52 protein-coding genes and 1 tRNA gene (1 of these 53 running past the window's edge) are annotated in these 57671 nt (G+C 61.9%); 24 read left to right on the forward strand and 29 right to left on the reverse strand.

The features are described from left to right. Positions 1–997: 997 nt before the first annotated feature. Complete coding sequence (locus H3028_RS13395) at positions 998–1423, forward strand: HPF/RaiA family ribosome-associated protein (RefSeq protein ID WP_181297502.1); 426 nt, start codon at positions 998–1000, stop codon at positions 1421–1423. 179 nt (positions 1424–1602) lie between these two features. After that, on the forward strand, positions 1603–2166 hold the full coding sequence (locus tag H3028_RS13400) for a fructose-2,6-bisphosphatase (RefSeq protein ID WP_181297503.1): 564 nt from the start codon (positions 1603–1605) through the stop codon (positions 2164–2166). Between the two features lie 641 nt (positions 2167–2807). Here the strand turns inward: H3028_RS13400 and H3028_RS13405 are convergent. Then, on the reverse strand, positions 2808–3020 hold the full coding sequence (locus H3028_RS13405; protein WP_181297504.1) for a cold-shock protein: 213 nt from the start codon (positions 3018–3020) through the stop codon (positions 2808–2810). Positions 3021–3743: 723 nt separating this feature from the next. Here H3028_RS13405 and H3028_RS13410 point away from each other — a divergent pair. Then, a complete protein-coding gene (locus H3028_RS13410) occupies positions 3744–4679 on the forward strand; it encodes an alpha/beta fold hydrolase (RefSeq protein ID WP_181297505.1) in 936 nt (311 codons plus the stop codon). 410 nt (positions 4680–5089) lie between these two features. Here H3028_RS13410 and H3028_RS13415 read toward each other — a convergent pair whose 3' ends face one another. Then, a complete protein-coding gene (locus H3028_RS13415; protein ID WP_181297506.1) occupies positions 5090–6019 on the reverse strand; it encodes a LysR family transcriptional regulator in 930 nt (309 codons plus the stop codon). Between the two features lie 101 nt (positions 6020–6120). Here H3028_RS13415 and H3028_RS13420 point away from each other — a divergent pair, with 101 nt between their 5' ends. From H3028_RS13420 to H3028_RS13435, 4 genes are all read left to right on the forward strand, one after another. Further along, positions 6121–7359 (forward strand): 3-hydroxyacyl-CoA dehydrogenase, encoded by a 1239-nt coding sequence (locus H3028_RS13420; RefSeq protein ID WP_181297507.1) that lies wholly within the window; start codon positions 6121–6123, stop codon positions 7357–7359. A 2-nt stretch (positions 7360–7361) separates the two neighbouring features. Continuing rightward, positions 7362–9152 (forward strand): acyl-CoA dehydrogenase C-terminal domain-containing protein, encoded by a 1791-nt coding sequence (locus H3028_RS13425; RefSeq protein WP_181297508.1) that lies wholly within the window; start codon positions 7362–7364, stop codon positions 9150–9152. Positions 9153–9370: 218 nt separating this feature from the next. Continuing rightward, positions 9371–10534: an iron-containing alcohol dehydrogenase gene (locus H3028_RS13430; protein ID WP_181297509.1), complete on the forward strand. Its 1164-nt coding sequence runs from the start codon at positions 9371–9373 to the stop codon at positions 10532–10534. Positions 10535–10570: 36 nt separating this feature from the next. After that, entirely contained in the window at positions 10571–11008 is a 438-nt protein-coding gene (locus H3028_RS13435; RefSeq protein ID WP_181297510.1) for a thioesterase family protein, read from the forward strand. Positions 11009–11127: 119 nt separating this feature from the next. On the opposite strand, the gene H3028_RS13440 is transcribed toward H3028_RS13435, so the two are convergent. After that, complete coding sequence (locus H3028_RS13440; RefSeq protein WP_181297511.1) at positions 11128–11607, reverse strand: YMGG-like glycine zipper-containing protein; 480 nt, start codon at positions 11605–11607, stop codon at positions 11128–11130. Positions 11608–11753: 146 nt separating this feature from the next. Next, on the reverse strand, positions 11754–12842 hold the full coding sequence (locus H3028_RS13445; RefSeq protein WP_181297512.1) for a substrate-binding domain-containing protein: 1089 nt from the start codon (positions 12840–12842) through the stop codon (positions 11754–11756). Positions 12843–13046: 204 nt separating this feature from the next. Here H3028_RS13445 and H3028_RS13450 point away from each other — a divergent pair, with 204 nt between their 5' ends. The 5 genes from H3028_RS13450 to fdhD all read left to right on the forward strand — a co-directional run bounded on the left by H3028_RS13450 (position 13047) and on the right by fdhD (position 19156). Continuing rightward, positions 13047–13541: a formate dehydrogenase subunit gamma gene (locus tag H3028_RS13450; protein WP_181297513.1), complete on the forward strand. Its 495-nt coding sequence runs from the start codon at positions 13047–13049 to the stop codon at positions 13539–13541. After that, complete coding sequence (locus H3028_RS13455; RefSeq protein WP_181297514.1) at positions 13538–15109, forward strand: NADH-quinone oxidoreductase subunit NuoF; 1572 nt, start codon at positions 13538–13540, stop codon at positions 15107–15109. Before H3028_RS13450 ends, H3028_RS13455 begins: the two co-directional genes overlap by 4 nt. A gap of 15 nt (positions 15110–15124) precedes the next feature. Continuing rightward, entirely contained in the window at positions 15125–17968 is a 2844-nt protein-coding gene (fdhF, locus tag H3028_RS13460; RefSeq protein ID WP_181297515.1) for a formate dehydrogenase subunit alpha, read from the forward strand. 76 nt (positions 17969–18044) lie between these two features. Continuing rightward, positions 18045–18284 carry a formate dehydrogenase subunit delta gene (locus H3028_RS13465; RefSeq protein ID WP_258237796.1) on the forward strand — a complete coding sequence of 80 codons (240 nt, stop codon included), beginning with the start codon at positions 18045–18047 and terminating at the stop codon, positions 18282–18284. Between the two features lie 41 nt (positions 18285–18325). Continuing rightward, positions 18326–19156: a formate dehydrogenase accessory sulfurtransferase FdhD gene (gene fdhD, locus H3028_RS13470; protein ID WP_181297517.1), complete on the forward strand. Its 831-nt coding sequence runs from the start codon at positions 18326–18328 to the stop codon at positions 19154–19156. A gap of 98 nt (positions 19157–19254) precedes the next feature. Here fdhD and H3028_RS13475 read toward each other — a convergent pair whose 3' ends face one another. Continuing rightward, positions 19255–21312 carry a PAS domain-containing sensor histidine kinase gene (locus tag H3028_RS13475; RefSeq protein ID WP_258237797.1) on the reverse strand — a complete coding sequence of 686 codons (2058 nt, stop codon included), beginning with the start codon at positions 21310–21312 and terminating at the stop codon, positions 19255–19257. Between the two features lie 248 nt (positions 21313–21560). Further along, positions 21561–22241 carry a GMP/IMP nucleotidase gene (gene yrfG, locus H3028_RS13480; protein ID WP_181297519.1) on the reverse strand — a complete coding sequence of 227 codons (681 nt, stop codon included), beginning with the start codon at positions 22239–22241 and terminating at the stop codon, positions 21561–21563. 121 nt (positions 22242–22362) lie between these two features. On the opposite strand from yrfG, the gene nudE reads away from it, so the two are divergent. From nudE to H3028_RS13495, 3 genes are all read left to right on the forward strand, one after another. Next, complete coding sequence (gene nudE / locus H3028_RS13485; protein ID WP_181297520.1) at positions 22363–22929, forward strand: ADP compounds hydrolase NudE; 567 nt, start codon at positions 22363–22365, stop codon at positions 22927–22929. Beyond that, complete coding sequence (cysQ, locus tag H3028_RS13490; protein ID WP_181297521.1) at positions 22926–23741, forward strand: 3'(2'),5'-bisphosphate nucleotidase CysQ; 816 nt, start codon at positions 22926–22928, stop codon at positions 23739–23741. Before nudE ends, cysQ begins: the two co-directional genes overlap by 4 nt. 94 nt (positions 23742–23835) lie before the next feature. Continuing rightward, positions 23836–26703: an ATP-binding protein gene (locus H3028_RS13495; RefSeq protein ID WP_375154415.1), complete on the forward strand. Its 2868-nt coding sequence runs from the start codon at positions 23836–23838 to the stop codon at positions 26701–26703. 13 nt (positions 26704–26716) lie between these two features. Here H3028_RS13495 and H3028_RS13500 read toward each other — a convergent pair whose 3' ends face one another. Together H3028_RS13500 and H3028_RS13505 are read right to left on the reverse strand one after the other, a co-directional pair. Then, the gene (locus H3028_RS13500; protein ID WP_181297523.1) at positions 26717–27709 is read right to left on the reverse strand and encodes an asparaginase; all 993 of its coding nucleotides are present in this window, start codon (positions 27707–27709) and stop codon (positions 26717–26719) included. Between the two features lie 60 nt (positions 27710–27769). Next, positions 27770–29215, reverse strand: coding sequence for a sodium:alanine symporter family protein (locus H3028_RS13505; RefSeq protein WP_181297524.1), 1446 nt, complete (start codon positions 29213–29215; stop codon positions 27770–27772). A 150-nt stretch (positions 29216–29365) separates the two neighbouring features. Here H3028_RS13505 and H3028_RS13510 point away from each other — a divergent pair, with 150 nt between their 5' ends. Beyond that, on the forward strand, positions 29366–30187 hold the full coding sequence (locus tag H3028_RS13510; RefSeq protein ID WP_181297525.1) for a helix-turn-helix transcriptional regulator: 822 nt from the start codon (positions 29366–29368) through the stop codon (positions 30185–30187). Positions 30188–30301: 114 nt separating this feature from the next. Here the strand turns inward: H3028_RS13510 and H3028_RS13515 are convergent, their stop codons facing one another. The 3 genes from H3028_RS13515 to H3028_RS13525 form a co-directional block, all read right to left on the reverse strand. After that, positions 30302–31060 (reverse strand): ABC transporter substrate-binding protein, encoded by a 759-nt coding sequence (locus H3028_RS13515; protein WP_181297526.1) that lies wholly within the window; start codon positions 31058–31060, stop codon positions 30302–30304. A gap of 148 nt (positions 31061–31208) precedes the next feature. Then, entirely contained in the window at positions 31209–32468 is a 1260-nt protein-coding gene (locus H3028_RS13520; RefSeq protein WP_181297527.1) for a dicarboxylate/amino acid:cation symporter, read from the reverse strand. 110 nt (positions 32469–32578) lie between these two features. After that, positions 32579–34003: an aspartate ammonia-lyase gene (locus tag H3028_RS13525; RefSeq protein WP_181297528.1), complete on the reverse strand. Its 1425-nt coding sequence runs from the start codon at positions 34001–34003 to the stop codon at positions 32579–32581. 190 nt (positions 34004–34193) lie between these two features. On the opposite strand from H3028_RS13525, the gene H3028_RS13530 reads away from it, so the two are divergent. From H3028_RS13530 to H3028_RS13555, 6 genes are all read left to right on the forward strand, one after another. Continuing rightward, complete coding sequence (locus tag H3028_RS13530) at positions 34194–35120, forward strand: LysR substrate-binding domain-containing protein (protein ID WP_181297529.1); 927 nt, start codon at positions 34194–34196, stop codon at positions 35118–35120. 189 nt (positions 35121–35309) lie between these two features. Beyond that, the gene (purE, locus tag H3028_RS13535; protein ID WP_181297530.1) at positions 35310–35801 is read left to right on the forward strand and encodes a 5-(carboxyamino)imidazole ribonucleotide mutase; all 492 of its coding nucleotides are present in this window, start codon (positions 35310–35312) and stop codon (positions 35799–35801) included. Beyond that, positions 35802–36887 carry a 5-(carboxyamino)imidazole ribonucleotide synthase gene (locus tag H3028_RS13540; RefSeq protein ID WP_181297531.1) on the forward strand — a complete coding sequence of 362 codons (1086 nt, stop codon included), beginning with the start codon at positions 35802–35804 and terminating at the stop codon, positions 36885–36887. Positions 36888–36989: 102 nt separating this feature from the next. Continuing rightward, positions 36990–37241, forward strand: a complete 252-nt coding sequence (locus H3028_RS13545; protein ID WP_181297532.1) for a GlsB/YeaQ/YmgE family stress response membrane protein — start codon at positions 36990–36992, stop codon at positions 37239–37241. 49 nt (positions 37242–37290) lie between these two features. Further along, positions 37291–37821, forward strand: a complete 531-nt coding sequence (locus H3028_RS13550) for a DUF3299 domain-containing protein (RefSeq protein ID WP_181297533.1) — start codon at positions 37291–37293, stop codon at positions 37819–37821. Next, positions 37805–38509, forward strand: coding sequence for a uracil-DNA glycosylase family protein (locus H3028_RS13555; RefSeq protein ID WP_181297534.1), 705 nt, complete (start codon positions 37805–37807; stop codon positions 38507–38509). Before H3028_RS13550 ends, H3028_RS13555 begins: the two co-directional genes overlap by 17 nt. Before the next feature lie 6 nt (positions 38510–38515). On the opposite strand, the gene H3028_RS13560 is transcribed toward H3028_RS13555, so the two are convergent. The 12 genes from H3028_RS13560 to H3028_RS13615 form a co-directional block, all read right to left on the reverse strand. Beyond that, a complete protein-coding gene (locus H3028_RS13560; protein WP_181297535.1) occupies positions 38516–39595 on the reverse strand; it encodes an FAD-dependent oxidoreductase in 1080 nt (359 codons plus the stop codon). A 229-nt stretch (positions 39596–39824) separates the two neighbouring features. Continuing rightward, the gene (locus tag H3028_RS13565) at positions 39825–40715 is read right to left on the reverse strand and encodes a D-hexose-6-phosphate mutarotase (RefSeq protein ID WP_181297536.1); all 891 of its coding nucleotides are present in this window, start codon (positions 40713–40715) and stop codon (positions 39825–39827) included. A gap of 161 nt (positions 40716–40876) precedes the next feature. Beyond that, entirely contained in the window at positions 40877–41566 is a 690-nt protein-coding gene (locus H3028_RS13570; protein ID WP_181297537.1) for an ABC transporter permease, read from the reverse strand. Beyond that, the gene (locus tag H3028_RS13575) at positions 41563–42258 is read right to left on the reverse strand and encodes an ABC transporter permease (protein WP_181297538.1); all 696 of its coding nucleotides are present in this window, start codon (positions 42256–42258) and stop codon (positions 41563–41565) included. Before H3028_RS13575 ends, H3028_RS13570 begins: the two co-directional genes overlap by 4 nt. 62 nt (positions 42259–42320) lie before the next feature. Then, entirely contained in the window at positions 42321–43076 is a 756-nt protein-coding gene (locus H3028_RS13580; protein ID WP_181297539.1) for an ABC transporter substrate-binding protein, read from the reverse strand. A gap of 14 nt (positions 43077–43090) precedes the next feature. Further along, the gene (locus tag H3028_RS13585; RefSeq protein WP_181297540.1) at positions 43091–43864 is read right to left on the reverse strand and encodes an ABC transporter ATP-binding protein; all 774 of its coding nucleotides are present in this window, start codon (positions 43862–43864) and stop codon (positions 43091–43093) included. A 271-nt stretch (positions 43865–44135) separates the two neighbouring features. Beyond that, positions 44136–46193 carry a BCCT family transporter gene (locus H3028_RS13590; protein WP_181297541.1) on the reverse strand — a complete coding sequence of 686 codons (2058 nt, stop codon included), beginning with the start codon at positions 46191–46193 and terminating at the stop codon, positions 44136–44138. A gap of 215 nt (positions 46194–46408) precedes the next feature. Beyond that, on the reverse strand, positions 46409–47188 hold the full coding sequence (locus H3028_RS13595; RefSeq protein WP_309109547.1) for a transporter substrate-binding domain-containing protein: 780 nt from the start codon (positions 47186–47188) through the stop codon (positions 46409–46411). 143 nt (positions 47189–47331) lie between these two features. Then, positions 47332–47655: a DUF3325 family protein gene (locus tag H3028_RS13600; RefSeq protein ID WP_181297543.1), complete on the reverse strand. Its 324-nt coding sequence runs from the start codon at positions 47653–47655 to the stop codon at positions 47332–47334. Next, positions 47648–49225: a PepSY domain-containing protein gene (locus tag H3028_RS13605; protein WP_181297544.1), complete on the reverse strand. Its 1578-nt coding sequence runs from the start codon at positions 49223–49225 to the stop codon at positions 47648–47650. Before H3028_RS13605 ends, H3028_RS13600 begins: the two co-directional genes overlap by 8 nt. A gap of 1 nt (position 49226) precedes the next feature. After that, entirely contained in the window at positions 49227–49568 is a 342-nt protein-coding gene (locus H3028_RS13610; protein ID WP_219920142.1) for a hypothetical protein, read from the reverse strand. 14 nt (positions 49569–49582) lie between these two features. Next, complete coding sequence (locus tag H3028_RS13615; RefSeq protein WP_181297545.1) at positions 49583–51706, reverse strand: TonB-dependent receptor; 2124 nt, start codon at positions 51704–51706, stop codon at positions 49583–49585. Between the two features lie 378 nt (positions 51707–52084). Here H3028_RS13615 and H3028_RS13620 point away from each other — a divergent pair, with 378 nt between their 5' ends. Both H3028_RS13620 and H3028_RS13625 read left to right on the forward strand, forming a co-directional pair. Then, positions 52085–53035 carry a DUF3034 family protein gene (locus tag H3028_RS13620; RefSeq protein ID WP_181297546.1) on the forward strand — a complete coding sequence of 317 codons (951 nt, stop codon included), beginning with the start codon at positions 52085–52087 and terminating at the stop codon, positions 53033–53035. A gap of 35 nt (positions 53036–53070) precedes the next feature. Continuing rightward, entirely contained in the window at positions 53071–53565 is a 495-nt protein-coding gene (locus tag H3028_RS13625; RefSeq protein ID WP_181297547.1) for a group 1 truncated hemoglobin, read from the forward strand. 209 nt (positions 53566–53774) lie between these two features. On the opposite strand, the gene H3028_RS13630 is transcribed toward H3028_RS13625, so the two are convergent. From H3028_RS13630 to H3028_RS13655, 6 genes are all read right to left on the reverse strand, one after another. Continuing rightward, positions 53775–54332 carry a fasciclin domain-containing protein gene (locus tag H3028_RS13630; RefSeq protein WP_181297548.1) on the reverse strand — a complete coding sequence of 186 codons (558 nt, stop codon included), beginning with the start codon at positions 54330–54332 and terminating at the stop codon, positions 53775–53777. A 115-nt stretch (positions 54333–54447) separates the two neighbouring features. After that, positions 54448–55182: an anti-sigma factor domain-containing protein gene (locus H3028_RS13635; RefSeq protein WP_181297549.1), complete on the reverse strand. Its 735-nt coding sequence runs from the start codon at positions 55180–55182 to the stop codon at positions 54448–54450. Further along, positions 55179–55733 (reverse strand): sigma-70 family RNA polymerase sigma factor, encoded by a 555-nt coding sequence (locus tag H3028_RS13640; RefSeq protein WP_181297550.1) that lies wholly within the window; start codon positions 55731–55733, stop codon positions 55179–55181. The genes H3028_RS13635 and H3028_RS13640 overlap by 4 nt, the downstream gene beginning before the upstream one ends. 592 nt (positions 55734–56325) lie before the next feature. After that, positions 56326–56847, reverse strand: coding sequence for a DUF1440 domain-containing protein (locus H3028_RS13645; RefSeq protein WP_181297551.1), 522 nt, complete (start codon positions 56845–56847; stop codon positions 56326–56328). 540 nt (positions 56848–57387) lie between these two features. After that, positions 57388–57463 (reverse strand) — tRNA-Phe (locus tag H3028_RS13650). Between the two features lie 168 nt (positions 57464–57631). Beyond that, positions 57632–57671, reverse strand: the 3' portion of a protein-coding gene (locus H3028_RS13655; protein WP_045423453.1) for an oxidative damage protection protein. It continues 233 nt past the right edge of the window; 40 of the gene's 273 nt are visible here — the last part of the coding sequence; its start codon lies off the right edge, out of view; its stop codon occupies positions 57632–57634.

The raw sequence follows: 57671 nt of genomic DNA on the forward strand, positions 1-57671 counted from the left end.
TTGCGTGGCGAAAAAGTTGATCGGCTCTTGGCCGCATGCTTTGCCGCAAGACGCCCGCCAGCCGCAGGCCGCCTAGCGGCCTAGCTCTTCTGCCACAGACGTCCTACTGATCACGTCGCCCCCGCGGCAACCCGCAGATGCGGGTTGCTGAGCGTGTTTATCCAGGTTTGGTCCTTCCGACGGGCCTGCGAGATACCGTGTCGACGTGTGTCCGAAGACGCTGATACGACCGAAGCTACGCAAGCGCTCGATAAATTCTCTCTACAAATGACCCGCAGCGCCATGCTGAGCTCCCGGGCCTGGTTGCAACCCCGCGATCGGGTTCTGGATGCGGTTGAAAAGTGGCGGGTCGTCAGAGCAGCCGATGATTCTCTTCGACTGCACCATCAGCCGCGCGAAGGGGTACCGTTGCGCCTGACCGACGTCTGCTGAGGCTACCTAATGACCGACGGCTACGCTGGCTTCCCCGATCTGGCGTTGGCGTGGATCTTTGCCATGCTAGCCGCGGCGATAATCGTGTGAGGGGATTGATGAATACGCCTTCGTACGCTCCGGGCGGCAAGTGCTTTTTGCTCCGCTGATTGGCTAGAGCAGGTACAGGGTTAAGAACCATCGATACCGTGCCTATCATGGCCGCGATCTTTTGAGCCGCTGGCCAAACGCTTGCTCGAGAGCCACGGAGCTGATCGCCTTGATTGGTGCCGTATATGCCGCGGTATGGGTGCCGTGGGCTGGCTTCTTGGTCGGCGTGTGGATACCGCCAGTACCGGCGGGGTAGCTAGAGGCGGCGTGGTCTGGCGGGGGAACGACACTTGCCAGGCGGCGGGCAGTGACGGTGCATGCCAGGCGCTCTGTACTCGTTCGCTCCGGTTCACTGAGCTCGGATCAGGCGGGCAAGTTCTCCCGTGGCGGCAATCCAGACTGACGAAGCCGCTGAACCTCGGCGGCGCAGGCGCCTCGAACCTTAGTAGGTACGTCATTAGCCAGGAGTAGTCGTATGAATGTTCAAGTCAACAGCCACCATATCCCCGGTAGTGTCGAGCTGCATGAATGGGTGGGTTCGACCGTAGAGGAGCGGCTGGAGCGTTTCGACGATTTTCTCACCCGGATCGAGGTGCATGTCAGCGACGAGAACGCGCAAAAAGCCGGTGCCGATGACAAGCGCTGCCAGATTGAGGCGCGGCCCAAGGGGCACCAGGCTGTTTCCGTCACCCACAAAGCCGAATCGCTGCAGCTGGCGGTCGACGGCGCAGCGGAAAAAATGCGTCATGCGCTGGAGCACCTGATGGGCAAGCTGGACAGCAAGGTACTCTCCGCTGGTGAGATCAACGATCCGCTGCTCGATGAGCAGCCGCGGGCTGTCAAGGACGCCATGCTCGAAGAAGATTTCCTGGAAAAGCAGGACACGCTCGACAGGCAGTAAGCGCTCCGGGCCCCGCCCAGAATCGCGGGCGGGGTTCCGTGGATCACGATACCAGCCAGTCGCTTATCCAAACGGAGCGTGATCAAGGTCCCACGGCGTTGCGGCCTGTCTGCATTGCGGAATCGGCAGGCGGCGCAACTTTCGAAGCCTTACCCCTCTTTTCGGTTGGCTTCCCTTAAATGCAGATCATCCTGGTGCGTCACGGACGGCCGGCCCATTCGGCCACGCCCTGGAGCACGCCCGTCGGTATGAAAGCCTGGGTCGAGCGCTACAACGCAGCAAACATAGCCGCTGGCGAGCGCCCCGAGAGCCTCGTGCAGCTTGCCGACTCGGTCGGAGTGGTGCTGTGCAGCTCGTTGTTGCGCTGCGTAGAGTCTCGTTCCTGCCTCAGCTGCGAATGCTCAGAAGAACCCGACCCCCTGTTCGCCGAGGCGCACCTGCCCTATCCGGACTGGTCCCTTCCATTGATGCCGTCGCGTGTCTGGCGGATAGCATTTCGCGCGGCCTGGTTTTACGGGTTCGCCAATCACACCGAGCATGTCGACGAATCGAACCGGCGTGCTGGCGCCGCTGCAGACAAGCTGATTCGATTGGCCGAAGCGCATGACAGCGTGCTGCTGGTGGGTCATCGGATCATGAACATGCTGATTGCCAAGCAGCTGCTCCGACGTGGCTGGCGCGGTCCGGCGTTGCCGCTCCTGGCGAAGTATTGGGGCGCGAGTTACTACCATAAGCCTTCCTGATCCTGCTGGGCAGTGTCGGCCAGAATGACTACACCGGAAGAATGTCTATTTGGTTGCGGTTGACGCGTCCGGCTAGACCGCGGCGGACACATACCGCTGCAGCGGGCTGAAACGTCACCGAGCGGCTGTATGTCGTCTGCAGCGAGGCTTATGGCTCGGAGGCCAAGAGCCGGCGCCACTGGCAGAGCGGTAGCGGCTCGCTCTGAGGAGGGGTGAGCGCATGCGCATAGCGAAAGGCTTACAAGAGGTCGCGCCGATCACCGCTTTGGTTAACGGCAGCGAATGATTAATCTACACCACTCTGAAGTGCAGGACGCGCTCAGGATCAGGAGGATCGACCATCGCCAGGACGGCACTCGAAAGGATTCGATACGGTCAGAAAAACAACCCGCTTCGGCGGGTTTTTTTGTGTTCTGGCGAAGCTATATGCGCCGTTGCACCCCTCATCGATCGGCTCTTCTGTGTCGCATCATACGTACCGGACCTGCATTAAACGTGGTCATTTTTTGAGAATTTTCGGGCCGTGAGCCACAGTGGCAATATTCGCTACGCGATCATTGAATGTTAGAAAAGCATTCGAACTGGGTTTATTCCAGACCAAAAAAAGCCCCGCCGAAGCGGGGCTTTTTATATCAGGCGTCTTAGGAGACTTGTACCTGATCGGCCTGCATCCCTTTCTGACCCTTGGTGGGCATGAAAGAGACCGCCTGGCCTTCGCTCAGGCTTTTGAAGCCTGCGCTTTCGATTGAACGGTAATGAACGAAAAGGTCTTCACTGCCATCGGTTGGAGTGATGAAGCCGAAGCCTTTTTCATCGTTGAACCATTTAACAGTGCCGGTTTGACGAGTAGACATATGTATCTCCGAGGTGTTTTTAGGCTGCAGCGCTGAACATTCGGCGCCGAGACTGAGAAGCGAGAAGCAAAACGAACCAAGGAGATGAAACTGAGAAACATCAAGCTGGGTGTCGAAGTGTTAATTGCGAAGCAGTGAGTAGCAATATACGCAGTTAAAAATATAAGTACAGATATATATTGTTCTACTTGTATTTGATAAATAAATAAGGTGCGGAATTCATCGTTCAGATCAAGGATAAGCAGTTGTTAATTATCGGTATTAGCTGGACAGAACCATTTGTCGGTGAAGCGCACCCGCGCGGCGCTTCTTCGGCGGGCCTGGCTTTAACGGGGCAGCGCTGCCCGCCCGATCAGCGTTAGCTCACCCTGTTGAAAGCTGGATCCAGGTTCATTGGCAGGTATGGCAGTGCTTGCATGTGATCTACAGCCGGTCCCGCTCCGCTGGCGCGTTGAGACGTCGGCGCCGCAGCCGGAAACGACCGGTACGGCCAAGCTACCGGAATCGATTCGATGGGGGCGGACTGTGCGAACAAACCGTTATGGGTTATCACCTGGCGGGCGCCTGCTCGCAAAAGGTACAGCGTTTCTGCAGCGTTTAGACGATCTGCAGCATTCCGCAGACTATTCGGATCCATGCGGACGGCTTCGATAGGCACCATGGCTTCACCGGCTGGTACACACCGCTAGCCGATTAGCCTTCCACCCTATCGAGGAAACGTTCATGAGCACGCTGAATCGCGCACTGACCCCTGCTACCGCCGTTGCAGCTGAAGCGTCCCAGGTTGCTGGCAGCAACCCGTCTGGGATGCTCTGCACCGGCCGGTCCGAGAGCTATGTCACCACCAAAGACGGCGTGAGCCTCTACTACAAGGATTGGGGGCCGCGCGACGGGCAGGTGGTCACCTTCAGCCATGGCTGGCCGCTGAACTCGGACAGCTGGGAATCGCAAATGCTGTTCCTGGCATCGAAGGGCTATCGCGTCGTTGCCCATGACCGTCGCGGCCATGGCCGTTCCAGCCAGCCTTGGGAAGGCAACGACATGGATCACTATGCTGATGACCTGGCAGCGGTCCTCGATGCATTGGATCTGAAAGACGCCACCCTGGTCGGCTTCTCGACTGGCGGCGGCGAGGTAGCGCGCTACATCGGTCGCCACGGTACCGGCCGCGTTAAAAAAGCCGTCCTTGTCGCCTCAGTCCCGCCGCTTATGCTCAAGACCGACAGCAACCCGAATGGCGTTCCGCTGGAGGTATTCGAGGGGCTGCGCCAGGCGTCGCTGGACAACCGCTCGCAGCTGTATCTGGATATCGCATCCGGTCCCTTCTTCGGCTACAACCGACCAGGGGCGACGCCTTCACCGGGCTTGATCCAGGCGTTCTGGGCGCAGGGCATGCAGGCTGGCCACAAGAACACCTACGATTCGATTGCCGCGTTCTCGGCCACTGACTTCCGTGGAGACCTGCAACGGTTCGACGTGCCTACGTTGGTGATCCACGGCGATGATGACCAAATCGTGCCGATCGACACCTCCGCCCTTGCGGCGGCGGCCATCGTCAAGGATGCCGAACTCATCGTTTATCCCGGCGCTCCGCATGGCCTGGCCGACACCCACAAGGACCGGCTGAACCAGGACCTGCTGGATTTCCTCAAGCGATAACTGGTCCACCGATCGGCCCGGTGCACGGGCCGGCCGGCGCCCTCTCGGCTTCGATTGCGCAGCGGTTCTGGCCTACTCGTTGGCCGTCACGGTGTCGCCAGTCGTCGCGCGACCATCACGACAGCGAAACGGTGGGTTTGGTTGCGGATGTAGCGAAAGGCTTACACGGCACAGCGATCGGCTATTTAGCCATGGCCATCCGACGCTTAATCTATGCCCATCTCTGAAGCGCAGGACGCGCTCAGGATCAAGGAAGATCGACCATGCCAGGACGGCACCCGAAAGGATTCGGATGGTCCAGGAAAAACCCGCTTCGGCGGGTTTTTTGTTGTCTGCGAGCAGCTGGCGGCCCACTTGTCGATACACCGCACGGCCAAAACCAGCCTGCCAGAATGCAGTAGATCAGCGCTTCAGCAAAAGCCGCCTTCGCGCTGACTGGTGCGTTTTGCACCCACCGCCACGATCTGTTCAATCAGCCACTGTAGCGCCGCATCCCGCTCTCGCTGGGCGACGCTGACAATGTCCAGGCGGAAGCTGCCGAGATCAAAGGGCAAGTCAAACAACCGCAGCGGCAGCAAATCTGCGAAATGGCGCGCCAATTGAGTCGGCAGAACCGCAGCCAGATCGCTGCTGGCGACGATATGCGCCGCCTGCAGGTAGTTCGGGGTTGTATAAACGACGTCGCGGCTCAGCCTTTGCTCCTCCAGCCATTGATCGACCATGCCGCGCGTCTGTCCGCCGTGCACCCAGAGATGGCGCAGGCGCAGAAAGCGGTCCAGGTCGAGTGCCTCGTCGATCAAAGGATGGTCCTTGCGTACAGCAACCTGAAGGGTCTCGGTGGCCCAACGACGTTTATGAAAGCGCGTCGGCACCTCGACGAAGCGACCCAGTACTAGATCCAGTTCACCGTTATCCAGCGCTTCGGCCGGCAGGTTCGGGGTCAGGTGGGTAATCGCGAGCTGGATCCCGGGCGCGACCTGGGCCAGATGGGCCATAAGCTCCGGCATGCAGATCAATTCGACGTAATCGGTCACGGCGATGACGAAGCGCTGTTGACTGGTGGCAGGATCGAACAGGTCACCGGCATTGAGCGTGTGCTCAATCTGCTGCAGTGCGTCGCGGATCGGCGCCTCCAGGCTCAGGGCCCGCGGGGTGGGCTGCATGGCGCGACCGACGCGTACCAAGAGCGGATCATCGAGCAGCTCGCGCAGGCGATTGAGCGCATTGCTGACGGCCGGTTGGCTGAGCGACAGCCGCTCGGCCGCCCGCGAGACGTTGCGATCGCGCAGCAGGGCGTCTAGCACGCGGAGCAGGTTGAGATCGAAGTTGTAGATATTCATTTGGTGAATTAGAAGTATCACAAGACTAAATTTCAAAAATAGTAGCGTCTTCATCTAAGGTAAGTCTTCTGTTTTCCTGCCTTGCGACGAGGACTGCTGCAATGAGCCAAACCCGCTTCGATATCCAGACCGCCGCCGTGATTGGTGCTGGCACCATGGGCCGCGGCATCGTCATAAGCCTGGCAAACGCCGGCGTGCAGGTGCGCTGGCTGGACAATAATCCCGAGATGCTCGAGCAGGCGCTGGGCGTGGTCGCCGACACCTACGCACACAACGTTCGCCAGGGGCGTATCGACGATGCCCAGGCCGAGGCGCGTCGGGCCTGCATCAGTAAGGCCGTCGACTACCAGGTGCTGCAGGATGTCGACCTGGTGATCGAGGCGGTATACGAAAACCTCGAGCTGAAGCAGAGCATCTTTCGTGAGCTGGACGGCGTCGTGAAGCCGACTGGCATTCTCGCCAGCAACACCTCGGCGCTGGATATCGACGCCATTGCCGCTGTCACCAAGCGCCCGGAACAGGTGGTGGGGCTGCACTTCTTCAGCCCGGCGCACATCATGAAGCTGCTGGAGATCGTCCGCGGTGAGACGACCAGCAAGGCGGTGCTCGAGGCGTCCACCGAGCTCGGCAAGCGCATGGGCAAGATCAGCGTGATCGCCGGCAACTGCCCAGGCTTCATCGGTAACCGCATGCTCAAGACTTATGTCCGCGAGGCGCGGGCGATGCTCTTGGAGGGGGCCTATCCGCATCAGGTGGACGGCGCCCTGCAGGGCTTCGGCTTCGCCATGGGGCCGTTCCGCATGTATGACGTGGTCGGCATCGACCTGGAGTGGCGGGCCCGTGAGCTGGCTGGCGAAGGCCAGGACGAACCTGAGGTGCAGATCGACAATCGCCTCTGCGAACTGGGCCGTTTCGGCCAGAAGTCGCGCATGGGTTACTACCGCTACGCCGAAGGCAGCCGACAGGCCGAGCATGACCCGGAAGTGGATGCGCTGGTGCAACGCGAATCCGAGCGCCTCGGCTACCAGCGCCGCGAGATCGGCGAGGAGGAGATCCGTGAGCGTTGCCTGTTGGCGCTGATCAATGAAGGCGCCAAGATCCTTGAGGAAGGCATGGCCGAGTCCAGCACCGATATCGACACGGTCTACCTCAACGGCTATGGCTTCCCGGCTGAAGTCGGTGGGCCGATGACCTGGGCCGATCGCCAAGGCCTGCCAGCGATTCGTGATCGCCTCAACGCGCTGGCCGAGCGTCACGGCCCGCATTGGAAACCGGCTGAGTTGATCGACAGCCTGGCCACGTTGGGTGGTCGCTTCGTCGACTACAAGCAGGAGGCTTGAGCATGGAATACAAGGCGCCCTTGCGTGACATGCGCTTCGTCTTGCACGAGCTATTCGACGCCACCGCCCATTGCGAGCTGCTCGGCAATGGCCTTGATCGCGAGCTTATCGACGGTGTGTTGGAAGAGGCGGCGCGTTACACCGGCGGCGAGATCGCGCCGCTCAATCGCAACAGCGACGAAGAGGGCGTTACCCTGGAAAACGGTGAGGTCAGGACGCCGCAAGGCTTCGTCGAGGCCTACAAGCAGTACGTCGACAACGGCTGGGCGAGCATGACCGGGCCAACCGAGTACGGCGGCCAGGGCTTTCCGCAGCTGGTGGCCTGCAACTTCCACGAAATGCTGATGGCCGCGTCGCTGTCGTTTCGCATCTATTCCGGACTCACCGAAGGCGCGGTGCTGGCGCTGTACAAGCATGGCAGCGACGCGCTGAAGAATGCCTATCTGAAGAAGCTGGTCAGCGGCAGCTGGAGCGGCACCATGTGCCTCACCGAGCCCCAGGCCGGCACAGACCTTGCGCTGCTGCGCACCAAAGCCGAACCTCAGGCGGACGGCAGCTACCGCGTCACCGGCAGCAAGATCTTCATCTCCGGCGGCGAGCACGACATGAGCGAGAACATCGTGCATCTGGTGCTGGCGCGCCTGCCGGATGCGCCGGCCGGGGTGAAGGGCATCAGCCTGCTGCTGGTGCCCAAATTCATCACCAACGCCGATGGCACACCGGGCGAGCGCAACGCGCTGTCTTGCGGCGCCATCGAGCACAAGATGGGCATCAAGGGCGCGGCTACCTGCGTGATGAACTTCGACGGCGCCACCGGCTGGATCGTCGGCGAGCCACACCAGGGTCTGGCGTGCATGTTCACCATGATGAACGACGCGCGTTTCCAGGTCGGGCTGCAAGGTCTGGGCATCGCCGAGCAGGCCTATCAAGGCTCGCTTGCTTACGCCCGGGAAAGGCTGCAGTCGCGCGGGTTGGCCGGTGCCCAGTACCCGGACAAGGTTGCCGACCCGATCATCGTTCAACCGGACGTGCGGCGCATGCTGCTAACGCAGAAGACGCTGGTCGAAGGTAGCCGCATGTTGGCGGTGTACTGCGCGCGGCAGCTGGACCTCGAACATGGCCATCCCGAACCGGGCTACCGCAAGGCGGCGAGCAAGCGCGCGGCACTATTAATCCCCATTGTGAAGGCGTTCTTCACCGATATGGGCCAGGAAGTCGCTAGCCTGGGCGTGCAGGTCTATGGCGGTCACGGTTATATCCGCGAGTGGGGCATGGAGCAACTGATGCGCGACAGCCGCATCACCCAGCTCTACGAGGGCACCAACGGCATCCAGGCGCTGGATTACATCCGTCGCAAACTGCTTGGCGATGGTGGAGCAGAACTGTCGGCACTGCAGGCGGAGTTCAGCGAAGTCTGCGATCGTCAGATCGACCGCCCGGTACTGAGTGAAATGGCGAACAAGGTGCAGGCACGAATCGGCGAATGGCGCGAGCTGACCACTGAGATCATCGCCTCAACTGAGCGCGATCCACAGGAAATCGGCGCGGTGTCGGTGGATTTCCTGCACTACTCGGCCTATGTGTTATTGGCCGGGCTGTGGCTGCAAGCCGCAGGGCGAGCACAGGATGCGCTTGAGCAAGGCACCGGCGAGGAGGCGTTCTACCAGGCCAAGCTGGCCAGTGCGGACTTCTATCTGCGTCGCGTTTTGCCACGAGCCAGCGGTCATCGCGAGGCCATACAGGGTGGTGCTGATTGCTTGATGGCGCTGCCCGAGGCGGATTTTGCGTTCTGAATGACAGGGGTCAGCTTGCGATCGACTCACTCGAGCGGTTCGGGATCGCCAGCAAGCTGGCTCCTACAAAAAGCGCCGTGCCGGCAACGAGCGGGTTTGAGCGTTCGGCGGCGGCGGGCATCGTAGCGGGCTCAGACGAGCGTTGGATAGGGGCGCATTTGCATGCGCCCGCAGGCGCCTCCGTTCGGAGGGCATATATTTTGGTTACAGGAGGCAGCATGCATCCGTTCAGCTTTGCCACAACCGCTCAATTGATTTGCGAGCCCGGCTCTTCGCGCCGCTTGGCCAGCCTTTGCAAAGAGCGTGGGGCGCGCTCGGTATTGATCGTCACGGATCCTGGCATCACCCGTTTTGGCCTGCTCAACGAGGTGTTGCCGGGGTTCGAGGCCGATGGCCTGCACGTTGTCGTCTACGATCAGGTGGTGGCCGACCCGCCGGAAAACATCGTCCTGGCCGCGGTGGAACGGGGGAAATCGGTCCAGGCGGACCTCGTCATCGGCTTCGGCGGCGGCAGCTCGATGGACGTTGCCAAGCTGGTCGCGTTGCTGGCGCATCCGGCCTGCGCACAATCGCTGCAGGATATCTATGGCGTCGGTAATGCCAAGGGGCAGCGCTTGCCACTGATCCAGGTGCCGACCACCGCCGGCACGGGATCGGAAGTCACGCAGATCGCCATCATCACCACTGGCGAAACCACCAAGATGGGTGTGGTCTCGCCGCTATTGCTGCCGGACCTGGCGCTGCTGGATGCCGATCTCACCCTCGGCTTGCCGCCAGCGGTCACCGCGGCCACCGGCATCGATGCCATGGTGCATGCGATTGAGGCCTACACCAGTGCGCTCAAGAAAAACCCCATGTCCGACTTGCTGGCCCGTGAAGCCCTGCGCCTGTTGGCCGGCAATCTCGACGAGGCGGTGCACAACGGGCAGAACCGCGAGGCGCGTCAGGCTATGCTGCTCGGCGCTTGCCTGGCCGGTCAGGCTTTTGCCAACGCGCCAGTGGCTGCAGTGCATGCACTGGCTTATCCGCTGGGCGGCAACTTCCATATCCCGCATGGGCTGTCCAACGCGCTGGTGCTGCCGCAGGTGCTGCGTTTCAACGTCAGCGCGGCGACCTCGCATTACGGCGAGCTGGCGCCCATCATCCTTGGCGACCGGCTGCGCAAGGACGATCCCTCGACCTATGCCGAGCAGTTGATCGAAGAGTTCGAGCAAATGAGCGCCCGTGTCGGCTTGCCGACCCGTCTGCGGGATGCCGGAGTGCCCGAGGCGATGCTGCCGCAGCTGGCCAAGGAGGCCATGCAGCAGCAGCGCCTGTTAGTAAACAACCCGCGCGAAGTCACCGAGGCCGATGCCTTGGCGATCTACCAGGCGGCGTATTGAGCATCACTACAATTAGGAATTCGGAGTAAGCCCTCGATGCCCGAGCAACCCAAGCACCTGCGCAGCGACTATCGCTATTTCCACTCGATCAGCACGCGCTGGCATGACAACGACGTCTACGGTCACGTCAACAACGTCACCTATTACAGCTATTTCGACAGCGCGATGAACACCTACCTGATCCAGGAAGGCGGGCTGGATATCCATCGTGGCGACGTTGTCGGCTTCGTGGTCAGCTCATCATGCGATTACTTCGCGCCGATCGCCTTCCCGGACGCCATCGAAGTCGGCCTGCGTGTGGGCAAGCTGGGCAGAAGCTCAGTGCAGTACGAGCTTGCGGTGTTCAGGCAGGGCGAGCAGGAAGCCTGCGCGGCCGGCCGAGTGGTGCATGTATTCGTCGAGCGTGCGCAGAACCGCGCGACGCCGGTTCCGGAGCGGCTGCGCGAGGTGCTGGAAGCGTTGCGAGTGGCGTAACGACGTTCTGAGAGGGCGGCGCTCCGATACCGGCAAGCGTCGCCGGTGCTTATCAGCGTTGCTTGAAAGCGCCGGCTGCCCTTCGTCGCCAGGAGGGCCGCTTGAGCCCAGCGGTGGCTTTAGTGGTGATGCTTGTGTTTGTGCTTGTTCTTGTAATGCCCCTTGCCCTTTCCGGGGTGGCCGTGGCGATAATCGCGACGGTAACGATCATCCCGATCGTAACCATCACGGCGATAGCCATCGTCATCGCCATACTCATTACCGATCGCACCGCCGGCACCGCCACCCACAGCGGCGCCGATCAAACCGCCCGTGCTGCCGCCGACCTGCTGACCGATGACGTTGCCGCCCGCGGCGCCCAGGCCGCCGCCAATGGCCGCCTCGGTGCGGCTGCGCTTGTCGGCACCGACCATTCCGCCGGCTGCGCCGCCGACACCGGCACCGATGGTTGCGCCGGTCGATCCGCCGAGATGCTCACCGACGACCGTACCCAGGGCGCCACCCAGCGCGCCACCCACGGCGGCTTCAGTGTTGCCCGCCAGGGCGAAACCGCCGCTGGTCAGGCCAAGGGAGAGGATGAGCAACTGCAGTGACTTCATGGACACCTCGATGACGGAGCCGCTGTGCGGCGAGAATTGCGCCATAGACCGGTGGCGTCCGCGCCGGGTTCCCGCTTCGGTTATCCGCCTTTTCAGGATTGGGATGCGGCTCACGTTTTGTTGCCCCAGCTGAATAAGAGGACGGCTCAAATCAGGCTTTCGCGGCTCCATTGCTCCAGCGCCTGAGTCAACGGTAGCACCTCGCCGGGCCGGCTCAGGGCGTAACCCGGCAGGCGGCCGATGCGCGCCTGGAACTCCGGGTTCTGCAGCACGCGCAGCAGCGCGGCCATGGCCGGCAGGTCGAGGCTGTCCTCGCGGCACAACAGACAATAGTGCTCGCGGGCCATTGGGATGAAGTCGAGGCCGAACTGGCGCGCCGCCGCCTCGACGCCGAAGCCGACGTCGGCCATGCCGCTGGCGACGTAGGCGGCCACTGCGGCATGGGTGAATTCCTCGTTGTGAAAGCCCTTGATCGCCGTGCTGTCGAGCTCGTCGCGGCGCAACAGGTCCTCGAGCAGCATGCGTGTCCCCGAGCCCGGCTCGCGGTTGACGAAGCGCAGCTCGCCACGCGCCAGGTCCGCCAGGCCCTCGACGCCGAGTGGATTGCCGGGGGCGAGCATCAACCCCTGGGTGCGCACGACGAAGGTGATCACACGTTGGTCGGGGCGCAGCCAAGGCTGGATGCGGTTGATGCTCAGGGCGCCGAGCGGTCCGGCAGGCACGTGCACGCCGGCCACCTCGCAGTCGTGGCGATGCAAGGCGACCATCGCCTCGCTGCCGCTGCGAAACTGCACCTCCCACTGCCAGCTTGGGTCGCGTTCCAGCCACTCGCGCAGCGCCGCCACGGCAAAACCATGGCTGGCGTGGATACGTAGGCCGGGGTTGCTGGCCTGCAGTACCCGGTTCAGTTCCAGTTCCAGTTCGCTGGCCAGGTTATCCAGCTGCGGCGACAGTCGCGCACGGATACGCTGATCGGCCCATAGAAGCTTTTCCCCCAGCGGCGCCAGGCGTGCCCCCTTGCCGCGTGCCAGCTCTATCAGCGGACTGCCGAAAAACGCCTGCCATTTACCCAGCAAATTCCAGGCATGGCGATATGAATAGCCGACGCGGGCGGCGGCCTCGGTCAGCTTGCCGGTGTCGTGCACGGCCTGCAGCAGCTCAAGGCCTTGGGGATCGAGGCTGTTGCCGTCGGGCTGATGAAAACGCCAGCGTGGTTGGATATCGATGCGGATCATATGTTCATGACTTCATATTTGCGGGGCTAATTACCCATGCTAGTGTGCCGCACATGGACGCTTTGCGGACTAGCATAAGAACTCTAATTCATATTTGGCGAACCCCCTCATCGGGCTCAGCCTGGGATAAGCGCCCATCAGCCGTGATGGGTGGCGCTTGTCTCCCGACAGTACCGGTTTTAGCCGCCGGCTGGAGCATAGAACATGGCCATTCTTCCCCAGCGCTTCGCCCCCGAGCAGTGCCAGGCCGTCGCCCGCGAGGTGCTGGCCGCCCACCGCGGCCAGCCAGGCGCCCTGTTACCCATCCTCCACGATATCCAGGACCGCCTCGGCGCGGTACCACCGGAGCTGTTGCCGCTGATCGCCGAGGATCTCAGCCTGTCACGCGCCGAGGTGCACGGGGTGGTCAGCTTCTACCACGACTTCCGCGCCACGCCGCCAGGGCGCCAGGTGCTCAAGCTGTGCCAGGCCGAGGCCTGCCGGTCAATGGGGGTCAAGGCATTGACCGCCGAGCTCGAGGAGAAGCTGGCCCTGCAGCTCGGCGAGACCCGCGAGGACGGTAGCCTGAGCTTCGAGGCGGTGTACTGCCTGGGCAACTGCGCCTGCGCGCCGAGCGCCATGCTCGATGGCGAGGTGCATGGCCGTGTCAATGCCGAGAGCCTGCTGGAGTTGCTGGCTGAACAGGAGGTGCGCGCATGAGCGAGCCTATTACCGTCTATGTGCCGCGTGATGTCACCGCGCTCAGTCTGGGCGCCGACAAAGTGGCTCAGGCCATCGCTGCCGAGGCCGCGGCCCGTGGCATCGAACTGAAACTGGTGCGCAACGGCTCGCGCGGGATGTTCTGGCTCGAGCCGCTGGTCGAGGTCGCCACCGCGGCCGGTCGCGTCGCCTACGGCCCGGTCAAGGCCAAGGATGTCCCCGGGCTGTTCGATGCCGGCTTTCTGGCCGGCGACAAGCATGCGCTGGGCCAGGGGCTGACCGAGGAGATCGATTACCTCAAGCGTCAGGAGCGCCTGACCTTCGCCCGAGTAGGCATCACCGATCCGCTGTCGCTGGATGACTACATCGCCCACGACGGCTACCGCGGTCTCAAACGTGCCTTGGACATGACGCCCGAGGCCATCGTCGCCGAAGTCACCGAATCGGGCCTGCGTGGTCGCGGTGGCGCAGCCTTCCCCACCGGTATCAAGTGGCGCACCGTGCTCGGCTGCCCGGCGGCGCAAAAGTACATCGTCTGCAACGCCGACGAGGGCGACTCGGGCACCTTCTCCGATCGCATGGTGATGGAAGACGACCCCTATGTGCTGATCGAGGGCATGACCATCGCCGGCCTGGCCGTCGGCGCGACCATGGGCTACATCTACCTGCGATCGGAATACCCGCACGCCGAGGCCGCGCTCAAGGCGGCGATCGTCAGGGCCTATGCCGACGGCTACCTGGGCGACGATGTGCTCGGCAGCGGCAAGGCCTTTCACCTGGAGCTGCGCCGCGGCGCAGGCGCCTATATCTGTGGCGAGGAAACCGCGCTGCTGGAGAGCGTCGAAGGCAAGCGCGGGACCGTGCGGCCGAAGCCGCCGTTGCCAGCCATCGAAGGGCTGTTCGGGATGCCGACGGTGATCAACAACGTGATCTCCCTGGCCTCGGTGCCGATCATCCTCGACAAGGGCGGCGCCTATTACAAGGATTACGGCATGGGTCGCTCACTCGGCACCTTGCCGATCCAGCTGACCGGTAACATCGCCCGCGGTGGCCTGATCGAGAAGGCCTTCGGCATCACCCTGCGCGAACTGCTCTATGAGTACGGTGGCGGTTCGGCCAGTGGCCGGCCGATCCGCGCGGTGCAGGTCGGCGGCCCACTGGGTGCCTACCTGCCCGAATCGCAATTCGATACGCCGCTGGACTACGAGGCCTTCGCCGCTCTCGGCGCGGTGCTCGGTCACGGTGGCATCGTGGTATTCGACGATACGGTCGACCTGGCTGACATGGCGCGCTATGCCATGGAGTTCTGCGCTATCGAGTCCTGCGGCAAGTGCACGCCCTGCCGGATCGGCTCGACCCGTGGCGAGGAGCTGCTCGAGCAGATCATCGTAGCCCGTTCCGAAGGCCCGCAGCCGGGGCGTATCGAGTTGCTCAAGAGTCTCTGCGACACCATGCTCGGCGCGTCGCTCTGTGCCCTCGGCGGGATGACTCCCTACCCGGTGCTGAGCGCTATCAACCACTTTCCTGAGGACTTCGGGGTGTCGCCAGACATCACCGAAGCCCGCTGATCCGGAGGCGTTCGCATGGCCCTGTATCGTGAACTCGACTATGGCACTCCCGCCCGCACCGGCGCGCCGGTAACGGTGGAAATCGACGGCACCGCCATCACTGTGCCGGCTGGCACCTCGGTGATGCGCGCCGCGCAAGAGGCCGGCATCTCCGTGCCCAAGCTGTGCGCCAGCGACAGCCTGGAGCCATTCGGCTCGTGCCGCCTGTGTACTGTGGAAATCGAGGGCCGCCGCGGTTATCCGGCGTCCTGCACCACTCCTGTGGAGGCGGGCATGAAGGTGCGCACGCAGAGCCCGAAGCTCGCCGAACTGCGTCGTGGCACCATGGAGTTATACATCTCCGACCATCCGCTGGACTGCCTGACCTGCTCGGCCAATGGCAATTGCGAGCTGCAGGACATGGCTGGCGTGGTCGGCTTGCGCGAGGTGCGCTACGACCCGGTGAAGACTCACCTGGCCGAGGCCAAGGATGAATCCAACCCCTATTTCACCTACGACCCATCCAAGTGCATCGTCTGCAACCGCTGCGTGCGCGCTTGCGAAGAGGTGCAGGGCACTTTCGCCCTGACCATCGACGGTCGCGGCTTCGACTCGCGCGTAGCAGCCAGCCAGGACGAGAGCTTCATCGATTCGGAGTGCGTGTCCTGTGGCGCCTGCGTGAATGCCTGCCCGACCGCCACTCTGACCGAGAAGTCGCTGATCGAGATGGGCCAGGCCGAGCGCAGCGTGACCACCACCTGCGCCTATTGCGGCGTCGGTTGCTCGTTCAAGGCTGAGGTCAAAGGCAATGAAGTGGTGCGCATGGTGCCGAACAAGAATGGCCATGCCAACCACGGCCATGCCTGTGTCAAGGGCCGTTTCGCCTGGGGGTACGCCACTCACCCGGACCGCATCAAGACCCCGATGATCCGCGACAGCATCCACGAAGCCTGGCGTCCGGTGAGTTGGGATGAGGCGATCGGCTATGCCGCCAAGCGCTTCAAGGAGATCCAGGCTCAGTACGGCCGCAATGCGGTCGGCGGGCTGACCTCCTCGCGCTGCACCAACGAGGAAACCTATCTGGTGCAGAAGCTGGTGCGCGCCGCCTTCGGCAACAATAACGTCGACACCTGCGCGCGGGTCTGCCACTCACCTACTGGCTATGGTCTCAAGGTCACCCTTGGCGAGTCGGCAGGCACCCAGGACTTCGATTCGGTGCTGGCCGCCGACGTGGTGCTGGTGATCGGCGCCAACCCCACCGACGGCCACCCGGTGTTCGGCTCGCATCTCAAGCGCCGCCTGCGCGAAGGCGCCCGGCTGATCGTCGCCGACCCGCGCGGTATCGACCTGGTTCGCAGCCCGCACATCAAGGCCGAGCACCATCTGCAACTGCGCCCGGGCAGCAACGTCGCCCTGCTCAACAGCCTGGCCCACGTGATCGTCACGGACGGGCTGGTCGACGAGACCTTCGTCGCCGAACGTTGCGAAACCGAGGCATTCGAGCAATGGCGCGCGTTCGTCGGCGAACAGCGCAACAGCCCCGAGGCCATGCAGGAGCTGACCGGCGTGCCGGCCGCCGAGGTGCGCGCTGCCGCCCGCTTGTATGCCACCGGCGGCAACGCCGCGATTTACTACGGTTTGGGCGTGACCGAGCACAGTCAGGGCTCCTCCACCGTGATGGCGATCGCCAACCTGGCCATGGCGACCGGCAATATCGGTCGTCCGGGCGTCGGAGTGAACCCGTTGCGCGGGCAGAACAACGTGCAGGGCTCGTGCGACATGGGCTCCTTTCCCCACGAGCTGCCGGGCTACCGTCACGTCTCCGATCCGGTGGCGCGGCCGCAGTTCGAGGAAGCCTGGGGCGTCAAGCTGCTCGACGAGCCGGGTCTGCGTATTCCCAACATGCTCGCCGCAGCGCATGCCGGCACTTTCAAGGGCATCTACATCCAGGGCGAGGATCCGGCGCAGTCTGACCCCGATACCCAGCACGTCACCGATGCGCTCAAGGCCATGGAATGCGTGGTAATACAGGACCTGTTCCTCAACGAAACCGCCAAGTACGCCCACGTATTCCTGCCTGGCGCCTCCTTCCTTGAGAAGAACGGCACCTTTACCAACGCCGAGCGTCGGATCTCGCCAGTGCGCAAGGTGATGCCGGCGCTGGCTGGCAAGGAGGACTGGGAAGTGACGGTGGCACTGTCCAATGCGCTCGGCTATCCGATGAACTACAGCCATCCGTCGCAAATTATGGACGAGATTGCCCGGCTTACTCCGACTTTCACTGGGGTCAGCTACGCCAAGCTCGAGCGCATGGGCAGCATTCAGTGGCCATGCAACGACGAGGCGCCAGAAGGCACGCCGATCATGCATGAGAAGCAGTTCGTGCGCGGCAAGGGCCGCTTCATGATTACGGAGTACATTGCCACGGAAGAGCGCACCTCACGCAAGCGCCCTCTGGTGCTGACTACCGGGCGCATACTCTCGCAGTACAACGTGGGAGCCCAGACCCGGCGCACCGCGAACGGCGCTTGGCACTCCGAAGACATACTCGAGCTGCACCCTGTGGATGCCGAGGACCGGGGTATCAAAGATGGCGACTGGGTCGGCATCAACAGCCGCGCCGGCGAGACGGTACTGCGAGCCAAGGTCACCGAGCGCATGCAGCCGGGCGTGGTGTACACCACCTTCCACCATCCTGAGTCCGGCGCCAACGTGATCACCACCGACAACTCGGACTGGGCCACCAACTGTCCGGAGTACAAAGTCACCGCGGTGCAGGTCCACAAGGTCGAGGTGGCCTCGCAGTGGCAGCAGGAGTTCGAAGCTTTTACTCGGGAGCAAGTGGAGTTCCTGCCGCGGATCCAGGTTACTCAGCTGTGAAACCCGTCGGCGGGCCATTCAAGCTCGCCGACCCACTTCCGCTTCATTTTCAGCGCATCGAGGTGTGCAGATGGGCATGAATGCCACGCAACTGATCAAGATGGCCAACCAGATCGGCGCCTTCTTCGCCTCCCAGCCCGACCCCGTCCAGGCGGGCGCGGACTTTGCCCAGCATCTAAAACGTCAGTGGGACCCGCAGATGCGTACGGCGCTCTTCGCTCATCTGGATGCCAAGGCAGGCGAAGGGTTGAATCCATTCGTCCTGCATGCTTTGCGCGGGCTGCGTGAACAGATCGAACCGCAGGTACACGCCTGAGTCGAATATCCTTACAGCACGACTGCAAGGAAATCATCAATATGCCTCGTCCTGCGCCTTTTAGTGCCGCCGCGTCCGTCGCCAGCTCGGCGCCGGACGCTTATACCTATGCCGAGCTGGATGGCACGGAAAATACGGGCTGCGCGGTACTCGCCGAAGAGTGCGCCCTGGCCATCGCCTATAACGGCATCAGCCATGCGGTGATGATGATCTCGCCTAGTGCCCTTGAGGACTTCGTGGTCGGCTTCAGCCTGAGCGGCGCGCTGGTTGGTGGCGTCGACGAGATCTATGACATCCAGCTCAGCCGTCGCGGCGAGGCGTTCAGCGCCGAGGTGCAGATCGCTAATCGCGCGTTCTGGGCACTCAAGCAGCAGCGCCGTAGTTTGGCCGGTACCAGCGGCTGTGGGCTTTGCGGCGTGGAAGCGATCGAACAGGCGCTGCCGCACTTGACCGCACTGGCGCCCGGCCCGTTACCGCCAGCCGCGCATCTGCACGGGCTGCGCGACCGCATCAACGATGCGCAGCGCCTGGCGCGTCAGAGCGGCGCGTTGCATGCCGCACTGTTCATCGACGAGCAGGGTGAAATCGTGCTGTGCCGTGAGGACATTGGCCGGCACAACGCGTTGGACAAGCTGATCGGCGCGCTGCGGCGTGAAGGCCGTGACGGCCGTCGAGGGTTCGCCGTGGTCACCAGCCGGTGCAGCCTGGAGCTGATCCACAAGGCCGTGCGCGCCGGTTTCGCCAGCCTGGTCAGCCTCTCGGCACCGACCGATCTCTGCGTGCGCTGGGCGCGCCAGCACCGGCTCAACCTGATCCACCTGCCGCACCACAGCGCCCCGCGGGTCTACAGCCCCTGCGATAAAGCCCGATAGCCCTCCCGCCGCGTACGCCTCGGTTTCCTTGGAACCGGCCCGGCTGCCCGTTGGCGCACGGCGAGCAGGTGGGCGACGTCGAAACGCCCGGCGCTGCGCTACCAGTCGCTTGTCAGCATGTCGCGTACTCGGTTGGCCAGATGGTCGATGGAGAACGGCTTGCTGACCATGTCCATGCCGGTATCGAGAAAGCCGCTGCTGGCGGCCTGCTCGGCGTAACCGGTCATGAACAACACCTTTAATCCGGGGCGTTGCTGGCGGGCGATGTCGGCCAGTTGGCGGCCGTTCATGCCCGGCAGACCCACGTCGGAGATCAACAGGTCGATGCGCTCGTTGCTTTCCAGAATCTTCACTGCGGCGTTGCCCTCGGCAGCCTCCAGCGCGTGATAGCCGAGCATGCCCAGAACGTCCATGACCAGTAGGCGCACGGCGGGGTCATCTTCCACCACTAGCACGGTTTCGCCCTGCAGCGCCTGCGGGACCCGCTCATCAGAGACAGCGGCTGCTGGCGGCAACGGCGCGTCATGATGCGCTGGCAGATAGAGGGTCACCTCGGTGCCGTTGCCGGGTTCGCTGCGAATTTGCACATGGCCGCCGGTCTGGCGCGCAAAGCCGTAGATCATTGACAGTCCGAGCCCGGTGCCCTGGCCGATGGGTTTGGTCGTGAAGAAGGGCTCGAAGGCGGCCGCTAGAACCTTGGGCGTCATGCCGCAACCGCTGTCGATCACGCTGAGACTGACGTAGCGTCCCGGTGCCAGTTCGCCGATCTCGGCTTGACGCTGCAATTGCACATTGGCGGTCGCGATATACAGGCTGCCGCCGTCGGGCATGGCATCGCGGGCGTTGATCACCAAATTGAGAAGGGCGCTTTCCAGCTGATTCTCGTCGCTGCTGGCCGGCCACAGGTCCGGCTCCAGCAGGGCGTCGACCAGGATATGGCTGCCGAGGGTGCGCACCATCAGATCACGCATCGATTCGACCAGGGTGTTCAGGTCGACCCGCTTGAGATTCAACGGCTGACGCCGGGCGAAGGCCAGCAGCCGGTGGGTCAGGGCGGCGGCGCGGTTGGCCGAGCTCACCGCGGCATCGATGAAGCGCTGAGTTTCGCCATGGCGGCCGGAGCGGTTGTAGCGCTGGATCAGATCCAGCCCGCCGATGATGCCGGTCAGCATGTTGTTGAAATCATGGGCGATGCCGCCAGTGAGCTGGCCGACGGCTTCCATCTTCTGCGCCTGGCGCAGCGCTTCCTGTGCCTGCTCGCGGCTTGCCATCTCGGTGACCAGCCGCTCGTAGACTTCCGCCAACGCCTCGGTGCGTTCCTGCACCCGCATTTCCAGCGTCTCGTTGAGCTCTCGCAGCGACTGCTCGGCGCGCCAGCGCTCGGTGACATCTTGCGCCAGGACAAAGAAACCCAGCACCTGGCCTTCTCCGTCGCGGCGTGGCAGATAATGCATCGAGGCCTGGCGCAGCTGGCCGTCCCGGTGCGGCATGGACGCTTCGAAGAGAACCTCTTTGCCGGCAAGGGCATCCTTGATTTGCGGCCGGCGAACGTTATAAGCCTGCTCGCCAATTACCTCTGTCAAATGCTTGCCATAGAGAAATTCCGGCGTCTGACCAAACCACTTTTCATAGTGGCGATTGTTGAAACGATAGCGTTCGTCCCGGTCGACATAGCCGATGAGCACCGGCAACGCGTCGGTGATCATTCGGATCTCCGCTTCGCTTCGGCGCAGCGCTTCTTCCTCGCTATGGCGCAGGCACAGCAGTTGCCCGCCAACCGTCTGGCCGTCGCGGATCGGGCTTAGGGCCAGATCGACCCAGGTGGCCGGGCGGTCGGTTGCACTGTCCTCCGGCAGTCGATGGTGGCGCAGCAGGCAGGGCTGGCTGCGGTCGCCGGTCTGGCCCGCGATCAGCTCAGGCCAGACAGCTTCCCAGGTAATGGCCACCGGGGCGCCCAGCGCTGCAGGATGGCGATCGCCAATCAGCGCGCCATGGGCGTCGTTGTATAGCTGCACGCCGGTCTCGCCCCAGAGCACGCACATGGGCAGCGGCGCGTCGAGCAGGGTGTCGAGCAGGCTCCGCAACGAGGCGGGCCAGCTTTCGATCGGACCCAGGGGCGTTGCGTTCCACGCGTGGACGCGGATGCGCCCGCTCATTTCATTGGTACCGGCTGGCCAGGGCCTTGAGTCTACTGCCATAGGTCGTCCATCGATGCGCGACGGGCCATCGGCGCCAATCGTCGCGCTTATACGGCATCGTTTGCCTGGTGAGGCGCAGCCAGAGGCTGGGCCTCGTTGTTTGTTATGTCATTCGGATGCATCGCCATTCTAGTCACCCTTCCGAGCGGCTAATGGCTTATAGGCGACCTCGGTCGAGCGCAATTAAGTCGGCGCCGCGTCCATGTTCAGGCTGCAAAGCCCTGCAGGCTACGAACCAGCTCAAGATAATCGCCCACGGCGGGGAATTCTTCGGTGTTCTTTCGCCCGCGACGGCTGTCCGGCTCGCTGATCGCCAAAAGATGCGCGACGCCGAAATCACGCGCGCTGCGCAAGACCGGCAGGCTATCGTCGATGAACAGTGAGGTGGCCGGATCGAAATCCAGATCCGCCTTCAGGGCATACCAGAACTGCGCTTGCTCCTTGGGAAAGCCATAATCGTGGGAGCTGATCAGACGATCGAACCAGGGCGCCAGTTCGATGCGTTCCAGCTTCAGGGACAACGAATCGCGATGGGCATTGGTGATCAGCACCACGCGCTTACCGGTATCGCGCAGGGCCGCAAGAAATTCATCGGCTGCCGGCCGCAGGGCGATCAGATCGGCGATCTCGCGCTTCATCTCGCGGATCGGCAGGTTCAGCTCGCGGGTCCAGAAGTCCAGGCAATACCAGGTGAGTTTGCCCTCGTGCTCGTTGAACAGCGGCGCCAGTTCCAGTTCGGCCATGGCTCGGCTGATGCCGTGCAGCTCGGCATAGCGCTGGGGTAGGAGTTCGAGCCAGAAGTGGTTATCGAAGTGTAGGTCCAGCAAGGTGCCGTCCATGTCCAACAGGACGGTGTCAATTTCGGGCCAGGGCAGTGAAGCGATCATGATGGGCTCTTCTTCGGCAATTGACCCAATGGTGCGACAGCGGTCGGTTCGATGCAAAGCGTTCACGGCTCATACAAAAAGGCGGGTTATGATTGCGGCTCGCGTTTCAAGGATATTCCCCATGCGCCAGAAACCTACCGTGCTTGCCCGTGAGATCGTTGCCACCAGCCGTCTGTTCCGTGTCGAGGAGCTGCAGCTGCGGTTTTCCAATGGCGTCGAGCGTACCTACGAACGGCTGGTCGGCAAGGGCACCGGCTATGGTGCGGTAATGATCGTTGCGCTGGAGGCCGACGGCAGGGCGCTGCTGATCGAGGAATATTGCGGTGGCACCGACACCTACGAGCTGTCGTTGCCCAAGGGGCTGATCGAGCCGGGTGAGGATGTGCTCGATGCGGCCAACCGAGAACTGAAGGAAGAAGCCGGTTTCGGCGCGCGCAAGCTGGAGCTGCTCACCGAATTGTCCCTCTCGCCCGGTTATATGAGTCAGAAGATTCAGGTCGTGTTGGCCCGCGACCTCTATCCCGAACAGTTGCCGGGCGATGAACCCGAGCCGATGCGCGTCGATCGGGTCGATTTGCGAGAGCTGTCCAGCCTGATCCAGAACCCTCAGTTCAGCGAAGGTCGTGCCTTGGCGGCGCTGTACCTGGCGCGGGATCTGCTGACCGAGCGGGGAGAGTTCGGCCAATGAGCCATCCATATCTGACCCGGGTCATCGATCTCGTTCGCGACGCAGGGCAGGCGATCCTGCCGCACTGGCGCAGCGGTGTGGAGGTACAGGAAAAGGCGGATGCCTCACCGGTTACCGCTGCCGACATGGCCGCCCATCATCTACTGGCTGACGGCCTGCGTGCGCTGGACGCCAGCATTCCGGTGCTGTCCGAGGAGGACTGCAACCTGAGTCTGGCCGAGCGTGCCGGCTGGACGCGCTGGTGGCTGGTCGATCCGCTGGACGGAACCAAGGAGTTCATTGCCGGCAGCGAGGAATTCACCGTCAACGTGGCGCTGATCGAGCGAGGCCGCGTGTTGTTCGGGGTGGTCGGCATCCCGGCCAACGGCCGCTGTTACTACGGCGGGGCCGAGCTCGGCGCCTGGCGTGCCGAAGCCGACGGAACGACGCAGCCATTACAGGTGCGTCAGCAACCGGCCGAGGGATTGACCGTGGTTGCCAGCCGCCGTCACTCCAGTGAGGCCCAGGAACGCTTGCTTGAAGGCTTGCGTCAGCGTTTCGGCGAGCTGGTGTTGGCCAATATCGGCAGTTCCTTGAAGCTATGCCTGCTGGCCGAAGGCGCTGCTGATTGCTATCCACGCCTTGCGCCGACCTCGCAGTGGGATACCGCGGCTGCCCAGGGTGTGCTCGAGGGTGCCGGCGGCGAGGTGCTGGTTATCGGCGGCGCTACGTTGACCTACGAAGCGCGCGAGAGCTATCTGAACCCGTTCTTCCTGGCGTTGCCGCGCGGCGTGGGCTGGCGTGCAGACTTGATCGAACTGGCGAATCGCTGAGACGGGTGGTCTTGCTAACACTGTCTACATGGACGGAGACCGGTTGCGGTGGCGCGGCGACCCATCGCCTGAACCGGATCGTTGGAGCAGCGTTGTGTCATTGAAAACCCCTACCGGGATACGCCAATGGATCTGGCGCGCGTTCGTGCAGAGCGCGCTGATTCCGCTGGTGCTGGTCGAAGTGGTGCTGATCGCCGTCTATCTGCTGAGCAACAATGCCATTCGCGATGCGCAGATCGAACATCTGCGCGAGACGGCGCTCACTGAGCTGCAGACGACGGTCGGCCGCGAGGCGAGGATCATCAGTCAGCAGCTGCAGCAGGTCGCGAGTGCCACGACGCTGTTTCGCAATTTCACAGTCCGCGCGCTGGAAGACGATAGCGCCGAGCCGCTTCCGCAGCTGCGGCTCGGTTCCGGCGGGGTTCGCTACAGCCCTCATGATGAAGGCGGCGCGGCGAGTTTCTATTCGGCCGCCACTGCCCATGAGCTACAGGATCTGGAAAAGGTCGCGCGCTTGCGCCGTCTCGATCCGCTGATGAAGGAGCTGCACGCTGGCAATCCGCTGATCGCCAGTCTCTATTTCAACAGTTGGGATAGCTACAACCACATCTACCCCTGGTTCAACACCGCGGAGCAGTATCCGCCGGACATGGATATCCCCAGCTACAACTTCTATTACCTGGCCAGCTCCTGGCACAACCCGGCGCGCCGGGTGGTCTGGACGGATGTGTACCTTGACCCAGCCGGACACGGCTGGATGATGTCAGCCATCGCGCCGGTGTATCGCGACGACTTTCTGGAAGGCGTCAGCGGTATCGACATTACCGTCGGCGGCATCCTGCAGCAGATCGCCCAGTTGCGGGTGCCTTGGGACGGCTATGCCATGCTGATCAGCCGCGACCTGAATATCATGGCGCTGCCCGAGGCGGGCGAGGCCCAGTTCGGCCTTGATGAATTGACCGAGCATTCATACGAGGAAGCAATCCGCCAGGAGATCTTCAAACCCGAGGACTTCCGCCTCGGCCGCCGGCCGGAAACTCAGAAACTCGCGCGCGCCATCGCCGCGCAGGCGGACGGTGTGCAACGTGTGAGCCTCAATGGCCGCCAGCAGCTGGTGGCTTGGGCCACGGTGGAGCAGACCGGCTGGCATCTGCTAACGGTAGTGGATGAGGCCGAGGTGTTCGGCCGGACCAATACCCTGGCCAGCCGCTACCGGCAGATCGGTTATCTGTTGATCGCCGGCCTGTTGCTGTTCTACCTACTGTTCTTCGCCTACATGTGGTTGCGTGCACGGCAGCTCAGCCAATCGCTGATTGCGCCCATCGCCAGTATCTCGCAGATGATGGGGCAGATCGGGCAGGGCCAGTGGCGGCCGCAGCCGGTCTCCTCCGATATTCGAGAGCTCGATGATCTGGCGCAACACACCCGGGCGATTGGCGCCCAGCTGGAGCTCAGCGAGGCGCAGCGGTCGCAGACACAGAACCGCCTCGAGCTGGTACTGGAGAGCGCGACCGAAAGTCTGTGGGAAAACGACATGCGCAGCGCCACGTTGCAGTTTCGCGGCCGCCTCCCTGTACGCTTCGGGCTGCCCTCGGCGCAGCTCAGTGAAGGGCAGTTCCTAAAACGCATTCATCCGCGTGATTTGCCGCGCGTGCGGGCCGAGCGGGCGCGCATGCAGACGGGTCAAACGATGCGCTACGAATGCGAGTTTCGCTTCGCCGACGCACTCGGCGAATACCATTGGTTGCTCAGCCGCGGCCGGGTGCTTGAGCGTGATCCGCAGACGGGCGAGGCCACGCTGCTGGCCGGCACCCATGTCGATATTGATGCGATCAAGCGGGTCGAAGAGAGTCTGCGCTATGCCACGCAGCAGGCGCAGGCGGCCAACGATGCCAAGACCCATCTGATTTCCAGCGTCAGCCACGAGCTGCGTACACCGCTCAACGCAATACTCGGTTTCGCCCAGCTGATGCGGATGGACTGCTCGCCTGAAGCCGACCCTGAGGCAGCCGACTATCTCGACGAGATCCTGTTGGCGAGCCGCCATTTGAACCAGCTGCTCGGTGACATTCTCGATTGGTCGAGCCTGCAGGCCGAGCGGCCGCGCCTTGAGCTCAAGCGGGTCGAGGTCACGGCGCTGATGCGCGAATGCGCTGAGCTGGTGGCGCTCGAGGTTCAGCGCCATGGGCTGCAACTGGAGTTCGATCTGCCGGCGGTCCCCATCGAGGTGCTGGCCGAGCCGCGGCGTTTGCGTCAGGTGCTGCTCAATCTGCTATCGAATGCGATTAAGTACAACAAGCCGTCCGGGAAGATCCTGCTTGGTGTCGAAACGGTTGCGGGCCAGGTGCGTCTGCTGGTCGAAGACAGCGGGCTGGGGGTCGACAAGGCGTTGCAGGCACAGCTGTTCGAGCCTTTCCAGCGCCTGGGGCGTGAGAATTCGAACATTCAGGGTGCAGGCATCGGGCTATCGCTGAGCCTGGAGTATGCCAAGCTGATGGGCGGCAGTATCGGCGTGGAGAGCGAGCTCGGTACCGGCAGTGTGTTCTGGATCGCCCTGCCGGTTCTCGAGCCGCAACCCGTGCTACCGGTCCACGAGCGGCCGCGAATTGTCTATGTCGAGGACGATCCGGCCAGTCAGTTGCTGGTGCGCAGGGCCTTGGCGGACATGGCCGAAGTCAGCGTGATCAATAACGGCAGGACGGCTTTGGAGCACCTGCTTGCCGATCCGCCCGAACTGCTATTGCTGGACCTTAATCTGCCCGAACTGAAGGGCGATGAACTGCTGGCGCTGCTACGCCAGACACCGGCCACGCGGGACCTGGCGGTCATTGTGCTGACCGCTGCCATCGAAGCAGGCAACGAGGTGGACTGTCTGGCTCGTCTGACCAAGCCTGTGGATCTCGATGAGCTGCGCCGGCAGGTCCGCACCTGCCTGCAGGCGCTGGATCTGAAACCGCGCTGAGTCGCCAGCAAGGCTAATCGGTGCGCTCGCCGCAGAGGTCGAGGGCGAACCAGTGTTCGACGTCCGGCTGCGGCAAGCCGGCGCCGAGCAGGGCGAACAACTTCCCCAGCGCGGCCTCGCGGGTCATGCCGCCGCCGGAGATCAGTCCGCTGGTCGCCAGCTTGCTGCCGGCAGCGTAGATGCCAAACTCGACGTGACCCTGCGGGCACTGGCTGATCGCCGCCAGTACCACGCCCCGCTCATGCGCCTCCTTCAATGCCGCCAGCAGCTCAGCATCATCGGCCGGGCCCGTGCCGCTGCCGTAACATTCGAGTACCAGGCCCTGCACGCCGCTGGCCAGCAGGGCGCGCAGCTGCGACGCCTGAATGCCCGGATACAGCGGCAATACCGCCAGGTTGACCGGCCGGCGAGGCTGACGATAGTCGAGCGCAGACGGGATATTCGGCGCGCGTTCGCTCCGGCGCAGACGCAGCGAGGTGCCGAAGGCATCGAGGGTGGCGGTACCCAACTTGCTGGCCCGGACGCCCGGCATCAGCTTGCCGCCGAAATACAGGTGCACGCCAGGCTCGACACCGGCATGTAGCGCCTGCATCGCACCGAACAGATTGCCCCAGGCATCGCTGCCCGATGCGCCGGCCGGCAGCATCGAGCCCGTCAGTATCACCGGCACCTCGAGGCCGAGCAGCAAGAAGCTCAGGGCGGCGGCGCTGTAGGCCAGGGTATCGGTGCCGTGCAGCACCAGTACCCCATCGCAGCCGTCTTGCTCGACGCCGGCACGGATGGCCTCGACCATGGCCAGCCAGTTGGTCTGGTTCATGTTGGCGCTGTCAATCGGCGGTAGCAGCTCGCGGAACTGCCAATCAGGAAGGGTCAGCGGTGGTTGCTGATTCTGCTGCTCGCGCAGCCTACCGGCGAAGCCGGAGGCAGGCGTCAGGCCCTCACCGCTCTGCTGCATGCCAATGGTGCCGCCGGTATACAGCACCAGAATATTTCTGGAAGCCGGCATCGCTATCTCCTATATGAAACAGGGGCCTGTGCGGCCCCTGTCATGCACGTTCGTGAACGTTTAGAGCTGATGCGCCTGGGACGCGGCGACCGTGCCGTCAGCAGGAGTTTCAGCGGTGCCCTTGGCTGGCCAGACGCTTGGGTCCAGATCCAGATCGGCAAAGTGCTTCGGATCGAAAACCGGCGATGCAACGCCGGCGTCACGCTGCTTGTCGTAGTCGCGCATCAGGCGCAGGCCGACCTTGAACAGCAGCGCCAGGGCGATCAGGTTGCAGATCGCCAGCAGGCCCATGGTGACGTCGGCGAACGCGAATACCGTGCCCAGATTCTGTACCGAACCCCACATCACCAGCGCGACCACCATCAGGCGATAGACCATTACCGGCCAGCGCTTGCTGGTGAAGAAGCCCAGGGCGTTCTCGCCCAGGTAGTAGTTGTAGATCAGCGTGGTGAACACGAACAGCAGCAGCGCGAGGCTGATGAATACCCGGCCCCACTCGCCGACGACAGCGGCAACCGCGCTCTGGGTCAGCACCACGCCATCCATCTCGCTGCCCGGCGTGAAGACGCCGGAAAGGATGATGACCAGCGCGGTACAGCTGCACAGCACGATGGTGTCGATGAACACACTGAGCGACTGCACGATGCCCTGCGCAACCGGATGCTTGACCTCAGCCACCGCCGCCACGTTGGGTGCGCTGCCCAGGCCCGCTTCGTTGGAGAACAGGCCGCGCTTGACACCCATGATGATCGCCGCGCCGATGCCGCCAGCGAATGCAGGCTCGAGGCCGAACGCACTGCGGAAGATGGTGCCGAAGGCTTCCGGAACTGCGCCGGCATTGCTGCCAATGACGAAGAGCGCCATGGCGATATAGGCGAAGGCCATGATCGGCACCAGCACATCGGCGAACTTGGCAATGCGCTTGATACCGCCAAAGATGATCAGGCCGATCACCACCATCAGCGCGATGCCGCTAATGAAGGTGGGCACGCCGAATGTGTCGTTCAGCGAGCTGGCAACGGTGTAGGACTGCACCGCGTTGAAGCCGAAACCGAAGGTTACCAGCAGCAGCAGCGACACCACGATGCCCAGCCAGCGCTGGCCGAGGCCATGCTGAATATAGAACGCCGGACCGCCGCGGTAGCCGCCGTCTGGCTCACGACGCTTGTACAACTGCGCCAGCGAGCACTCGAAATAGCTGGTAGCCATGCCGACCAGTGCCACGACCCACATCCAGAAGACCGCCCCCGGTCCGCCCAGCATGATTGCAACCGATACACCCGCGATGTTGCCGGCGCCAACGCGGCCGGCGACGCTGAGCATCAGCGCCTGGAAGGAACTGAGCTGGCCCGGTTGGCGTTTGAAGGCTTCGCCGAAGATGGCAAACATGCTGCCGAAGTAGCGAAACTGGACGAAGCGCGAGGCAATGGTGAAGTACAGGCCAAGGCCTATCAGCATCACGATGAGCAGCTTGCTCCAAATGAGATCGTTGAGAAGATCGAGCATGGCGGAAAGTCTCTCTTGTTGTTTTTGACGAATGAAATGACGCAGGGCGGGAATGGTTGGCCAGATGCGGCGGTCACGCAATTACGCGGGTCGCGGCAATCTGGCGCGAGTTGATGCTAGAATCGCGCCGCTCGCATCGCTGGAATACCTATGTACGACCATCTCGGCGCCAACCTGAAATTGCTCTGCAGTCATTACCGCTCGATTGCCGAAGTCTGCCGCAAGCTCGGCATCAACCGCGCGCAGTTCAACAAATACCTCAATGGGCAGAGCCGGCCGACGGCGTACAACCTCAAGCGCATCTGCGATTTTTTCGGAGTCGAGGGTTATGAGCTGGGTCTGCCCAGCGACCAGTTCGCCCAGTTGATCGGTTTGCGACGGCACGACCAGGAGCGGATCGCTGCCAGCGATCCGCTCCTGGAGTTATTCCAGCCGATGCGCGACAACGCCAACAGCCTGGCCCGGTATTGCGGGTACTACTTCGAATACGCCAATTGCATGTCGGTGCCGGGGCAGATACTGCTGTCGCTGGTACATCTGCGCGAGGACCGCGGCAGCTACGTCTTCGAGCGGCAGGAGCGTCAGGAGCAATCGCGCGCCGACAATCCCAAACAGGAGGATGGTGTGGTGCGCTGCCGCTATCTGGGCGCCGCCTTCTACCTGCAGGACCGCCTGTTTCTCATCGATTATGAATCGCTGACCGGCAACGAGATGAGCCAGACCATCCTCATTCCCAGCTTCAAGAGCCGCATCAGCCGCCTCAACGGACTGAAGACCGGCGTCTCCAGTGGCGACCGGCGTACCCCGGCCTGCACCCGCGTGGTCTGGGAGTATTTGGGTAGCGAGATCAATCGAATCAGCGCCTACCGGCAGGTCATGCTCTATGGCCTGGACGATCCGCGGATCGATCCGGAAATTCGGGAGCGGCTGGCATCTGCGCAAATGCGCGATGGGTTGTTCGAGATCGAGTAGCTGCGGTATTGGGTGCCGGCAGTTCCAATGGCTGAACAGCGAGCAGGCGAAGCTCTGGGAGGAATGCGGTTCGGGCTGCGATGGCGCCTCGCGCCATCGCGCTATCAATGCGGATCAGCAGAGCTCGGGGTGCTTGACGCAGCTGCCGTAACCTTCAGCTTTCATCTCATCCAGCGCCTTCTGCAAGCGTGTGACCACCTCATCAGGGGTGTCCTTGTTCAGCGCCAGATATAGCGGGGCGGAGTTGAATACCAGCACCGTGTTGAGATTGCTGACGCCTTCCTGCTTCGCGTAGTAGCGCCAGACAGGGTTGGACGTGGCCCAGAGGTCGATTCGGCCGCTGAGCAACTTCTGCAGATTCTCCTGATCGCGCAACGCGTTGATGGGCCTCAGCCCCTTCGCCTCGATGCGCTGGCTTACCGCGCTGCTTTTGTAGGCACCGATGGTGTAACCCTTGGCTTGAGCCAGGCTGGCCAGCTTAAGGTCCGAGCCGGGCGCCGAGAGCAGCACGCTTTCGTATTGAGCGATGGGGCCGACCCACTTGAACAGTGGCCGACGTTCATCCGTCATCGACGTGGAAAACAGGCCATGGTCAGGCAGCTCGAGCGTCGACTGATAGATACGATCCCAGGGGAAGCGCAGTGTCATGGAGTAGGCAATGCCGGCGCGCTTGAACATCTCGCGAACGGTGGTCGCGCTGATGCCCTGGATGTGCTCTTCACGGGCGAAGTTCTTGCCGCCATCGGCCATGTTGAACGGCGGAAAGTTCTCGGTTTGCAACACCACTTCGTAGCCCTTCGGCAGCTCGGCATGGACGAGCGGCGCACCGAGGAGCGAACTGAACAACAGGGTGATGGCGAGTAATTTTTGCATGAGACCTCCGCGAAATCGGCGGAGTCTACGCAAGGGCGCACAGCTGATGCTTGTCCCGGGTCACGCTTTGATCAGCGTGCCAAGCGCCGCCTCGTCGGGAGGCGGCGCACCCAAGTGCCCTGAGCCGCGCTGAGCGACTCGGCGGCGTCTAGCCCTTGCTGGCGCTGTTGTATATGTCGGAGTCCAGTTCGTTCTCGCTGCGCCCGACCAGCGTCGTGGTCATCAGGTCACCGGCGACGTTGACCGTGGTGCGGGCCATATCGAGGATACGATCGATCCCGGCAATCAGCGCCACGCCTTCGAGCGGTAGGCCGGCTGCGGTGAGCACCAGCCCCAGCATGATCAGCCCGGCGCCGGGGATACCCGCGGTGCCGATTGAGGCCAGCGTCGCAGTGAGGATGATCATCAAATATTGGCCGGCATTGAGGTCGATGCCGAATGCCTGGGCTATGAACAGCGCCAACACGCCCTGATAAATGGCCGTGCCGTCCATGTTGATGGTCGCGCCGACCGGTAGCACGAAGCCCGCCACACCTTCGGACACACCGAGGTTCTTGCGCGCACATTCGATGGACACCGGCAACGTGCCGGAACTGCTCGAGGTGCTGAAGGCCACCGCCAGCGCCGGCGTTATACCTTGCAGGAAGCGTAGCGGACTGAGCCGGCCGACCAGCCCCAGCAGACCACCGTAAACCAATAGCACATGGGCGACGCTGGCCAGGTAAGTGACCCCGATGACGCCGGCCAAGGGCAGGAGAACCTCGGCGCCGTGGCTGCCAACCACTCCCGCAGTCAAGGCGAACACACCGATTGGTGCCACGCGCATCACCAGATCGGTGAGCTTGTAGAACGTCTCGGCCAGCCCGTCGAACAGTCGCACTGCCGGCGCGGCACGTTCGCCGACCAGATTCATGCTCACGCCCAGCGCAATGGCGAAGACAATGATCTGCAGAATGTTGCCTTCGGCGAAGGCAGTGACCGGATTGCTCGGTACCAGCCCCACCAGGATGTCCACCAACGAGGGCGCCTGTTTGGCCTCGGTGGCGGTGCTAGCAACCATGTTCATGCCTTCGCCCGGCATGAACACAGCGCCGAAGAGCAGCCCGATGCTGACGGCAAATGCGGTCGTCACCAGATAGATGAGGATGGTCTTGACGCTGATTCGTCCGAGCTTGGCACTGTCCTGCATCGAGGTGATGCCAGCGACCAGCGATACGAACACGAGAGGCACGATGAGCATCTTGATGGCGTTGAGAAACAGCGTGCCGATCGGAGCCAGCACGAGCGCGTTCTGCTTGAGCAGAAGGCCGGTGACGACGCCCAGGACCAGACCGATGAGGATTTGCTGCCACAGGGCCAGGCGGCCGAGCAGGCGCAGGGGAGTGCTGAGAGTGGTGCTCTGACTCATGCGTAAACCTGTTTGTTGTTCTTATAAAAAGAGGCGGGCCATCTCGATCGTGGCCCGTTACGAAGGGCGCCCGTCAGCGGGCGCCTTGTTACTGCGTGAGGTGGCTGGGATCAGGCCTTCAGCGGTACCAGTCGCGGCGCGATCATGTTTTCCGGGCGCAGGATGTCGTCGAGGGTGGCGTCGTCCAGCAGCTGCTCCTCGCGCACCAGCTCCAGCACGCCGCGGCCGCTGAGCAAGGCCTGCCCGGCGATGCGGGTGGCATTCTCGTAGCCTATGTAGGGGTTCAGTGCGGTGATCAGGCCGATGGAGTTCTCCATCAACCGGCGGCAGTGATCCTCGTTGGCGGTGATGCCGACGATGCAGTGCTCGCGCAGCATGTCCATGGCGCGCTGCAGCAGGCGGATCGAGTCGAACAGTTTGAAGGCGATCAGCGGCTCCATGACATTGAGCTGTAACTGTCCGGCTTCGGCTGCCATGGTCAGTGCCAGGTCGTTGCCGATCACTTCGAAGGCCACCTGATTAACCGCCTCGGGGATCACCGGGTTGACCTTGCCCGGCATGATCGAGCTGCCCGGCTGGCGCGGCGGCAGGTTGATCTCATTGATCCCGGTGCGCGGGCCGCTGGACAGCAGGCGCAGGTCGTTGCAGATCTTCGATAGCTTGACCGCCAGACGCTTGAGCATGCTGGAGAAGGTGACGAAGGCGCCCATGTCCGAGGTGGCCTCGATCAGGTCGGCAGCCGGCTTGAGCGGATGGCCGCTAATGGTGGCCAGGCGTTGCACGGCTAGGGCCTGATAGTTCGGATCGGCATTGATCCCGGTGCCAATGGCGGTGCCGCCGAGGTTGACCTCGACCAGCAGCTGCGGCGCGATCAGGCGTAGATGCTCAAGGTCTTCGCCAAGGGTGGTGGCGAACGCTCGGAATTCCTGGCCGAGCGTCATCGGTACTGCGTCCTGCAGCTGGGTGCGACCCATCTTGAGAATATGCGCGAACTCAGCGGATTTGCCAGCGAAGGCCTGCACCAGACTGTCGAGGCTGGCCAGCAAGGTGTCGTGGCCGAGTAGCAGGCCCAGGCGAATGGCGGTGGGGTAGGCGTCGTTGGTGGACTGCGCCATGTTTACATCGTTGTTCGGGTGCAGGTGGCGATACTCGCCCTTGGCATGACCCATGTACTCCAGTGCCAGGTTGGCGATCACCTCGTTGGCGTTCATGTTGGTCGAGGTGCCTGCGCCGCCCTGGATCATGTCGACGACGAACTGATCGTGATGCTCGCCACGGATCAGGTGCGCGCAGGCCTGGCTGATCGCCAGATGCTTGGCATCGCTGAGATGACCGAGCTCGCGGTTGGCGTCCGCTGCCGCCTGTTTGACCATCGCCAGCGCGACCACCAGTTTGGGGTAGTGCGCCAGCGGTACGCCCGACAGGCGGAAGTTGTGGACGGCGCGCAGTGTCTGGATGCCGTAGTAGGCGTCAGCGGGTACCTCAAGGGAGCCAAGCAGATCTTTTTCGAAGCGAAAGGATGCAGCGGAGGACATGAGAGTTCTCATCCGAGAGAAGAGCGGCATTTGCCGCGAAGGCTTATACAATAAGGCTTCAGGAGGATTCACGACCAATGCCGTTAAACGCTAGGCCATGCATGATCGGCATAATGAAGATGTGACGTCGTTTCGCTTAAAAGCGTTATATCGCGCCACCCCACGTTCAATCGAACCAGCAGGAGCCGGCATGAACATCGAAACCAAATGGCTGGAAGACCTCGTCGCGCTGGCCGCCACCCGCAGCTTCTCTCAGGCGGCGCAGCGGCGTTTCGTCACCCAGCCGGCGTTCAGCCGACGCATCCGCAGCCTGGAAAACACCCTTGGCGTGACCTTGGTGAACCGTGCCCGAACGCCCGTGGAATTGACCGAGGCGGGGCAACTGTTCTTGGTCACGGCACGCAACCTGGTGGAGCAGCTCGGTGAGGTGGTGCATTACCTGCACAACCTTGAGGGCCAGCGCGGCGAAGTGCTGCAGATCGCCGCGGCGCATTCCTTGGCACTGGGCTTCTTTCCCGAATGGCTGGCGCGTTTGCGACAGGACGGCGTGCCGGTGAACAGTCGGCTGGTGGCGACCAATGTCGGCGAGGCGGTGCATTCGTTGCGTGAAGGCGCTTGCGACCTGATCCTCGCCTACTATGATCCGGATGCCGCGCTGCAGATGGACCCCGAGCTGTTTCCATCCTTGTCGCTAGGGCGCACTGACATCGTGCCGGTTTGCGCGACGGATGCCGGCGGTGAACCGCTATTCGACCCCGACAGTGGTCAGACCGTCCCGCTGTTGGCCTACAGCGCTGGTGCGTCGCTGGGCCGCTCGGTCAACCTGCTACTGCGTCAGCGCGGTCTGCGGTCATCCACGGTGTACGAAACGGCGATGGCCGATAGCCTGAAAAGCATGGCGATGCAGCGGTTGGGACTGGCCTGGGTGCCACGACTCTCCGTGACCGCGGAGCTGGAGCGCGGTGAGCTGGTGATCTGCGGCGGTGAACACTGGCGAGTGCCGCTGGAGATTCGTCTGTATCGTTGTGCATTGCTGCGCAAGGCACCCGTGCGGCTGCTTTGGCGCAAGCTCGAAAGCGGCGCGGGCCAGGGCGTTGCCCTGCAACTCGAGGTTTGAGGTCGCCCGGATGCGGGTTCGGCACGTCCGGCTCCTGACGCACGGGCGCAGGTGCCGGCGGGCGGGGGCTTGCGGTATACTGCGCGGCCTTCGGTCGGACCGATCCGGCCATGTACCTGCACGGCCGCGCTGTCACCAGCGCGGCCGTTGTTCCTGATGCGCCCGCGGGCGCCGAAGAGAGGCACGACGATGACCGCACTGGTAGGCGTGATCATGGGCTCCAAGTCCGACTGGTCCACCTTGAGCCACACCGCAGAGATGCTGGAGAAGCTCGGCATTCCGCATGAAGTCACCGTGGTGTCCGCGCACCGCACCCCTGACCTGCTGTTCCAGTACGCCGAACAGGCCGAAGCGCGCGGGCTGCGGGTGATCATCGCTGGCGCAGGCGGCGCGGCTCATTTGCCTGGTATGTGCGCGGCCAAGACGCATCTGCCGGTGCTTGGCGTGCCGGTGCAGTCCTCGATGCTCTCGGGTGTGGATTCGTTGCTGTCGATCGTGCAGATGCCCGCCGGCGTACCGGTCGCCACCCTGGCCATCGGCAAGGCAGGCGCGATCAACGCGGCGCTGCTGTCGGCTAGCATTCTTGGTCACGAATTTCCCGAATACCATGCCGCGCTGAAAACATTCCGCGACGAACAGACCCAGACCGTGCTCGACAACCCTGACCCGAGGAACGCGTAAATGAAGATCGGCGTGATCGGTGGCGGCCAGCTGGGCCGCATGCTCGCCCTGGCGGGAACGCCGCTGGGCATGAATTTCGCCTTCCTCGACCCAGCGCCGGATGCCTGCGCCGCGGCTTTGGGCGAGCATCTGCGGGCGGATTACGGCGATCAGGACCACCTGCGCCAGCTGGCGGACGAGGTCGACCTCGTGACCTTCGAGTTCGAGAGCGTGCCGGCTGAAACCGTGGCCTTTCTCTCTCAGTTCGTCCCGGTCTACCCGAGCGCCGAAGCGCTGCGCATCGCCCGCGATCGCTGGTTCGAGAAGTCCATGTTCCAGGACCTCGGCATTCCCACGCCGGCCTTCGCCGATATCCAATCCCAGCCCGATCTCGACGCCGCTGCAGCCAGCATCGGTCTGCCGGCCGTGCTCAAGACCCGCACCTTGGGTTACGACGGCAAGGGCCAGAAGGTGTTACGCAAACCGGCGGACGTCACCGGTGCGTTTGCCGAACTGGGTAGCGTGCCGTGCATTCTGGAGGGCTTCGTGCCGTTTAGCGGCGAGGTTTCGCTGATCGCCGTGCGTGGGCGCGATGGCGAGACCTGTTTCTACCCGTTGGTGCACAACACCCATGAAGACGGCATCCTGCGGTTGTCGGTGGCCAGCAGCAATCATCCGCTGCAGCCGCTGGCCGAGGATTATGCGTCTCGAGTGCTGACCAAGCTGGACTATGTCGGTGTGTTGGCTTTCGAATTCTTCGAGGTCGATGGTGGGCTGAAGGCCAACGAAATTGCGCCGCGCGTGCATAACTCCGGTCACTGGACCATCGAAGGCGCCGAGTGCAGCCAGTTCGAAAACCACCTGCGCGCCGTGACCGGCCTGCCGCTGGGTTCGACGGCGAAACTGGGCGAGAGCGCAATGCTCAACTTCATCGGCGAGGTACCGCCGGTGGCGAAGGTCATTGCCGTCGAGGATTGCCATTTGCATCACTACGGCAAGGCATTCAAGGCCGGACGCAAGGTCGGCCATGCCACGCTGCGTTGCCCGGATCGCGCCACACTTGATCGGCAGGTCACCGCGGTCGAGTCGCTGATTCAGCGCGACTGAATCTCCCGGCCGTCTGGCTCGCAGGTTTTGCGTCGAACTGCCTGGCGCACTCCCGGTCCGAGATTACGTGACGCGTATTTTCGGACCTAGAGGAGACTGCCAATGGGCATCATCGGAACCATCATCATCGGCCTGATCGTAGGCATCATCGCTCGCTTCCTGAAACCCGGCAACGACAGCATGGGCTGGATCATGACCATCCTGCTGGGTATCGGCGGCTCGCTGCTGGCTACCTATGGCGGCCAGGCCCTTGGGCTCTATCAGGCCGGCGAAGGCGCAGGCTTTATCGGTGCGGTAATCGGTGCGATCATCCTGCTGGTAATTTACGGCATGGTGACCAGCCGTAAGCACTGATCCGCTGGGCCGCGCTCTGCGGCCCCGCTCCTTCCACCGCTCGGTTGTCATGCGCCCGATAATCCTTTCGCTGCTTCTTTGCTGTATTGCCCTTGTTCACGCCGCGCCGGCGGAGCTCGACTGGCTCGAGCTAATGCCAGCCGAGGATCGCAAGGCGCTCGAGGAGATGCCGGAGATCGAGCACAACACGCCCGAAGCCGATGGCTTCAGCGATCAGGGTGGGCTCAAGCAAGGGAGCGGTCTGCCGGAAGTGATGTATTCGGCCAGGACCGTGCCTTCACTGAGCGGAAGGGAAGTCCGTCTCGGCGGCTACCCCGTGCCGCTGGAAACCGACAGCAAAGGCCGCAGCACCGAGTTCTTTCTGGTGCCCTATCCGGGTGCCTGTATCCACGTTCCACCGCCACCGCCGAATCAGATCGTGATGGTTCGTTATCCAGACGGTATCGCCTTGAACGACATTTACGCGCCGTTGTGGGTAGACGGCACGCTGCGAATCGAGCCGGTCAGCAACGAGCTGGCCGATGCCGCATATGTGATCTCCGCAGCCGAGGTGACCTTGGTTGATGAAAGTGACCTCTGAGCCGAAACGGCGCCTGATAGCGCTCGATCAAGCACAACACGAGGCATTCCGTGCGCTCGCGGCGGAGACCGATGGCATCGATGTAGCAGTCTACGAGCAATTCGAGAAGGACCCGCTGGAGCCAATCATCGGGCTTGGTCGCGCCGACGCGCCGCTTGCCTTCTTCGGTCGTGATCCCGGCCGTGAGGAGGTTCGCTACGGCGAGCCGTTCATCGGTGGAGGTGGTCAGCTGGTACGCCGCGGGCTCTATCGACATTTGCACGGCGAAGACATGCCGGATTTCGAGGCCGGCCGCGCGCTCGGCGAAGCCTTCTTCTGGATCAACACAGTGCCTTACAAACCACTCGGCAATCGGGCCTGGTCGGTGGTGATCAAGCGTCGCTTTCATCCGCTCATGCAAGGTTTGTTGATTGAAAACTGGCGCGGGCGTGACATCGTCACCCTCGGCCGTGAAGCGTTTCTCTGGTTCGGCATGGAGCAATCGCGCGAGGTGCGCCGGCAACTTGAAGCCTACTGGCAGCGTGAGGATCGTTTCACCGCCCATTTCGATATCGAACTGGCGACCGAGCAAGGCGCCATGCGGACGTTTCGCCTGCACCCACTGCCGCATCCCTCGCCACGCAATCTGACGTGGTTCAAGCGCTTCCCTGCGCTCCTGGAAACGCGGCTACAGCAATTACTTGATTGAACGCCTTCAGTCATCGGCACCATGGCGGCGCATGAAGCTGCGGTCGATATGGTCCTTCCAGGTGCCCAGTAATTTGCCTTCGGCCGTCAGGCTGGCCCAGCTCAGCAATGCACCGCCGCGCCCATCGGCCAGCAGAGCGAGGCTGTGCGTCTGCGGATGATAGTGGCGCAGCGGCTGGCCGATGGCTGCTCGGCCGAGGTTGGTAGCGAGCACATCCGCCTGACGCACGGCATGCACACCGTTGCGCGCGGCACCGGGAAGGCTGGCGCAGTCGCCGCTAGCGAAAACGTGTGGATGCGAGCGGCTCTGGAGGGCCGGAGTCACCTCGATGAATCCGCGAGAATCCAGGCGCAAGCCGGACTCACGCAGCCATTCCAGTGGGTTGGGCCCGGTCGCGACCACAAGACGTCGGCCCCGCCAGCGTATCTGGCCGTCGCCGATCAGAGTATTACTATGCACCGCCTGGATCGGGGTCTGCTCATGGACCTGCACCCCGGCACGCTGTAGATGCCCTAACGCGATGCGGCGAAGGCGCGGCCGATGACCGGTAAGGAGATCGTCAGCCGAGAAAAGATGGATTTCCGGCACGTGTCCAGCCATGGCCAGCGCCAGCTCAACACCTGCCGCGCCGCCACCGAGGATGGCTACCGGTTCGGGTATTTCCTGCCATTGTTGCCAGCGCCGGATGAAGTCGGCGAATGGCTTCACCGAAAGCAGCTCCATGCCATCGCCAGACTGTTCAGGCAGCCAGGGCAGGGAACCCAGGTTGAGCGACAGCCAGGTGCTGCGTAATGTCTCACCGGTCGCCAGGAGCAGTTCGGGTGTGTCGGGGAGCAACGCCACCATGGTGCCTTGGATAAACTCCACCCCGGCCGCTGCGCAGAGCTTGGGTAGTCCGACGCGGCACTGGCGTGTCTGGTAGTGCTCGGCGATCAGACCCGGCATCATCCCTGAGTACCAGGCGTGAGGTTCGGCTGATACCAGACCGATGCGGCCCATGGGGCGTTCACGGCTGGCCCATAGACGCAGCACGCCGAGGTGGCTGTGACCAGCGCCGGCAAGCAGTAGATCGAAATCAGTGTTCATGACGCATCAGGGCAGGGCTGATGCGCATGGAGAACGGGTCGGCTAAGGGTTGTCTGCTGCAGCGTGGCATCCATGGCGAGAGGTCCTCCATTGCAACCGGCCGGCGGGCTTGCATCAGTCGCAGCCCAGCGAGCGCCGAGGGCGGTGGGATGCTCGCTAGCAGTATAGTTTCTATGCGGCCCGTTGCCTGAATCTTCTTCGCTGCCCGCAGGGCATCAGCCGCTTGGTGCTACAGCGACGCGGTGCCGATCGAGACGCTGAGCGTGTGGCTGCTGCCGGGTGCCAGCTGGACCATGTCGTCCAGCACGTTGGCGGTCTCGATGCAGACCATGCGCTGCCAGGCATCATCGGCAAATTGCGATAGCCGCTGCGCCTTGGCAACCCAGGGATTCCACAACACGGCCGAGCGGGAGCCACGGCTCTCCAGGGTGATGCGGCGATTAAGTCCCGGATCGCGCAGGCACAAGGTCGGCGGCAGGTCCAGGTAGATGCGGTCCGTTTCGCCGTCGAAGGCCAAGTCGTCCTGCTGCTGCCGCTGCTGCCAGTTTTCCAACGTTTCGATGTAGGGACGCCCGTCCAGGCCTTCGACCGTCACCTGATGAATATCGCTGATGGTCAAGTAGCTGTGCAGCGCCTGGGACAGCGCGACGGGAGCGCCGCCCTGGTTGCGGCTGGTGAGCGTCAGGTGCAGCCGCTGGTCCAGACGGATCTGCAGGCTCAGTTCGACAGCGTGCGGCCAGCCGGGAAGGTCACCGGCGTTGCAGGCGAACTCCAGCGTGGCGCTGTCGGCGTCGCTGCGTGATTCTTTCAACATCCAGTCGATGTTGCGCACCAGCCCGTGTGCCGGGGCCGGCTGGTTGCCCTGGTATGCGTCCTGTATCGGCTGTGGATTGCGCGCCAGATCGCCGAACCAGGGCCAGCACACCGGGATGCCGCCGCGCACTGCCTGGCCGTGCTCGAAGGTCGCCTCTTCGCTGAGCCAAAGGACCGGTGCCCCCTCGTCCTGGCGGTAGCTGAGCACTTGCGCACCCTGTTCGGCGACTACTACTTCGGCAGCACCGTTGCGGATGCGCCAGCAGGCAAGTTGGTCCATTTCGATGCGCTGGATGTCGACGGGCATGGCAGTCTCGTTGGCAAGGGATAACGGGTTGTTCTGACCCTGCCGGCAGCGAAGGATTCCGTCGCGGTGAGGCTGCGGATCAGCGCTACGGAAACAGGTCGCGGCTGATTGGGGTGCCGAGCCGCCCCGGCCTCGAGCCGCGGGCGGATCCGGGCGAAGGATCAGCGGCCCTGACAGGCATCCACGCGCAACCAGCGCTCCAGCAGTTTGAAACCTTGCATCAGGACGAAGGCAATGATCAGGTAGATCAGGCCGGCGGTAAGGAACATCTCCTCGTGCATATAGGTGCGCGCCGCGATCTTGCGCGCCATGCCGGTCAGCTCGAGCAGGGTGATCGTACTGGCCAAGGCGCTTGCCTTGAGCATCAGGATCACTTCATTGCTATAGGCGGGCAGACCGATGCGCGTGGCGCGCGGGAGGATAATGTGCCGCAGTGCCTGATAGCGGGACATGCCCAAGGCTCGGGCGGCCTCGACTTCTCCTGCCGGCACGTTCTGGATTGCGCCACGCAGGATCTCGGCAATATAGGCAGCGGTATGCAGGGTCATGGTGATGACCGCGCACCAGTAAGGATCGCGCAGAAATGGCCAGAGCCAGCTTTGGCGAACCACCTCGAACTGCGCCATGCCGTAGTAGACCAGGAACAGCTGGACCAGCAACGGCGTGCCGCGGAAGAAGAAGATGTAGCCGTAAGGCAGGGCGCGCACTGCGAGTATGCGCGAGGATCGGGCGATGCCCAGCGGCAGGGCGAGAATCAGCCCGGCGACAACCGAAACGCCAACCAACTGCAGGGTGAGCCAGGCGCCCTCGAGGAAGCTTGGCAGCCACTTGATGAACAATTCCCAGCTCATGCGGCGCTCCTGACGAAGCCGCGACCGGCACGTTTCTCAAGAAAATACATGCCCGTCATGGCGACGACGGTCAGGCCCAGATAAATGAGTGCGGCGACGACGAAGAAGGTGAACGGTTCCTTGCTGGCGGTTACGGCGATTTGCGAGCTGCGCATGATTTCTTCCAGGCCGATGACCGAAACCAGAGCGGTGTCCTTCATAAGGATCATGAACAGATTACCCAAGCCAGGCAGGGCCAGGCGCCACATCTGGGGCAGGATCAGACGCAGGAAGATCCGTCGCTTGCCGAGGCCGAGCGCCAGTCCGGCTTCGCGATGCCCTTTCGGAATCGCCAGCAATGCGCCACGGAAGACTTCCGTGGCATAGGCTCCGAAGCACAGGCCGAGGGCGATAGTGCCAGCGGCGAACGGGCTCAGGGCGAGATTTTCAATGCCGAACACGTTGCCGATGCCGCGCACCAGGCTGATCGTGCCGAAATAGATCAGCAGCACCCAGAGCAGCTCGGGCACGCCGCGCACGATGGTTGAATAGGTGCCGCCCAGCCAGCGCAGTGCAGCGAACGGAGAGGTTTTGGCCAGTGCGCCAAGCAGCCCGAGCACCAGGCCCAGGGCCAGTGCCGCGAGGGCTAGCTGAATGGTCATCCAGGTTCCGGCGATCAGCGCCGGACCGAATCCATGAAGGTCGGGAATCATATGGGCTCAAACACCAAAGCCCGACCTACCAGTGCTGGTGGCCGGGCTTCGGTTCAGACGGATCAGTAGATGTTGAAGGGGAAGTACTTGGCGTTGATCTTCTCGTAAGTACCGTCAGCGATGATCTCGGCCAGGGCCTTGTTCAGCTTCTCACGCAGCTCGTCGTTGCCCTTGCGCACGGCGATGGCGATCTTGTCGTCATCGAACACCGGCTCGCCTTTGAATTCGAAGTCCTTGCCGGCATCGCTCTTGAGCCATTCCCATTGCACGAAGGAGTCAGCGAGGATGCCATCGACGCGGCCAGAGGCGAGATCGAGATAGGCATTTTCCTGCGTGTCGTAGAGCTTGATGTCAACCACGCCGTCCAGGTTGTCTTCCAGCCAGGTGCCGGCGATGGTCGCGCGCTGGGCGCCGATTACCTTGCCGTCCAGATAGTCCTTGTTGGCCTTGAAGTCGACCGACTTGGGCGCCACGAACTGCAGCTTGTTGGTGTAATAGTGGTCGGTGAAATCGACGGCGTTCTCACGCTCCTCGGTGACCGACATCGAGGCGGCAAGGAAATCGAACTTGCCAGCGTTGAGCGCAGGGATGATGCCGTCCCAGTCGGAAGTGACCACTTCGCATTCGACTTCCATCTTCGCGCAGAGCGCGTGGGCGATATCCAGGTCGAAGCCGACCACCTGACCGCTGGAGTCGATCAGGTTGAAAGGAGGGTAGGCGCCTTCAGTGCCGATGCGCAGCTTGTCGGCCGCAAAGGCGTTGGCGCCGAGCATCAGGGTGGCGGCGGCGGTCAGCAGAATCTTCTTATAGCTTTTCATGTGGTGTTGCTCCATTAGCGATGGCTGGACATGAACTGTTTACAGCGTGCCGATTGTGGATTGTCGAACACCTGCTCGGGCGTTCCTTGCTCTTCGATCAGGCCCTGATGGAGAAAAACCACCTCACTGGAGACCTGTTTGGCGAAGTTCATTTCATGAGTGACGAGCAGCATGGTGCGGCCCTCATCGGCCAGCGACCGAATCACTGCAAGCACTTCTTGTACCATCTCCGGGTCGAGCGCCGAGGTCGGCTCATCGAACAGGATCACCTTCGGTTGCATCGCCAGGGTGCGCGCGATGGCCGCGCGTTGCTGCTGGCCGCCGGATAGCTGGTTGGGATAGACGTGGCGCTTGTCAGCGATGCCCACCTTGGCCAGCAGGGCTTCGGCGCTTTCGGTGGCTTCGGCTTTGCTCAGGCCGAGCACGCGTCGCGGCGCCTCGATGATGTTATCCAGGACGCTCATGTGCGGCCAGAGATTGAAATTCTGGAACACGAAGCCGAGCTTGCTGCGCATCACGTTGATCTGCTTGGCGTCGGCTGCCACCAAGTCGCCGTCTTTGGCACGCTTGAGGCGTAACTGTTCGCCGGCGACGAGTATTTCGCCCTCGTTGGGGTTTTCCAGCAGATTGATGCAGCGCAGGAATGTGGACTTTCCGGAGCCGGACGAGCCGAGGATGGAAATCACATCGCCGTCGCGCGCTGTCAGCGAGATGCCTTTGAGTACTTCCAGATCGCCGTAGCGCTTGTGCAGGTTGCGGATTTCCAGTGCTGGGATGGCCTCAGCCATTGAGCTTCCTCTTCTCGGACCAGGCGTTGCGTGGTCCCTTTACTATGTAAATTGCGCTCCGGCCGACAGCTCGCCCTCCTGGCGAGGCGCAAACCTAGCATGGGCGGAAGCATGCGCCAAGCGCGGCGCCGCGCCAAGGTTTGTGACCGGCCGGTCACTTTGGTGTGGTCCCTTTACATCACCCTCTATGTATAGATGAATTTGCGGGTTATGGGGCGTGAACGGCGAGCGAATGCCAGCCGACGTTTGGGGCTCAGAGCGCGTAATGTGTTTATGGATGATCAGGCTTGGGCAGATCCGTATCGCCGCCAAGCATTTCGTCATGCTCCTGCATCTTCCATGGCAGGCTGCCGGGAGAGATGTGCAGGAAATGCAGGTATTTCTCGAACTGGTCGAGAATGTCGCTGATGATGTCCTGCTGACCATAGCCATAGATGTCGTAATGCTGCCCCCCGCGGCGCAGGAAGACCTCCGCGCGGTAGTACTGTTCATCGGCATCTGGCCCCTCGGAAAGCGCGAAGGCGGGCATGGCATAGCCGACCATGCGGATCTCATAGATGAAATCAACCTGATCTTCCTTGATGACCTCCAGATAAACACGGGAGTTGGCCTCATCGGTATGCACTTGGGCGTCCCACTCCTGGCCGCTGAGCTCGCGTTGCACGCGGCGCATCGCCTTGAGCACGGTACTGCTCATGAACTCCTCGACGTGGTCGCGGTTCGGGAAGCTGACCATGCCGGCCAGGCGCTTCTTCCACAGGCCCGGACCCGCGTTGCTGGCCAGACGCGTGCTCTGCATATGGTTCTGCAGGCTGGTTTCGTGGTGCCCTTCGATCACCAGCGCGCGCCACATGCCCAGCGCGGCGATCATCATGATGATGGCGAAGGGTAATGCGCTGGCGATGGTCATGGTCTGCAGCGCGCTGAGGCCGCCGGCGAGCAGCAAGGTGGCGGCGACCAGTCCTTCGATGGTGGCCCAGAATACGCGCTGCCAGACCGGTGTTTGAGCCGCTCCGCCGGCGGCCAATGAATCGATCACCAGGGAACCGGAGTCCGAGGAGGTGACAAAGAACGTAATGATCAGCACCACCGCCAGGAACGATGCGATGGACGTCATCGGTAATAGCTCGAACAGTTTGAACAACGCGATGGCGTTATTCGCCTGCACGTCGGAAATCAGCGAGGTGTAACCCTCGATCATGATCAGGTGCAACGCGGTGTCGCCGAATATCGAGAACCAGAGAAAGGTGAAAATCGTCGGCACGAACATCACGCCGAAGACGAATTGCCTGATCGTCCGGCCGCGGCTGATCTTGGCAATGAACAGGCCAACGAAGGGTGACCAGGCGATTGTCCAACCGAAGATGAACAGCGTCCAGTTGCCGATCCAGTCGCTGCGAGAATAGGCCTGCAGGTTGAAGGTGCGCTCGATGATGTTGTTCAGGTAGCTGCCGGTATTCTGCAGGAAGGTCTCAAGAATGAAGATGGTCGGGCCTACGGTAAATACGAAGAGCATCAGGCCGATCGCCAGAACCATGTTCAGCAGCGACAGGTTCTTCACACCTTTGTCGAGACCGGCCACTACGGAGCAGATCGCCATCGCGGTGATGATGGCGATGGCAATGATCTGCACGCTGATGCTCACCGGAATTTCCGGCCACAGGTAGTTGATCCCGGCATTGATCTGGGTGACCGACAGGCCCAGTGTGGTGGCGATGCCGAACAGTGTGCCCAGAATGGCAAAAACATCGACCACGTGGCCGATCGGCCCATGGATTCGCTCGCCGATGAGCGGATAGAGCGCCGAACGCATGGACAACGGCAAGCCATGACGGAACGAGAAATAGGCCAGTACCAGGCCGGTCAGGCCGTAGATCGCCCAGATATGGAAACCCCAATGGAAGAACGCGATCTGCATGGCTTGCTTGGCCGAATCGACCGTTTCCGCGGCACCGGCTGGCGGTGATGCGTAATGCAGCACCGGCTCGGCCACGCCGAAGAACAGCAGTGCGATGCCGTAGCCGGCCGAGAACAGCATGGCGAACCAGGCGGGGAAGCTGTATTGCGGTTCCGCATGATCAGGCCCCAGTTTGATATTTCCCCAGGGCGTCATGGCGATGCCGACGATGAACACCAGAAAGAAGGCCACCGACAGCATGTAGAACCAGCCGAAGTTGGTGGTGATGAAGGCGAGCGTCGAGCTGAACACCTCGCCGGCCAGATCCGGATTGCTGATGGTCCCGATCACCAGCAGCAGCGTGACGACCACTGCCGGAATAAACACCGGGAAAAGGATGATGGCCTTGGGTAGCTTCTTGTCTGCTTCCATATGTCGTTCGGATCTCTGGTTGCTAGAGGGGGCGGAAACGCGCATTGGCTCCGAAGCGAAACTGTTAACTGAAGGGTAGACGGTGATTTCGCGACAATTGCTCACCCGATAAACGGGGCGACCGGCAATTGGACGATTGCTGCGTTGAGGCAGAACGGCCGGGTATGGTCTGTTGAGACGAGGTTATAGGTGGTTTTGCGCACAACCGGAGTGAATCAATACGCCGCTTCCAACTGATGGCGACGCAGAATGCCAGACACGGTGCCGTCGGCTATGAGCGCATCCAGTGCTCGCTCGAAAGCCTGGAACTGCGCTTCGCTGAACCGCTTGCGCGACAGGCCAATACCGTATGAGACCCTCGCAAGCTCTCCTGCCTCATATAGCCCATCGAGCTGCTCCTCCCTGATCAAATGCCAGGCCACATCCTGGTTGAGCACGGCCAGGCCGTGCTCGCCGAAGCGCCCTGAGTACAGCATCTGCAACAGACGGCGATTACTCGCGGTCAGGTGAATCTGCACATCGGAGACCGGCTCGATGCGTTGGGAGAGCACGTACGAGGTACCGGACGGGCCGTAGACACCGATCACGCGGCCGGCCAGGTCGCCCGGTTGGCTGTATACGAAGGCGCTGCCATCGCGGGCGAACACGCTGTAGCGCGACGTGACGAGCATGCGGGTGATATGAAACGCGCGTTCGCGTTGCGGTGAGCGAACCACTGTGAAGATGCCGTCGGCTTCGCCCTGTTCGGCCTGCCGCAGCGCCCGCCGCCATGGATGAACCTTGATCGAACAGTCCTGGCGCAGGCGACTGCACACTGCTTGGACGATTTCCACCAGCGGACCCTTGGCCTGATGTGCTCCCGCATCGGTATGGCTGAAGGGTTCGGCTCGGTAGGTAAACGGCGGAAAATCTTCGGTGACGAACGTCCACTCCGCCGCGCTCGTCGGGACGGCGAGAGTCAGCCAGATTAGTAGAATCGAGGGGAACGTGTGCACAGCCGTTAAAGCTCCTGGTGCTTGACTGGCCTTCCTTAGCATTGCAGCCAGCAAATGGCAGCTTATGTGTAATTCTTCCGGCTCGCCAGTCTGCCAGCCCCGACGAAATTTGGCCCACGGGAAAGCCTCGATGTTGCGCTGGCTCAGCGATGCGTGGCCGCGATAAAACGAGCAACGGATCGCAGCCAGCCAGGCTTCCAGCTCAAGGTGAGAGACAGGCTGAGCGCAGCGGCACTGAGGAGCGTCATCCAGAGCAGGACGCCGAATGCCCCGCCTTGAATCAGCACCAGAAGCGAGAGGGCGCTTGCCAGCAATAACGCGGCCAGCCACCTGTGTCGTTTCCGTGCGGATGGCCCGGGCGCGAGTGGGTCGACCGCCTTCAGATGCGCTGGCTGGCCGAGCGCGAGCAAGGCGAAGGCGACATAGCTCAGCGCAAAGGCCAGCAGCGATGCGGCGAACTCAGGCACTTTGCTGCTCCTCCCGCAGCTTGCCCGCTACCGATTGCGGCAAGCGGTGGGCTCGTTGAATGCGAGCTGCGGCCAGCAGACAGAAGCCCGCGAGCACCAGCAGCATCAGGTCCATACCGGCGACGGCCGCGTGCCCTGCGGACAGGCTGTACAACAGATGGTCGCCGGTGGTGAGCCAGTTCAGCGCTACGGCACTCACCGCAAGCACGGCGGCGAATTGCAGTTGCCGGCGCCATGCCTGTGCCCGGCTCAGCACGGCGTGTGCCAGCGCCAGCAGCCAGCTCAGGTAAAACGCCCAACCCTCCAGTGCGGCGCGTTGGTTGCCGATCGCCAGACCGTCCATCGGCAGCAGACGATTGGCGATGAAGAAGGCCAGGGTTGCGATGATCAGTCCGGCACCGGCGGTTACACTCAGCGCTTCGATCAGGCGTGCGCCGATCCGTCCCTGACGCTGGTGCCTGGCACGCCGCGAGCCGGTCCAGAACAGCAGCCCGGTGCCGATCAGCACACAGCCACTGAGACCACCGGCAAAGTACAGCCAGCGCAGCGTCCAGTGGTCGAACTGGATGAAATGCAGACCTGTCAGAAAGCGCTGCACGCCGCTGACGGGGGCTGTCGAGTGCTGATGAAGCAGCGCGCCGGTCGTGCCGTCGAACGTCAGCCGGTCGACATTCATCGTCACGTCACTGGCAAAGGAGCGACGAACCTCGACGTACGCGTTGCCGTCGCCGGGATTCCAGACGCGCACGAAATAGGCCTCGCCGGGTATGCCGTTCTCGGTCCAGATGGCCTTTGCGCTCGTCAGCATGGCGTCCAGTGACACGCTTTCGGCGGTGACTCCGGATACCGGGCGCGAGTAGCTCCCCAGCGCTTCGAATTGAAACTGCGCCTGGCCTTCGGGGTAAAGCGTCTGGGTAATCCCTGGGAAATAGATCAGATAGAAGATGGTCAGCCCGGACAGGCTGATCACGAAATGAAACGGCAATACCAACACCCCGGTAAGGTTGTGCAGGTCGAGCAGGCTACGCTGCAGCCGTTTGCGTGGGCGAAAGGTGAAGAATTCGGCGAAGATCTTGCGGTGTGCTACCACCCCGGACACCAGCAACACCAGCATGCCCATCCCGGCCACGCCGACCAACCAGTAGCCGATGCTGCGCCAACCGAGGTGCAGGCTGAAATGGAAGGGAAAGATGAAGCGGGTCCCGGCCCAGCTGCCCTGGTCGGCAATCAGCTCGCCAGTGTGCGGATCGATGTGACGGCGTACCAGACCCTGTTGCGGGTCCTGATAATCGAGTAGTAGGGCCGGCGTGCGCGGAGTCGGCAGGCTAATCGACCAGACCGGCGCGCCGGCCGCCAATTGCTGCGCATGCGGCAGGACGAGCCGGTCGAGCGATAGCGATGCCGGCGCTGGCGCCAGGCGGGTGCCGGGCTGCATCCAGCGGTCGATCTCTTTATCGAACACCGACAGCGAGCCAGTCCAGAAGACCACCAGCAGCAGGCCGCCGAGCAGTACGCCAGCCCAGGTATGCAGCCAGCTCATTGATTGGCGGAAGCCGTTGCCTGGTTCCATATCAGCGCTCGATCAAAGTGCGCGCAGCCAGCAGTGGGGTCAACCAGTACTGCAAACCCATACCGAACAGTGTGCCAGCCAGCAACCATGCCCAGATCTTCCAGAGCTTGCGTTCGGCAAAGCTCCACAGCAGCAGCACCAGGTACAACAAGAAGCCGAGCATGGCGGCCAGAATCACCGCGTCGCTGCGCGCCATCCCGCCCAACAGGGCCAGCAGCTGGGCGCCGCTGCCAGCCAGAGCAACGGTACAGGCGTAGCCGCCCACAACCGCTGCGAGCACACGCACTGCCACCGCGCTGCGTCTATACCAGGCGGTTGTCAGTTGTTGGCGGCGGTTCGTCAAGGCTGCGCTCACATTCAAAAGTCGAGCTGGTAGCCCAGCGTGAATGTCCTACCACGGCCGTTAAACAGGCGCTGATTGACTGTCGCCGCCGAGCCGGTATTGCCAGCCTGCGCGTAGTAGGTCAGATAGTCTCGGTTGAGTAAATTCTCAATACCGAGACTGACCTCACCCACCGGCAGCCGATATCCCAGGGAGGCATCGACCAGGCTGTAACCATCGAATTCCAGGCCCGGCGTGTCGAAGTCCCGGCTGGCGTAATGGTTGGCTTGCAGGCGGCTGTGCAGTTTATCGGTCCAATTCGCCTGCCAGCTCACGCCGTAGCGGTCGGGAGAAATATTGGCACCGTTGAGATCGGTGTCGACCTTGCCGTCGTCATCGGTGTCGGAGCGACCGTTGACCTGCGCATATACCACTTGCAAGCGGTGGGCATCGTTAACCTGCCAGCCGCCGCTGAGCTCCACGCCGTCGATCTCGGTGCGCTCGCGGCGGACCTGATAGACGCCGCCTACGCTATCCAGACGCGAACCCAGATCGGCGTCGGATTCGTAATAGCTGATTTCCGCATCGAAGGGACCACGGTTGAAGCGTAAGCCAATTTCGCGGTTGTCGGTCACTATCGGCTGCAAATCGAGAAAGCTATCCACGTTCAGGTTCGGCTCGCTGATGCCACGCAGCACGCGGCCGACGTCCGGCATACCGAAACCTTCGGAATAGTTAGCGAACAGCTGCACCGCGTCGGTCATCTGCCATACCAGGCCGGTATTGAACAGAGTTTCCTCGAAGGTTGGATTGCCGCCTTCGACCGTTTGGCCACCTCCTGCCGAGGCGATGGTGCGGAAGGTGTCCACTTCCAGTTCGGCGAATTCGTGGCGGACACCCGCATGCAGCGTAAGGCGCTCGTGAGCGCGGATCTCGGCCTGCAGGAAAGGCGCGTAATTGCGGAACACCGTCTCCGGCACCCACTCGCGGTCGGTTTCGATGAGCATCTGGCTGGTGGTGTCCTGCAGAACATCGAGGCCGCCGGTGAGCTTCAGGTGATCATCGAACATGCCGTCGCGGCTCAAGGTCAGCTTGCCACCGAACTTGCCCGACTCATTCTGCGACTGGTCATAGAGCGTGCCGGCAGGAGCGATTGCGGGATCCTGAAAGGTGCCATGAGTACCGCCGCCAAAGCGTGCGCGAAAGCGCTGGCTGTATAACTGCAGACCCAGTTCGTTGCCGTACAGATCGGCGTGCTTATACGACAGGCTGGTCGCCAACACTTCGTTCTGTGGCGCTTTGCCCTGCGGATCGCCCTTGCGTGACGTAGCTGGTGTACCGGTTGCACGATCGCCGGGCACGTTGACGTACTCGTGCTCGCCTTCGACTTCATAGCGATTGACCATCAACGCGATGTTCTGATCATCGTCCAGCCAGTAGCCAAGCTTGAGCAGCAGGTCGTTGCTGGTCGAATCCATGATGTCGCCCTGGGTGTCGTCTACGCCGATCAGGTCGCCGTTAGCGTCATAGAACATCCCGTGAGTCTGCCAGCTGGCGGCGGCGAGATAGTCCCAATTGCCCTGATTGCCTTCAACGCGGTAATCCAGCTTGTAGCCAAGCCCTTCCGACTCATAGTCGGTTGGCGCAGTGAAGCTGACCCCGGCATGCTGCCGAAGCGTACCGCTCTGAGGGCGGCGGGTAACGTAGTTGATGATTCCGCCAGTTGCGCCAAGGCCGTGTTCTGCGCTGGCTCCGTGAATCACTTCGATACGCTCGACCATAGACAGATCGATGGTATAGCCATCACGAGCACTGTCGCGTAGAGGGGTCGATTGCGGTATGCCATCAATCAGGACTAGTGCCGAGCGCCCACGAAAAGTCTCGCCTGAGCTGGTCATCTTTTGCCGGCTAGGTGAGTACGAAGGGATCAGGTTGCTCAACACCTGACCGTGATCGGAGGTGATCGCCAGCTGCTGTTCGATCTGTTCGCGGCTGATCACGGTAATCTTCTGTGGCGTCTTGCCCACTTCGCTTCTTCCACGCGTAGCGCTAATGGTCACCGCATCGAGTTCCATCGCCTCATCGGCAGATACCGGCGCACTGGGCATGGATAGCGTAGCCAGAGAGATAGACAGATAGAGGTAGGACTTGCGAAACACTTAGGCGCTCCCGATGTTGTCTGTATAGAAGAAGATCGGGGCGGGAATGTAAACTAAATGTAAACGGTTTGCATTAACTTTTCGGCGAAAGATGGCCGGCTGCCAGTGCGCGGGCGGCGGCCGAAGCGGGTCCTGTCGGCATGATCGATGCGATGTTGGTTCCGCCATTAAGGCAGGAAACGCCGCCGGGGTGATCTCGCCGTCGGGCATACGCTCCCTGGGTCTAGGCGAACGACGTTCAGTTGCCGCTAGCTGATGTCCTGAGCACGTTAAAAACCTTCCGCTATCTGAATCCAAACTCGACGTTCCCACGTAGCTAAGAAGCGATGACCAGCTGCGTGCTGCTCGCATGCTCTTAAACCTACCCAGGGACCCTGTATGAAAAAGCCAGAAAAAAAAGAAAAGCGCCGTCTATTGCTTACACTTTTCTGCACAACGATAAGCCTGAGCATCGGTACGGGCACAGCCAAAGCAGAGAACAGCTACAGCAATAAGTTATTGCTAACTGGAGGGGTGTCGCAGATAGAAGGTTCAGCCGGCGGGGGATTGACGCCTTGGGCGGTAATCGGCGGTTATGGCACCAGCGATGAAATTGGCGCAAACGTGCATTACTCCTATGCCAATGCAAATGATTTTGCGCTGAGTACCTACGGCCTTTCCGTAGGGATTTATGACAGGTTGGAGCTTTCGATCGCTGAGCAGCGCTTCAACATAAGTGAGCTGAATGCAGCGCTTGGCGGGCTGTTGGGCCAGAGCGATATCAAGCAAACAATACTGGGGGCCAAAGTGCGTCTGGCTGGAGAGGCCGTGCTGGATCAAGACACCTGGATGCCGCAGATATCGGCCGGGTTGCAATATAAGCAGAACCAGGACGAAGACTTGGTGAAGTTCCTTGGTGCTAAGGATGACTCCGGCGTTGATTACTATGTCTCGGCGACAAAGTTGCTGCTGGACAAGAGCTTGCTGCTCAACGGAACGCTGCGCATGACGAAAGCTAACCAGTTGGGCATCCTCGGTTTTGGAAGCGAGGATAACAACAGCTATGAGCCACAGCTCGAGGTATCAGCCGCTTACTTGTTATCGCGTAATTTGGCTGTGGGCGCAGAATATCGGATGAAACCCAACAATCTTGACGAAAGTAACGTGCCCGGTGGGGTTCTTGCTGAAGACGATTGGTGGGACGTGTTTATCGCTTACGCGCCGACCAAGAACGTCTCGGTTACCGCGGCCTATGTCTATTTGGGAAACATCGTTGACGGCAAGAAACTTGGTATCGGCGGCTTTGGCGACCAGGAAGCTACCTACTTGTCCGTGCAGCTAGGCTTCTAACGTCGCGTATCAGTTCCTATTTAAAGGTTACCAGCATGAATATCTATATCGAAAAGTTTTTAACACAGCTGCGGACAGTATTTGTTCTCGCGTTTGTGTCGTTCGCAAGCAGTGGCGTACAAGCAGATACTTCTACTTTCGAGGATTTTGGCGGCAAGCCTGGCCTGGTCAGAATAATGGATGATCTTATGATCAATTTGATCGAGGACCCTCGTACGCGAGATTTCTTTAATAATGAGAAGCAAGATTTCATCAAGGCTATGCTGGTAGAGCAGATGTGTGAATTGCTCGACGGGGGGTGTACATATACCGGCCGTGACATGAAAGCTTCTCATGCCCATCTGAGCATTAATCGAGCCGAGTTCAACGCATTGGTTGAGTCATTCCAGCTAGCGATGGACAAGCATGGCGTGCCGTTTGCCTCGCAGAACAAGCTGCTGGCAAAGCTCGCCCCGATGTACCGCGATATAGAGGGGCCCGCTGGTCAGGGCCCCAAAGCGACGTCATCGGCAGAGTCGATGTCGCGCTAACCCCTCAGCACCTGCGAACTGCGGCAGATAGTTCGCTACAGTTCGCAGGGTTTATTAGCGAAGTGGAGTGCAGTATGACAAGTGGCCGAGCGTTATCACGAGGGGGCGGCTACCTCGCGGCATGGCAAAAGAATAGGGAAGTAGAGAGTACCGAGGCGCCCAAGCAAATAAGGCAGTGGGAGTCATTAGCCCGCCACTGCCTAAAGCCGTTAAGGCATCATAACTTTGTCAATAACGTGGATTACCCCGTTGGACTGCATAACGTCTGCGATGCTGACACTCGCGGTATCGCCGTTAGCATCGGTGATGGTCAGTGTTTTGCCGCTCTCCTTGACAACAAGCGGCTTTCCTTGAACGGTGTTCAGTTCGGTTGACCCGCCTGCTTTCTTCACCGCCGCCATTAAATTCTCGGCCGTATGGGTGCCGGGTACAACGTGGTACGTCAAGATGTCAGTTAACTTGGCCTTGTTTTCCGGCTTTACTAACGTATCCACAGTCCCTTCTGGCAAAGCTGCAAAGGCATCATTCGTTGGTGCAAACACGGTGAAAGGGCCAGCGCTACTTAGCGTTTCGACCAGGCCGGCTGCTTTGACAGCTGTCACCAGAGTGGTGTGGTCATTTGAATTAACGGCATTTTCTACAATATTTTTGCTTGGATACATGGCTGCCCCCCCGACCATCACGCTATCGGCGGCGAGGGCTGGAAAAGCGGCGCCGATAGAAAGGGAAATACAGGCAGCTACCAAACTGTGACGTATCGTGCTCATAACTTTATCTCCGCGAGTAAACCCCACGTGGGGTATTCAAGCTACGCAGTGAATTCCTTTAAGGATGCACAGGTCGGTGAAAAAGTTATCGGACGCGAACGGCTATGCCAAAACACTAAATACTGGAGAGCGCTCCTGTTGCTATCACCGGCCCGGTAGGGAGGCCTGTAGGTGAACCGCCGGTTGGCTCCAAAGAGATCGCAAACACTGTTCTCGCTTGCGCATATGCGCGCAGATGCTCAGGAACCGGCAGGGTTGTAGCATGCCCGCTGGCCAAGGTACCCAGGGATTGGGGCGCGCCATCCGGCACGATCAACCAGAGCTCGGCAACCCGACCATCGAGGGCAATTGGTGTCGCAGGGATAACGACGATGCGGTGCCGCTGTGAATCGATTGTGGCCGTAAACGCCGCCTGCCCACTCTCCAGCTCCAAGGCTGCGATCAGAGTCGGCGCGGACGTTAGGCCGCCTGATTGCAGATACAGCATGAGTACGCCGGCAATTACCATTGCAGTCGTTAGGCTTCCAGCTGCAAGCCATCTCCATAGGGTCAGGCTATCCCACAGACGTCGCCGCTGCGCCGACGGCATGGCGGATGTGCGTGGGGCTTCAGTCGGCGGTAGCAATGCGGTGATACGCGGCCAGATGTAAGGCGGGGGCGGTACAGCCGGGATATCTTCGGCCAGCGGCGCCAGGTGTTCTTGCCAGACGGACAGGCGATCGGCTGCGCGCCTATCACTGGCGACCAGCGCTTCGACTGCGCTTCGCTGCGGTGCGTCAAGCACGCCCAGCACATACTCGCCCAGGCGCAGGTCGTCGTCTTGTTCCTTTGTATCGGCAGGAGTAGTCATCGTTCCAGGCACGCCTTAAGGCGGATAAGGCTTCGGCGAATCCAACTCTTCATAGTTCCCAGTGGCACGCCGGTCCGGCTGGCCAATTCTTCATAGGTACAGCCATCGAAAAAAGCGGTCCGGATCACCTGCTGATGGCGAACCTCGAGGCCCGAGAGGCAATGATCCAGGCGCCGCTGCTCGCTGTGCCATTCCACTGGATCTACAGGCTGAGCTTCGTCGGGTAGATCAAGCCCATCGATAGTTTCTTGGTGGCGTTCGACGCCGCCGACTCGCAAGCGATCAATACATTTGTTTCGGGCAATCATGGCAAGCCAGGTGATCGGACTGGCGCGCTGCGCATCAAACTGTGCGGCCTTATGCCATACGGTCAGATACACCTCTTGAAGGAGGTCTTCTGCATCACTGCGCTGCGGCAGCATTCGTACGCAAATCCCGAATAACTTGGCTGAGGTACGCCGGTAGAGCAGCTCGAAGGCTCCACGGTCTCCTCGCGCAATGGCGGCCAGCAAATCGCCCAATCCTGGGACGCTCTCGTTGGCGTCAGTCATCTAGGCAATTCAAAGTCATGAGTTCCTAAAGCAGGAGTGTTGCCGTCGCCGCAGTGGGTGCGCCGCAGTTGGCGCTGTAGGTTATCCGATCCGGGGCTGCTGATCTAATGCCACAAATTATCTCTTGAAGATCGGTGAGCCGTCCTGGGAGGTTTCGAACCCAGACGCAGAGCGCGTCACTTGGCACAGTGCAGGATATGCTAACTAACAATTTGACCGAGCGATAATCCCCCGCAGTACGTTTGTTCTAACGCCGCGGCCGCGGTGCCGGGGCTAATCGATCCAGGCCGGCGCATAAATGGCGCGCAAGATTCGAGATAGCCAGGAATAGGCCTTATGTGTCTGCCGCCAGCGCATAAGGGGAAGGTCCCCTATGAGGTGAGCCGTTTGGCGTATGGTGATGCCTCCGAGCATCTTCGAATAGTTCCCATGTCTCCAGGGCTTTTGCGACGCCAGGGCCGTACTGCACGGAGCTTCCGCACAAGCTGGTCCCGTCGTGGCGCTATCTTGGACGGAGGCAGCCAGAAGGTCAGCTAAATACGCCGAACCCGCGACGGCGGAAGCGCCGGAAGAAACGAACTCACCCATGCCTTCAGCGTAGTGCCCTGTTGGCCAGCCTCACCACCGTATCTGTCACTATGCCATAGACTACGTGCGCCACGAGTCCACGCGCGTGAGCCTGCCATGGATATTCCTGCGGCTTGCCCGACAAGCCGGTGACGGCATTTAGCCCCTCATCTTGCATGAGGAAAAGCCCAAGCCCGAACGCGCTACCCCGACCTGCACTCAGCACGGGCACCTTTCGGTACATGGCTCCGTATAAGGCGCCAGGGAGGATGCCCAGTGAGTAATGAGCAGCAAGGCCCGCCGGGTGCGGCTGGCTGATGTCCTTGCCCGTCACCCCGGCGATCTTGTCCACCATGACATGGGCGGGATCCATGCCCTGTGGTCGGGCAGCCACGGTCCGCTCTCTCGCCTTTTCCGACACATGGTTGTATGCAAACCAGTCGAGCCGATCCATAGCCCAAACCGCAATGGCGCCAGCGGTGGCACCCACGACCGCACCGATCAGCACGTTTGTGGCGTTATCAGCCCCTGAGTCCTCAAAAGACATGGAAGGACCTCTCGATAATAGGATGTCTCTATTGGAAGAGACGACGTCAGCCGTAGTTCCGCGCCTCTGATAGGCGGGCGTGCCGCAACGAACCATTCGAGGTCAGAGCGGGCGAAGCAGCATCGGCGAGGCTGAAATCCGCGACACTACGTGTTCTGCCGAGGCCAGGGGGCTATATGTGCGATCCCGGTGGGTGAACCGGCTCTCTTCGGCTCGCTAGCGCAGGTGGATCGGGCGTTGGCTTGGACCTCGAAAACAACGGTCATCGTGCTGCGATCGGGAGTAAAGCGATTTCGCCCGTAACACTGATGATCTCGGGCGGGCAGGCGGGTGATTATGCTTTTCTTACGTACGCGGTCCGCCGGTTTGTTTGGGCGTAATAACGCAGCGCCGGCAACAGAGGCGCACGTGCTGTGCTGGGGTACGCCTTGAAGGACCTAAGGCCGCCGTTCGAAAGACAGAGACTAGATCTTCGGTCTGCGTCGAGGACGCTCAAAGCAAAAAGGCCCACCCGCGAGGGTGAGCCTTTTTGACGTATGGTGGTGCCCAGGGACGGAATCGAACCGCCGACACGGGGATTTTCAATCCCCTGCTCTACCGACTGAGCTACCTGGGCAACGGGGCGCTATTAGACGGATTTGGCTTTTGCCTGTCAAGCGCGGTCAAGAAAATATTTAGCCAGAACGGGCGTTTAGCGTCGGGATGGGGCATCAATAGCCGACCGTGAGCCACGGCGGCTGTCCGGAGCGAGCATGGCCAGAGCGGCGCTTGCTTTGGGCAGGGCTCACTCACTCGGCGGTACGTAGCCTTCGGCCTGGGCGTAT

The organism is Pseudomonas sp. Q2-TVG4-2, from assembly GCF_013620795.1.
GTDB lineage: Bacteria > Pseudomonadota > Gammaproteobacteria > Pseudomonadales > Pseudomonadaceae > Stutzerimonas.

Bases quoted from the DNA above. Each gene is read 5' to 3' on its own strand.
- H3028_RS13395 (WP_181297502.1), top strand. From the start codon at position 998: ATGAATGTTCAAGTCAACAGCCACCATATCCCCGGTAGTGTCGAGCTG.
- H3028_RS13400 (WP_181297503.1), top strand. From the start codon at position 1,603: ATGCAGATCATCCTGGTGCGTCACGGACGGCCGGCCCATTCGGCCACG.
- H3028_RS13405 (WP_181297504.1), bottom strand. From the start codon at position 3,020: ATGTCTACTCGTCAAACCGGCACTGTTAAATGGTTCAACGATGAAAAA.
- H3028_RS13410 (WP_181297505.1), top strand. From the start codon at position 3,744: ATGAGCACGCTGAATCGCGCACTGACCCCTGCTACCGCCGTTGCAGCT.
- H3028_RS13415 (WP_181297506.1), bottom strand. From the start codon at position 6,019: ATGAATATCTACAACTTCGATCTCAACCTGCTCCGCGTGCTAGACGCC.
- H3028_RS13420 (WP_181297507.1), top strand. From the start codon at position 6,121: ATGAGCCAAACCCGCTTCGATATCCAGACCGCCGCCGTGATTGGTGCT.
- H3028_RS13425 (WP_181297508.1), top strand. From the start codon at position 7,362: ATGGAATACAAGGCGCCCTTGCGTGACATGCGCTTCGTCTTGCACGAG.
- H3028_RS13430 (WP_181297509.1), top strand. From the start codon at position 9,371: ATGCATCCGTTCAGCTTTGCCACAACCGCTCAATTGATTTGCGAGCCC.
- H3028_RS13435 (WP_181297510.1), top strand. From the start codon at position 10,571: ATGCCCGAGCAACCCAAGCACCTGCGCAGCGACTATCGCTATTTCCAC.
- H3028_RS13440 (WP_181297511.1), bottom strand. From the start codon at position 11,607: ATGAAGTCACTGCAGTTGCTCATCCTCTCCCTTGGCCTGACCAGCGGC.
- H3028_RS13445 (WP_181297512.1), bottom strand. From the start codon at position 12,842: ATGATCCGCATCGATATCCAACCACGCTGGCGTTTTCATCAGCCCGAC.
- H3028_RS13450 (WP_181297513.1), top strand. From the start codon at position 13,047: ATGGCCATTCTTCCCCAGCGCTTCGCCCCCGAGCAGTGCCAGGCCGTC.
- H3028_RS13455 (WP_181297514.1), top strand. From the start codon at position 13,538: ATGAGCGAGCCTATTACCGTCTATGTGCCGCGTGATGTCACCGCGCTC.
- fdhF (WP_181297515.1), top strand. From the start codon at position 15,125: ATGGCCCTGTATCGTGAACTCGACTATGGCACTCCCGCCCGCACCGGC.
- H3028_RS13465 (WP_258237796.1), top strand. From the start codon at position 18,045: ATGAATGCCACGCAACTGATCAAGATGGCCAACCAGATCGGCGCCTTC.
- fdhD (WP_181297517.1), top strand. From the start codon at position 18,326: ATGCCTCGTCCTGCGCCTTTTAGTGCCGCCGCGTCCGTCGCCAGCTCG.
- H3028_RS13475 (WP_258237797.1), bottom strand. From the start codon at position 21,312: ATGAGCGGGCGCATCCGCGTCCACGCGTGGAACGCAACGCCCCTGGGT.
- yrfG (WP_181297519.1), bottom strand. From the start codon at position 22,241: ATGATCGCTTCACTGCCCTGGCCCGAAATTGACACCGTCCTGTTGGAC.
- nudE (WP_181297520.1), top strand. From the start codon at position 22,363: ATGCGCCAGAAACCTACCGTGCTTGCCCGTGAGATCGTTGCCACCAGC.
- cysQ (WP_181297521.1), top strand. From the start codon at position 22,926: ATGAGCCATCCATATCTGACCCGGGTCATCGATCTCGTTCGCGACGCA.
- H3028_RS13500 (WP_181297523.1), bottom strand. From the start codon at position 27,709: ATGCCGGCTTCCAGAAATATTCTGGTGCTGTATACCGGCGGCACCATT.
- H3028_RS13505 (WP_181297524.1), bottom strand. From the start codon at position 29,215: ATGCTCGATCTTCTCAACGATCTCATTTGGAGCAAGCTGCTCATCGTG.
- H3028_RS13510 (WP_181297525.1), top strand. From the start codon at position 29,366: ATGTACGACCATCTCGGCGCCAACCTGAAATTGCTCTGCAGTCATTAC.
- H3028_RS13515 (WP_181297526.1), bottom strand. From the start codon at position 31,060: ATGCAAAAATTACTCGCCATCACCCTGTTGTTCAGTTCGCTCCTCGGT.
- H3028_RS13520 (WP_181297527.1), bottom strand. From the start codon at position 32,468: ATGAGTCAGAGCACCACTCTCAGCACTCCCCTGCGCCTGCTCGGCCGC.
- H3028_RS13525 (WP_181297528.1), bottom strand. From the start codon at position 34,003: ATGTCCTCCGCTGCATCCTTTCGCTTCGAAAAAGATCTGCTTGGCTCC.
- H3028_RS13530 (WP_181297529.1), top strand. From the start codon at position 34,194: ATGAACATCGAAACCAAATGGCTGGAAGACCTCGTCGCGCTGGCCGCC.
- purE (WP_181297530.1), top strand. From the start codon at position 35,310: ATGACCGCACTGGTAGGCGTGATCATGGGCTCCAAGTCCGACTGGTCC.
- H3028_RS13540 (WP_181297531.1), top strand. From the start codon at position 35,802: ATGAAGATCGGCGTGATCGGTGGCGGCCAGCTGGGCCGCATGCTCGCC.
- H3028_RS13545 (WP_181297532.1), top strand. From the start codon at position 36,990: ATGGGCATCATCGGAACCATCATCATCGGCCTGATCGTAGGCATCATC.
- H3028_RS13550 (WP_181297533.1), top strand. From the start codon at position 37,291: ATGCGCCCGATAATCCTTTCGCTGCTTCTTTGCTGTATTGCCCTTGTT.
- H3028_RS13555 (WP_181297534.1), top strand. From the start codon at position 37,805: ATGAAAGTGACCTCTGAGCCGAAACGGCGCCTGATAGCGCTCGATCAA.
- H3028_RS13560 (WP_181297535.1), bottom strand. From the start codon at position 39,595: ATGAACACTGATTTCGATCTACTGCTTGCCGGCGCTGGTCACAGCCAC.
- H3028_RS13565 (WP_181297536.1), bottom strand. From the start codon at position 40,715: ATGCCCGTCGACATCCAGCGCATCGAAATGGACCAACTTGCCTGCTGG.
- H3028_RS13570 (WP_181297537.1), bottom strand. From the start codon at position 41,566: ATGAGCTGGGAATTGTTCATCAAGTGGCTGCCAAGCTTCCTCGAGGGC.
- H3028_RS13575 (WP_181297538.1), bottom strand. From the start codon at position 42,258: ATGATTCCCGACCTTCATGGATTCGGTCCGGCGCTGATCGCCGGAACC.
- H3028_RS13580 (WP_181297539.1), bottom strand. From the start codon at position 43,076: ATGAAAAGCTATAAGAAGATTCTGCTGACCGCCGCCGCCACCCTGATG.
- H3028_RS13585 (WP_181297540.1), bottom strand. From the start codon at position 43,864: ATGGCTGAGGCCATCCCAGCACTGGAAATCCGCAACCTGCACAAGCGC.
- H3028_RS13590 (WP_181297541.1), bottom strand. From the start codon at position 46,193: ATGGAAGCAGACAAGAAGCTACCCAAGGCCATCATCCTTTTCCCGGTG.
- H3028_RS13605 (WP_181297544.1), bottom strand. From the start codon at position 49,225: ATGGAACCAGGCAACGGCTTCCGCCAATCAATGAGCTGGCTGCATACC.
- H3028_RS13620 (WP_181297546.1), top strand. From the start codon at position 52,085: ATGAAAAAGCCAGAAAAAAAAGAAAAGCGCCGTCTATTGCTTACACTT.
- H3028_RS13625 (WP_181297547.1), top strand. From the start codon at position 53,071: ATGAATATCTATATCGAAAAGTTTTTAACACAGCTGCGGACAGTATTT.
- H3028_RS13630 (WP_181297548.1), bottom strand. From the start codon at position 54,332: ATGAGCACGATACGTCACAGTTTGGTAGCTGCCTGTATTTCCCTTTCT.
- H3028_RS13635 (WP_181297549.1), bottom strand. From the start codon at position 55,182: ATGACTACTCCTGCCGATACAAAGGAACAAGACGACGACCTGCGCCTG.
- H3028_RS13640 (WP_181297550.1), bottom strand. From the start codon at position 55,733: ATGACTGACGCCAACGAGAGCGTCCCAGGATTGGGCGATTTGCTGGCC.
- H3028_RS13645 (WP_181297551.1), bottom strand. From the start codon at position 56,847: ATGTCTTTTGAGGACTCAGGGGCTGATAACGCCACAAACGTGCTGATC.